The sequence below is a fragment of the Candidatus Manganitrophaceae bacterium genome (genome assembly GCA_016200325.1).
GTDB lineage: Bacteria > Nitrospirota > Nitrospiria > SBBL01 > Manganitrophaceae > Manganitrophus.
In genome coordinates, this window is record JACQEZ010000007.1 from 172,648 (window position 1) to 230,318 (window position 57,671).

Genomic DNA, 57,671 nt, shown 5'->3' on the forward strand with positions numbered 1-57,671 from the left:
TTAGAGTTAGGAATTCATAAGAATCCAAGTCAGCAAGAAAAAGGTTTGATGGAATAATCTCGAATGGGAGGTGATACTAAATTGATGAGTGACTTAAAACAGAAGTCCCAATTCATAAGCAGGGAGGTAGGGGATAACAAAAGCAATCTCCTGGGACGCTTTCTGGCGATAGGAGTCACATTTACTGCAGCACTCATCGGGCTCGGTTCGCCGGCCTGGGCGGAAAATATCTCACAACCTTTAGAGGTCCGCGGGTCGCTTACGGATTTAAGTTTAGAGGAGTTAATGAACGTGGAGGTCGTTACCTACTCCAAGAGCCCTCAGAAATGGTTTGATACCCCCGCGGCCGTTTATGTCATCACCCAAGAGGACATCCGCCGCTCCGGGGTGACCAACATCCCGGAGGCGCTGCGGATGGCCCCCGGGGTAGAAGTCTACCGGGTCAACGCTAACCAGTGGGTCGTTGGCATCCGCGGCTTTACCAGCCTCACCGGCCGGCTCTCTCCTTCTCTACTCGTCTTGATCGATGGCAGAAGTGTCTACTCGCCCCTTCTGGCCGGGGTCTTCTGGGAGGTGCAGGATCTGCTGCTGGAAGATGTTGAGAGGATCGAGGTCATCCGGGGGCCGGGCGGAACACTCTGGGGGGCCAATGCGGTCAACGGTGTCATTAATATCATCACCAAGCATTCGAAGGAGACCCAAGGGGGATTGGCGACCCTAGGGGCCGGGACGGAGGAGCGGGACTTCGCCGGGGTTCGATATGGGGGTGCGGTCGGGGAGCGCCTCCATTACCGCGTTTATGGAAAGTTCTTTAACCGGGATGCGGCGTTTCATCCCACCGGGGATGCCTTCGACGACTGGCGGATGGCGCAGGGAGGATTTCGGGCCGATCTCGATCTGCCGGAGCGGAATACGGTGACGATTCAAGGGGATCTTTATTCGGGTAAGGCCGGGCAGCGGACGACGATCACGACCTATCGGCCGCCCTCTGCGCAAACGATGGAGAAAGACGCCGATCTCTCCGGAGGGAACCTCTCCTTCCGTTTGGACCATCTGCAGAGCGCGCAATCGGATTGGACATTCAAGTCCTATTACGACCGTACCCGCCGGCGGACGTCGACCTTTCAGGACGATGAGAACACCCTCGACCTTGAATTGCGAAACCGCTTTCTTCTCGCCGCAGGTCACGAACTGATTTGGGGGATCGGCTATCGGCTCATCTCCGATGATTTCACCGGGGCTTCTACCACCGTGTTCGACCCCGCGCAGCGCACCGATGCCCTCTACAGCGCTTTCGCGCAATATCAGTGGGCGCTGGTCCAAGAGCAACTCTTCCTCACCCTGGGGTCTAAGTTCGAACACAACGACTATAGCGGGGTTGAGGTACAACCGAGCGGACGGCTGCTCTGGAAATTTCGCCCTGACCAGGCGGTCTGGACCTCCATTGCCCGGGCGGTGAGGACCCCTTCACGCTTGGAGCACGACTCATCGCTGACCGGGTTGACGAATCCGAATGCCACCCCGCCGACCTTCATCCGGCTTATCGGAGAGGATGCCTTATTCGACTCGGAGAAGGTCATCGCCTATGAGGTCGGATACCGCACCCAGCCGATCCATCGGCTCTCCTTTGATGTCGCCGCATTTTATAATCAGTACTCAGACCTCCTCAGTCTGCAGGCCGGGGCCCCCTTCACCGAATCGATCCCGCCCGATCCGGACCGGGTGATCTTCCCGTTTTTTTTCGAGAACCGGGTGAAAGGTCATACCTACGGAGTGGAATTGATGTCCGACTGGCAGGTGCGGGAGTGGTGGAGAGTCAATCTGATGTATACCTTCCTCCAGATCAACCTGACCCAAACCTCCGGCGCGGTCGATCCGCTGAGGATTGTCGCGTCGACCGAGGGGACCAATCCCCATCATCAAGCGGGGCTGCGCTCTTTGATGACACTGCCGGGGAACGTGGAGCTCGATTGGTTTCTCCGATACATCGACAAGCTCCCGAGCCAGGCGATCAAACGATATTATAATCTCGATCTCCATCTTGGCTGGCATCCGACGAAGTGGATCGAATTGGCGCTGGTCGGCCAGAACCTGCTCGACAACCATCATCCCGAATTCGGAGGCGGCAGCGCCGGAATCGCAGAGATCCAACGGGGCGTTTACGGAAAGGTGACGGCCCAGTGGCAATGAAAAATGGATCGTCTCTGAGAAAGATCCTGATCTCAATCTTATTGATTGGAGTTACTGTATTCCTCCCGATTCAAGCAACTCCCTCTTCTCCCAATGAATATCAGGTCAAGGCGGCCTTTCTTTACAATTTTGCCAAATTCGTCGAGTGGCCCCAGGAAGCCATTGCAGGGGGCCAGCCCTTTGTGATTGGGATTCTGGGACAGGATCCTTTCGGGAACGAGCTTGATGAGGCGGTGGCGGGCAAGACCGTTAGAGAAAAAAAGATTACGGTCAAGCGGTTTTCGAAGATCGAAGAAGCCATCCATTGTCACCTTCTCTTCATTAGCAATTCGGAGGATCAAAACCTGGCCCAGATCCTAAGGCGGCTTGAGGGCGCGCCGGTCCTGACCGTCAGCGACATGGGGCAATTTGCCGAAAAAGGAGGCGTCATTCAATTGGTGACAGATCAGAACAAGATTCATTTTGCGATCAATATGGCTGCGGCCGAACGGGTTGGATTAAAACCGAGTTCTCAGCTGCTGAAATTATCTCGAATCATAACCGGAACGACGCAGAACAGGGAGTGATCTTTGATTCGGGCATTTCGGGGTCTTTCGATACGCCAGAAGTTAATCCGAATGAGCATGTTGGTCAGCACTGCGGCTTTATTGCTGGCCAGTCTGGGATTTATTGTCTATGAGTTGATTACCTATCGAGATACCATGGTTCAGAATTTTTCTACCCAGGCTGAAATTATTGGAATTAACACAGTCTCCGCGTTGGTTTTCAATGACCCGCAGGCCGCAACTGAAACGATAGCCGCGTTACGTGTTAAACCAAATATTATGTCGGCTGCAATTTATACGGCGGACGGCAAGCTGTTCGCAAAATATGTGCGGAACGACGGAGCGACGGTTTTTCAAATGCCGGAACAGATCTCGGAGCAAAGGGAAGATTATCGTTTCGAGTCAGATCATCTTCTCCTGTCTCGGCCAATCATTTCTGAAGGCAAACAGATCGGGATGGTTCACATTCAGTCCGATCTCAAGGAAATAGATGTCCGCCTGAAGCGATATGCTCTCATCACAATGGGCGTCCTTGCAATCTCCCTGCTGGCTGCTTATCGGATCTCCTCCAAACTGCAAGAGATTATTTCTCACCCTCTTCTTCATCTGGCTCAAACAGCGAAAACCGTCTCCGAAGAGAAAAACTATTCTGTGCGTGCGGTGGCGGAAAACCAGGACGAGATCGGTCAATTGGTGCTGACTTTCAACGAGATGTTGACCCAAATACAAATGAGAGATGACACGTTATCGAGGGCTCACAATGAATTGGAACAAAGAGTGACGGAGCGGACGCTAGAATTAAAAGAGGAAATCACAGAGCGCCAGAGAGCGCAAGAAGAAATGCGCAAACTCAATACACAACTGGAAGCGGCGAATAAAGAGCTGGAGGCCTTCAGCTATTCGGTTTCGCATGACCTGCGCGCCCCGCTGCGGCACATCAACGGATTTGTCGAACTGCTTAAAATGCATGAAGGGACGCGGCTGGGTGAAAAGAGTCAGCACTACATGAATACGATCATGAACTCAGCGAAACGAATGGGTGATCTCGTTGACGACCTGCTGGTCTTCTCAAGGATGGGGAAGTCGGAGATGCGCGTCGGGAAGGTGGATCTTGATCACCTTACTGAAGAGGTAATCAAAGATTTACAACCGGAGATCGGGGCGCGAGAGATTACCTGGAAAATTGCGAGCCTGCCGGAGGTGGAAGGGGATGTGACGATGCTTCGTCAGGTCTGCGTCAATCTGATCGGCAATGCAATAAAGTATACCCGTACCCGCGCGCAGGCCCAGATAGAAATCGGGTACACGCCGGAGAAAGAAGAACATGTATTTTTTATTCGGGATAATGGCGTTGGGTTTGATCCGCAGTTCGCTGGAAAACTCTTTGGCGTTTTCCAGCGCTTGCACCGCTCGGACGAATTCGAAGGAACAGGCATCGGATTGGCGAATGTCCGTCGGATTGTCCACCGTCATGGCGGCCGGACCTGGGCAGAAGGTCGGGTCGATGGCGGTGCGGTTTTTAGCTTTTCTTTGCCGAAGAGAGGGGAGAAGCCGGAATGAGTGAGATCAAGAGAGTTTTGTTGGCCGAGGACAATGCGGAGGATGTCGAGCTGACGCTGGAGGCGCTTTCCGAATATAATCTTGCAAACGAAGTGGTGGTGGTTCGGGACGGTGCCGAGGCATTAGACTATCTTTTTTGCCGCGGATCATTTAAGGCACGCCCCATTGGAAATCCCGCCGTGATCCTTCTCGATATTAAAATGCCAAAGATGGATGGGTTGGAGGTACTTAGAACCATCAAGGGGGATGAAAAACTGAGATTGATTCCCGTGGTGATGCTGACTTCATCGCGCGAGGAGCCCGACCTGGCGGAGAGTTATAAACTCGGTGTAAACGCCTATGTTGTTAAACCTGTGAACTTTCAAGCGTTCGTCAAAGCGGTCAAGCAGCTGGGCATTTTTTGGGTGCTTCTGAATGAACCGGCCCCCGGCAGTCCAAAGAAAACAAATTAAAAAAGACTGCGAGGCGTCCTACGATGCTGGGTATCATTACTATCGGTTCATTCGGGTTACCACGACCTACGTTTTGTATCCACCTTTACCCTTTGTTTGCCTCATCAGTACGACTGAAAGGGCCTCCGTGTTTCCCTCCACTTTAACCTTCTGACGGTTTATCCCAGACCGAATTGACGCCTGATACCAATATAGTATAATTAGGCGGCGATGTTGTGATTTAACCCGCCAGAGCGGTCCCTGATACGTGCGACTATCGGATATTTTTATAGCAGAAAGGCTTCGGTTTGAGCGATCAGTGGCAAAAAGAGCTCCTTGCATTTATTGTCGAACGAACCCATCTCTCGACGTTGCGAGTAGAGCGCATCCTGGAAATCCACACCCCCGAGGTTTTTCCTCCGCCTTTAGATGACGTGCTGCAAGCCATCTTATTAGGGCAAAAACTTACGGAAGAGGGGACGAGCCTGCTTACTCAGTTTGGTGCACTGAATTCCTTGGCACAGTATGAATCGGAATTGACTGAAGAGAAGATGCTTCAAATGGATGCAATCTTGGATCGAGGAAGAATCCCGGATGCTGCGCTGGATGATGTCCCGCCGGCCTTTTTAGAATATTCTGATATCATCGATAAAATTTCTTCTCAGACAGATGAGAATGAGGATACCATCCATCAAGTGCATCGCGCTTATCTAGACTACATATTGATTCAGACCGGTAACCCTGATACGGTTATTCCCTTCCTAAAGTATTATCTGGCCGCGATTGGAAAACACAAACCCTAAGATACAATTCTTCTACACTGATGATTGCGCCAAGATAAGTAGGGTTTTATTGTTTTCCTTCTAGAGAAGCAGATCCAACAGAGATTAAAAAATCGCAAGCGTCTTTTCTAAATCCACAGCTTTTCGAGCGGTCTGCTCTGCTGCCGTATCTTCCGCCTGAAAAGGGGGCTATCGCATCTCTCGTTCACTCGCAAATGTCGCTTAAACGCACTGAGTCCAGTGGCGATCTATTCCCATTCTTGATCCTGACATCGCCAATAGGGTATATTCGAAGTATAAATATTCTGGGTGGTTTGGATGTGCTTTTGACAGGAGGTCATTCTATGCGGGCTGATACAAGCGATCAAAAGAGCGCTGTTTCGACTGAATGGTTGCCGCGTGCGTTAACAAAACGGGAGAAGGAGGTCATACAGCTGATTGCCGAGGGATTAAAGAGTCGAGAGATCGCGGAGAAACTCAATCTATCGGCAAAAACGGTGGATACTCATCGGGCCCATATCATGGACAAGCTGGGGCTCACCAATATTGCACAATTGATTTGTTATGCAATCCAAAAAGGGTTCGTAACGGTAGATTAACTCAACCGATGGTTCCCGGTCGGAAGATGTCCGCGAGAGGTTTTGCGTTCGTTTTTCTACCTTTCTCGATATTCGGAATTTCGACATTTAATAAAAGAGGGACAGTCCATTTAGGATCTGTCCCTCTTTTATTAAATCAGAATGATGGTTTACTTTACCAAGCGATGTAGCTTCTCATGCTCGAATACTGAACGGGATAGAAGGAACTCGGCTACGGTGAGGCCGATACGGATGAGCTTGAATTCTCCGGCGCGGAGTGTTCCGAGGTTACTTTCTCTTCTCTCTTTTTTCTCCTCCGATTTGACCATGCCGGTGAGACCTCACGCGAGTTCACCCGACTGAACTCCTCATTCCTTCGTAATTCCTTCCACAATTTGGGTGTTCGAAAAGGCTCTCCGCGTAAAAGCGCCTGTTCCGCCCCTTTGAGCATCGTTCGGACTGCGGAGTTGATCATCAATTTATTTATGGCCGCCCCAGTGTTCCCCAACCAATCTGCTGTGTGAAACGTGCTTGAATGATCCGGCTTCGAATCGGATTGTACTGCACGTGGTAACTCGCTTCGATATCGGCTTTCCAGGGGAGGGGAAATCGAACGCCGACCCCGCTGCTCGCGTTCGGATTGGATTCCTCGAAGGGTTCGTGGTTACTTTTTACGATGGGGAACTCCGACCAGAGGATCCCATTAAATGGAAGGCGAAGACGGCCTCCGGAAGAGATCATGAATCCGTTTTCAACAGAAGGGGTTCCCGAAAATTGTTTCCGATACTCCTCTCCTCGTATCCATATATTCGAGCCGAGATAAAGTGGGAAAGCGAGCGAAAGCTCTCCTGTGTCACGCCTCCGCTCTGCGGGAAGTGGGTCTCCTTTGTTTCCTTTTCGGTAGCCCGCATGAGTGTCGATTCCCCAAAAAGCCTTGGAAAGTTCGATTTGATAAAATTCAGTCGCGCTATCCTCGGCCGTGGCTCTTCCAATCAGCGAGTGGTCTCTCTCTCCATAAGTGATGGAGAGGACCGGGAGGGTGGAGAATGCCCATTTCATTCCAATCTGCCATTGAGAGGTGCGCCAGGTCGGCGCCGCGAGGTCATGGTTGATATTATTTTCAAAGACCTCGCCGCTTCCGTTAAAAGTGATGAAGGACACCGGGGTTACGGAGAAGGCGGTGAAGAATCCCTCTTGGTCATTCTCAAAGGCCCAGACCGGAAGGAAGAACGTCGGCGTAATTCGGCGATATTGTGTCTCGAAAGAAAACATGCCGCCCCGATAGAGTGGACCGACACGTAACAAAGTACCGTCCGTGACCTGCTGGCCCGGCACTGGATCTGATTCCAGCATTCCGTATTCCGCCAAAAGGTGAAAGCCGGCAGCGACATTCAGATCGATTTCGCTTAAGAGAAGTCGACCTCTCTGCAAAGGGGTGAAAAGAGATGGGCCGTCCTGGTTAAGCTGGATCGCAGTCGTACCGAGGACGATCTTATGGGTAAAAGAATAAACCTTCAACGCGATTCCGGAGATAAGTTCATCATATAAGATTGCCTCAGATGGGAGGATCTTACTCGGATCAGCAAGGTGTCCAGCGAAGAAGATTCCATCCCACCCTTTGCCCGATATCATTAAAGCTCCTCCTCTGAAAGAGAGGGGCTGTCGCATTTGATAGGAAAATGTCTGGTCAAGACGATGCATGGAGAGAAAACGGTTCCCGCCGCTGGCATCGACCGTCACAACGCTCGAAGGAGGCTCCTGCCGTTCTTCGGACCGGCGTTCCAGATCGGTTCTATTCAAATTATTTGACGGATTGGGTTGGCCGGGCGGTGTGAGGTCTTGCAATAGATCAGGGCGGCTGTTCGAGGTTGAGAGCTCAAGAGGAGGAATAGAGGGGGTAACATCTTCCTGGCGATGCTCTACGGCCGGCGTCAAAAGGGCGACATCCTCGGCGAGCGTAACGCCTTTCCAGACGGTACAAAACAGGGAAAAACCAATGATCAACAAAACAGATCGCCAACGCGCCATTACCAAACCTGGAGTCAATTGCAGTCCGGATTTGCCGTTCCGCAGATACCGATTTCTTTGGGTCGAATGTCGGTTATGGGAGCCCATTAAGAACCCGAGGAAGGAAAATTCATAGCGGTCTTCTCCGAGACGAGGGCTCCAGCAGCACAAGATGATATTGGATATAGTACCAGATGGCCTCGTTCAGTCAACTAGATAGCTAATGATAGATAGAAAAATCTCTCATGAATTCGGCATAAATAATATGAAAGTAGGGAAAAGGAGAAAGACCAGGTTCAGCTGAAGATGCAGGTTCACTAAGGAATGGATCAGAATTGAATTATTTAAAGATCGGATCTGAATCTTAGAATTTGTAACGGTCATTATTACCGATCCCATTTCAGCCAATACGGAGCTGGTTATCGGAAATTTCAGTCGGCCCGGTGGCATGTGTTGATGGGGCTTCTACCCGTGGGCCGACCGAGATACTTTTACCTCGCTTGCGAGCACAACGGATGGCGTGAGTTTCTCAACGTCGTTCAACCTTCCTAAAATCCGCCGCCTGGTTTTGCTGATTTCTGGAAGTATCGCCTCGGCCACATCCAGCATGCCAGAGATGTCAGTTTCAGGGAAAGGAGTGGTTCCGTAGCCAACCGGTCTCGACTAAAGGCGCAAGAGACAGAGATGTAAGATGCCCTCCTTTGGGGGGATTGCGCGGATTGGACGTATACCTATATAGTATTAAATCTGATCTGGGAAAGAGTGCTCTGAACCATTACATTAACAAGGAGAATTGGAAATGAAAAAAATAACAGCTCGCCTGATACCGGCCCTTTTTGCGGTGATGATTCTCGCGGGGACCGTCCGGTCTGCTTTCGCCATCCCTTCATTGCAACTCGACATCTTGGGCGGCACGTACGATTCCTCTACTCAAACGATTGTGTCCTCCAGTCCCTCATTTAAACTCTATGCTTATTTGATTCCAGACAGTAAGGCTTTGCTGACCGATACTTATTTTATCTCCGTTGCGATGACTCCCCAAATCGGACCGGTCGGTGTCGATGTGGGCTCATTTCAATTGAACGGAAACACGGTTCTCGCGACTGCCGACATGGTTTACGGAACTCCTCCGATCGACAGTTATACGCAGGCCTCCGACCCGGGAGATTTGTCGACGCATAGTATTTACCCTACCTACTTCCAGCAATATGCTTTTAATTTCGACTCAAATGATCGGACAACGGGATACGACACTCAGATAAACACGGGAGTGGGACCAACGCCTAATTCTTCCGGCGAGATGTATTTCCATGAGTTTGATGTGGACACCACGTCTCTGGCTGCTCCCTACAGCGTACATTTCGATTTATATAGCACGCAGAGCGGAAATAATGCCGCGAGCGATACCGATATTAATCAGTTTGCACCGTTCTCTCATGATGCGGAAAGCTGCATCAATTGCCGGTCTACTTCTGTTCCTGAGCCGACCACAATGCTTCTGGTCGGAGCGGGGATGCTGGGTATGGTTGTCTATAGAAGAAAACTTTTGGCCTAGGTTTTTCCAAGAGGTTCGCATACGGAAGCGATCGACTCTTATAAAATGAGTTCTGGATTTAAAGAGCCGATCATATTGTCTAATTCGCAATCCGCTATCCTTTTGAAGTTTGCTGAAAACTGCCATTAATTGAGAGGGGCGTCGGAGACAATCCGACGGCCCAATATCTTGATCCTCCTCAATTAATCGCCCCGAATGGAACGTCTTTTGGTTCGTTGCTGCTACTATTGCGGTGGATACTCCCGTCCGCATCCAGACGCATAAGAGCTTCAGATCTAATTGCCGGATCCGAGAAAACGGATGGCGATTCGCAGATCACTCAAGCGCAACGCTGGATAAGCGGAGTTGAACGGCCTCTTCACATTTCATCGTTTTTCATCGTTCGGACGGGAACCGTTTTCGATCACATTTTCTTTTGAAGATGGGTCACCCGGATCGATTTATTCCTTCTGATCACCTTCGTTGGGTCTTTTATCCTGAGGTTCTTCGCCGGGCGGACGTTGTCGAAATGGATGGGTATGCATGAGGTGTTCTTCCGGCAAGGCCTCTGGCCCGATTCGAAACTTTTCCTGGCTCTCGTAAATGGGACGCTTTACCTCTCCGGCGTCAAACTCGAAATTGAGGGTCACCGCTCCATTGGCCGGCACGGTGATCTGCTTCTCGATCGGCTTAAAATGAGGATGCCACGCAACCACCTTGTAGGTTCCCGGAGGGAGCCGATCAATCTTAAACTCGCCGTCCTTTTTCGTGTTCGTATAGTAGGGATTGTCCACGACAAATGCCCAGCTTTGCATGAATTCGTGCATCCCGCAGATCATCTGCGAGATCCTTCTTCCTCGGGTAAAGTTCAGCTTTCCCCCCGCATCCTTCGCGCCCGGAGGGAGTGGAACGTTTAAAATAATATTCCCTTTCTCGTTCTGAAAGACTTGGATGTTGTGAATAATCGGATCGTAATTCTGAACTGAAATCGCCTGATGGTTTTCAAGAACGGTCACCAGGGGATGTTCATGGTGGAGCTTTCCATCTTCATCCTTCACATACTTGTCATTGAAAGCGGCTTCGGCAGGGTGAAACATACAGTCTTCCGTCACCCATTTCGCGTTGACGTGAGGAAACGGTTTTCCTTTTTTGACCTGCTCTACGGCCACCACGGAGTCCTTGAGCCCACCGTCTGTTCCGACATAGAATTCCTCCAGCAGAACATTTCCCTGGCCATCTGAGATCCTTTTGCAAAATGCTCCAAAAGGATAGAGAACCAGAGGAAAAACGCGTGGGGGAGGGATCTCTCCTTTCAAGGTCACTCTGCCGATAAGGGTGCCGCCACCTTTGACATCCATTTCCTCATAACCAAACGCCATAGGTATCCCAGAAAGACCCGCCAGCCCCAGAAAGAGAACTCCTAAACTCAATCGATAAAACCTCTTCATGACCGCCTCTCCTCAATTTAGAAATAAAACCGATTCAAGAGACATCCTCCCCGTGCCCTCTTTACGACCTGAGACGGATCTCAACCTGTAAACATACATACCCATTTCCTCAGACACCGTCCGGCTTCTAAAGCTTGGCCCATGGCGATCTAAAGTCGACTATTATGTATACAAAATATATAGATTAAAAATAGTCCTATTGGAATTCGATGTCAAGTGCGATTGCTTACGTGTTCTTATCAGAAGGCCCTCTCAGGCCGCCGTGGGACCAGACAGGAGCCTCCCTGAGTACTGAGCTGGGTTGCAATGGTTTGGAACGGAAAGGCGGAGACCCACCGCCGAATGTTACGTTGAGATCGATCTGACACGGGGCCGCCTCTGTCGCAGCAGGTAAGCCCCGGGTGATGGTCTCCAGAATCTACCACCGATAATGAACCAGATCATTTTTGTCTCTTGCTTTTATTCTTTTGTACACATAATATATGTATACATAATATTAATCCTATTAGAGGAGCTCGTTAATTAATTCCGTAAATGAACGCCAACCGGGAGAAGGCTTAAAAAGCCGAACCTATCGTCATAAGGAGGAATGGAGATGAAGCCGAAGTTTGAGACAGTGGGACAAATTAGGAAAGGAAATACGCATATCGCCTATGAAAATCAATCCGCTTTTGATATCGCCATGGAATTGCTTGGGAGTCACTATACCGGCATGCCGGTGTTGGACAAGGAGGACCGGGTCATCGGGGTGGTGACGATACAAGACCTGATCCGAGCTCTTCCGGGGGCACGCAAATTAGAAGAGATTAGGGTGGGTGAAATCATGACCCGGTCACCGTTGGTCATTGACGATGATACCCCGTTGGAGAAAGCAGGCCAGATGCTTGTAGACGGAACGCTCCCTCGGCTCTGCGTCGTCCACAAGGGGAAATTGCTTGGCACCATCACCGGACATGACCTGTTACGGGCATGGATAGGCTTGCCCCCGGCAATGTAATCGGGGACTTCCGAATCGTCTTCCCTGTGGCTGGTATAAACCTTGCCTGCCACAGGGATCTTCCGATTCGGGTTGAGTTAATTCAAAATAAGGCCAATCAGACCTCGCTGCTCTTTCTGATTTCTTAAAGGGATGAATCCCCGCAATGATACCCATCATCGTGAACGGAAACCTCTTGCCTTGAATGCGCACCGCTGGATTCTGAAGCAAGTTCTAGCATCCTCTTGGCAAGGACCCAATCCCGGTCTGCCGGGGTCATTACGGTAATGTATTGGCGATCTCCTGACCTCGATTTCGGTCTTGGACATCACCGGCGAGTGGAACGGCATAGGCTTCTCGAGGTCGTGGTCAGATTAAATGTTGTCATGCCCGGAGCGCTGTATTTTCGATTAAATATTCGGGAATGACGGCCTAAGAAAACCCGCTCAGCTCGATAAACCCGCTACCGATATATAGATATTCTCTTGACTATCGCAATCGTTTTGTATACATAATAACGCGCTATCCCTTCAAGCCACGAGCCACACATGAGGTAAATCTCTGATCAAAGCGGTCTTCATCTGTTTTGTTCCGGATTAAATGGCGCGGTCTGATTTGCCTGGTAGAACTTGTCCTTAAATATATCTTAAGCAGGTGTATACGCCGAGATTTGCAAAAGTATTTTTTATTTTCTGATTCGAACTGCTTCTTGTATAATACTGACGCGGGGTTAAGAAGACGTTGCTCGGGAGGGCCGGTTGCTCAGCTTCCATCCGTCGGGAGATTTGATCGATCTGTCTCTTCAGATATAGCGCGTTGAAGGATTCATGGTTTATAAAAATAAATGGCGCAGCGTCGGATCGGGGGGAAGCGCCGGGATGGTAATATCGATTTTTTATCGGGGCGGCTTCAGGAGATCTTTGGGGGCACGAGGAAGCGTCTGCCGCCGGTGGGGCGATGGCCATCTTAGCAAGAGCGACGAATATCCCCATCGCCGCTTCAATCATGCCAATCGAGTTCTTCGGCCCGCTCATTGCCGCTTGGGCCGCTGTCGCGCGTGTGGCGAGCTTTCTCATCACGGAAGATCGGAGCGTCTACCCCACCCGGATCATCGGGGCCGCTCCGGTTTTTATCTTCTTTTAAGGAAGAGCGGCCCCCATCGAAAGTAAATGGGCTTCGTTCTGAAAAGAGACCGGAGCATCGGAATGAAAGGGAGTGTCCGTTTGGTCGATGAATCAATCTCAGACAATGTAAAGCGCTTTATCGGAGGTTATATTGATTCTGTCGAGTTATTGGAGATTCTCTTGCTGCTCCGTGGCAGTCCAGGACGCGAATGGGACCCCGTTTCTGTTAGCCGAGAGCTCAGGAGTAATCCGAACTCAGTGACCATGCGTCTGAATCATCTCTGCACGCGGGGACTGCTGTTGATGAAAGAGTCGCCGTCTCCTCTCTACTTCTACAAACCCAAGACAGAGGAGTTGGATCTGGTGGTTAAAGAATTGGCCGAAGCCTATCGGATGCGTCCGACGCGCGTCATCGAATTTATCTTCTCTAAACAGGCTGATATGTTGCGTGATTTTTCAGATGCGTTTAAGTTCAGAAAGGACGATAAAAATGGCTGAGATCGTTTACGTCCTCTCTGCGCTTACAAGCCTGACCTGTGCCCTGCTGCTGCTGAAGGGCTATTTGAGAAGCCACACACGGTTATTATTCTGGAGTAGTCTCTGTTTCTTCGGTTTAGCGGCAAACAATATCATTCTTTTCGTCGATTTGGTCATTGTTCCTGAAATAGATTTATCAATATTGAGGTTGGCGGTGGCCCTTCTCGGACTGATCGTGCTTCTTTACGGTCTGATCTGGGATACCGCATAGGGGGAAGAAAAGATGATACAATTTTTGTCCGGTGCGATTATGATGGCCTGCTGCGTCGTAGGACTCTTTTTTCTTCGCTTTTGGAGAGATACGCGAGATCGTCTTTTTATCACCTTTGCCGTAGCGTTCTATTTGCTGGCGGTTGAACGGATCGTGATATTATTGATGAAAAGTCAATACGAATTCTCCGGTTATCTTTATATGATCCGCTTCTTTGCATTCCTTCTCATTTTGTGGGCGATTCTCGATAAGAATCGTTTAAAAAACAGCTCATAAGCCACTCGAATTCTCACCTTAACTTAGAATGCAGCACGAGGATGCCTATCTCTTCTTCCCGTCTATTTTAAGTGATCAATAATAGCCTCTGGAGCAGCCGCCTATCAGCAGGATAGGGTTGAGCTCAGCAAGCTGGTCCAGCAAGCGACACTCTATCTTCAAAAGAGAAGCCGATAAGAGGCAAGGCAATACGATCTTCCATTCGGATACAATCCGTTCCAGGCCCATCCTCAATCTCGAACCGGATCATCGAATGCACAACTGGAAATAAAAATCGTTCTAACGGATCCTCTCCTGATCTGACGTGATGAATCAATCTTGGGTCAAATGGGTTTAGATGAAGTGGACGGTGCATTACATAACACGTCCTATTTACTCGTGGCCCTTGACATCTAAATCTAAAAGAGGATACTTATGTATATAAACTTTGTATACAAAATAAATGCGCTGAATTTTATAAGCTGTCATGAAGACATTCTATCGATCGGTCCTAGAGGACCTTTTCTCGGATATCACCAGGTTTTCAAAATTCCGGAGGATGGATGCACCCTAAAAGAAGGTATAAATGGACGTCGAGGGAAGAGAAATTGATTATCGTTTATTTAATTGAAATTGTTTTAACCGTCATTTTGCTTAATTGGTACATCCATTCGGGCAACGATTTTAGATTGTTTAGACTCCTGGAGGGTCTCTATCGGACGAATCAACTGGATGCGAAAGACAATACAATATCAAAAAATAAATCAGGTGAAGCGGATCTTATTTCATCTAAAAATAAACCTCAGTTTGCTGCTGGACAACCTTAATTTATCTCCCTTCACCCTTCAACGAATCTGCGGTCTGATGGATATATGGCCCGGCGGGTCGGCGAAAAGGGCTGCGATCTGTCGAGGAGTTTCGTTTGAGGAGAAGGCCGTAAAAATAGAAGTGTTCATCAGGCGGTTGGAGATTGTTTAAGTTCATTTTGCCACGAAATGAACAGAAGAGGTGGAAACTCGGATTTGATATAAAATGAATAGAAGTGAGCAACAGGAATCGCCGCGAATGAATGTCGATATTTGGCCTCAAACCGAATCTGCAATCATTCGTTACGGGGCCTCTATCCTCGCCAGCCTGATCGGATTTTTAATTTCCTATTTTTTATTTCCCCTCTTTCTCAGTCCGGTCTTTTTTCTTCCCTTTATTGCTGTCATGATCAGCGCGTTATATGGAGGATGGGGGCCTGGACTCCTCGCCGTATTTTTATCCGGTATATCATTTATCTATTATCTATTGCCTCTGACCGATCCGTCGGGTCATCCCGTCAGTCATTTAATTCGTCTTGATGTCTTTCTTCTCTTTTCCTTGCTCATCTGCTGGATCAGTGCTTCTTTCCGATCCGCATACCGGGCCCTGGTGGCCGCACGGGCCGAGGCGGAAGAGGCGAACAAATATAAATCTCAGCTGATTGCCAATGTTTCTCACGATTTGAGAACGCCGCTGAACGCGATTATCGGTTACACGCAGCTTCTGCGTTACAAAACGTATGGTCCGATTTGCGAGCCACAAGACAGCGCGCTGGAAGGAATTCAACGAAATGCCGGAGATCTCTTGAAGATGGTGAATGATATTCTGGATCTTGCTAAAATCGAGTCTGGAAAATTGCCGGTCAAGATCGCTTCAGTTGAAATTTCCCAACTCATTGAAGAAGTTTTATCGGAGGTCCGACCCCTGACAGACCAGAAGGGCCTCCTTCTACAATACCCTCTTCCCCAAAGGCTCCAGCCGATTGAATCGGATCGGATGAAGATCAAGCAAATTCTCATTAACCTTCTCTCCAATGCCATCAAATTTACGAATAACGGAATGATTAGAGTCATGGCCAAAGATCGAGAAGATCACCATGGGATTGAAATCCTGGTTCAGGACACGGGGATTGGGATCCGACCGGAGGCGCTCCCTAAAATTTTTGAGAGTTTTTATCAGATCGACGGAATGGACAAACCCAAAGGGAGTGGTCTGGGTCTGGCTATTGTGAGGGATTTGACCCATTTACTCAATGGAGAAATTGAGGTTGACAGCAAATGGGGAGCGGGATCGACCTTTACACTCTTTTTGCCCTACCGGATTTTCTCAGAGCGTCCCTTCGGAGCCGCGGACCGAATCCAAAGGAAAATGGATTAAAGTGATTCAATGAATAAAAAAAGGCTGTTGATCCGCTGTTGAGCCAAAAATAAAGAGCCCGTTGATCTGTAGAGATCGCAGAAAAAGAGTCAGTGGCGGTCCGGTTTACACGGATCTGTCGGCGCGTCACCCACTTCATCTCACCATGACTCCTTTCAAGATCAGACCAGCCGCCCCTGCCGCAAGAATAATAAACGGCTCCGGGATCTTTTTGACCTTGATCATCAGGAAGAGGGTGATCAGGCAAATCAGCGCTGTCGGAACATCGATCACCGCTCTCCGGCCGAGCACAAAAGCCGCGCCGGCGATGGCGCCCGTCGCTGCGGCGGTCACCCCCTCTACAAAGGCGTTGATCTGTTTGTTCTGCGCGAAGCGGCGATAATAAGGGGCCGGAATGATGACGAAGAGGTAACAGGGAAGAAAAACGCCGATCGCCGCAGCGGTCGCACCGAGAAAACCGGCGACCAGGTATCCGATGAAAGCGACGGTGATCACGACCGGCCCGGGGGTGATCATCGCGACGGCGACCGCATCGAGAAACTGCCGCTCCGTGAGCCAGTGGAAGTCATTGACCACCCCTCCATGAAGAAAAGGGACGATCGCCAACCCGCTGCCGAAGACAAACGCCCCCGCCTCGGCAAAGTAGAGGCCGATCTTCCAGAGAATATCGGCCGATGCAGGCCCAGATAGGCCGGTGAGAAGCCATCCGGGCGATGAGATCAGTCCCAATAGCGCCGGCCTGGAAGAAATGCGGGGAGGCGCTTTAATGAGGAGCGCGACCACGCCGCAGAGAAGGAAGACCCAGATGATCTCGGATTCCGTCCAGGCTGTGACCAGGGCACTGACCCCGAAGAGAGACCAAAGGAGCCAATCTTTGGCGAGGGTCATCCGAACCAGTTTAAAAGCGCTCCGGGCGATGATGGCAATGACCGCGGCGCCGATCCCGTAAAACGCGCCTTGCATCCAGGGAAGGCCGCCGAAATTCAGGTAAAGCGCGGAAAGCGCAATCACCATAATAAATGAGGGAAGAATGAAAGCGAGGCTGACGAGACTCGCCCCCAACACGCCGGCGCGGACCCATCCCAGATAGATTGCAAGCTGCGCCGCCAGAGGGCCCGGCGCAAGTTGCGCGAGCGCCAGGCCCTCTTTATAGTCCTGTTTGGAAATCCAGCGCCGCTCTTCCACCAGATCTCGCTGCATGTAACCGGTGAGCGCAATCGGCCCGCCGAAGCCGAATGTGCCGAGACGAACAAAATAGACAAGGAGCTCCCGCAAGGTGCAGGGACGCAGCTCCGTTGATCCCGGCGGGGCTGCGGCGGCCGCGGCATTGGGAGTTTGGTCTGCTTTACTTTCAATCTTGCTCATGACCTCCTATCCCTATGCGTTATCATCATTGAGGCGCCATTTTGTCCAGCGCATTTTTTAAACCTTCGGCCAGCTTGGTCGAGGGACCGGCCCCCCAGAAATGCATGAAGAAGAGACGGGGCTCTTCCGAGACCAGATGATTGTGAAGGGCCGTCACCTCGATGCCGTTCTCCCGAAGGGCCTGGGTCACCGGCTGGATCTCTTTATCGATCAAGACGAAGTCGCCGGTCGTGACCGTTTTTTCTTTTCCAGGCTGAAAATTGATGGCCGTCGCCAGCCCCATGAACGGCGGGATCTCTACCCCGTTGACCCTGATCGGCTCTTTTCGGGGAATACCATATTGGATCACGCCGTTTTTGACCTTTCCCTCTTTCCCCAAGATCGCATCAATCTTTTTGGCCTCCGCCATTTCATCTGCTCCAGCGGCTCCCTTCCCTGAGTCCTGTGAAGCCTTCAAAGGGGTTCCCGTTAACTGGAGGGCCTCTTTTAGATGAGCGGCGAGCTGCTCCGCATTTCCCTTCCCTAGGAAATGCATGTACATCACCTTCGGTTTCTCGCCGATTAAGTGATTATGAATCGCGGTGATCTCTATTCCCTTTTCTTTGAGTTTCGACTCTACTTGCTTGACCTCTTCTTCTTTCAAGACGATATCCCCGAGGGCAATCACCTCGTTTCCGACCGGTTTGAAGGCGGCCCACGTGCCGAGCGCAAGGCCCGGTTTAAGCTGAACGCCTTCGAGGGTGACATTCAGATCGGTCCGGGGAAAACTGATTTTCAGAACGTCTTTATTCATCTCCCCGGGGCGGTCGAAAACCGCCTCGATCTTTTTCTGATCGAGCGGGGTTTCTGAAGCAGGGGCAGGCTGCTCCGCTCCTACGAACGAGATTCCGATGAGCGAAGCGAACAGGATTATCCCAATGCTTCCCCATATAAAAGGATTGGTCTTTTGTCGAAAGGGTCTCTTTATTGACGTCATGGTATCCTCCAATCTGACATGTATCCTCTTCTCCAAAGAAAGTGAGAAAAGGTGAGAGGTTTAATTCAGCGTTGCCGCGACTCATTCGCGCTTTCTTCTAAAATATTCATAGAGATCATTAAAGAGGGCCATCCCTCGATCCAGCCGGCCTTCATCCTCCTTATGGGCTAGAATCATCCCGGCAATCAATCGGTCGATGCCCAGTGTTTCCGGCCGGCCGAACCTTTCATCCTTCAGATCGATGTCATGGACGATTTCAGCGATCGGTCGAAGGGCGGCTTCTTTGAGGTCGGTCCGCGCGATCAGGACTTCAAAGGTGCATCGACTTCCCTGATGGGTAAACTCTGCGTCGAACATATCGAACCGCAGCTCATCCTTTTTGGGTTGATATCCCTTGCTGAGAACAAATTTGAATTCTGCCTTTGGATCGATAAAACGGCGGATCAGCCAGGCGCTGGCAATTCGATCGATATGAACCCCCTTGCGAGTCACCCAGGTCCGGTCTTGGAGATCTTCAAGACGAAAAGAAGGGGCTGCAGACTCGACCGGTCCACGCTGTAGTTCACCCAAGTACGCCTCCAGTCCCGAGATCGCCCGCTCGGCGACCTGCCGTTGAGGGGTATTGAAGAAGTCGATGAGGGTCACTTCTGCAAATTGCCGCTTGAGACGGACGAGATGGTCCTCAATCTCTCCCAGGCGGTCTCCCGAACGCTTCGTTTCTGAGGGGACGGTCTTCAGAATCGCGCGCGCTTCTTCAGCAAGCTGGCTGTAGTCGGCCTCGCGCGCGGCATGGAAGAGCGCTTCGATTTGTGAATCAGAGAGGCCGTCGACGAATCGCGCTTCACAAATGGAGACATCGCCTCCTCCTTCCACAATCTCCCGAAGCACCCACTGGAAGTCTTCATAAGTGGAATCGTTTTTAGGAAGGACATAGACCGAATTCTTGATCGCGACGGCGCCGAGCTTCTGCAGCCGCCGCCAGATCTTCACGCGGAAGTAGTTCGGTTTCGGCGGGATTTGATGGATGAGAAGAATCCATTTTTTTTCGCTTTTCTCATTCACAGTGTCTCCTATACCAGTTGATCTGATCCTATAGAGCAACCGTATCAATTGTCAAGTCGCCTTACTTTTTCTTAAAAGGCTTGACGCCGCCGCGGTCCTTTGTGCCGGCGGTGGTCTCGTACGGTATATGTTTTGCTCCCCCGGACCCGCGCGTCGGCCGAGATCGAGATCGGACATAGACAGGAGGGTAAGGAATGGAACTTCTTTATCAAGGACAACGGGGTCGGATTTGACCCGCAATATGCCGACAAGCTCTTCGGTGTTTTCCAGCGCCTGCATCGGGCCGATGAGTTTGAGGGGACCGGCATCGGGTTGGCCAATGTCCGTCGGATCATCTCTCGCCATGGGGGCCGCACCTGGGCCGACGGCCGTTTGGATGGCGGCGCCGTTTTCACTTTTTCGTTGCCGAAGAAAGAAGGGGATTCTGATGGCTGATTTTAGAAGCATCCTCCTGGCGGAGGACAATGCGGAAGATGTTGAGCTGACGCTGGAGGCGCTCTCCCGGCATAATCTTGCGAATAAGGTGATTGTCGCCCGGGATGGCTCGGAAACCCTCGACTACCTTTATTGTCGGGGAAAATTTAAGTCCCGGCCGCCCGAACCGCCGGCGGTCGTTCTGCTTGATATCAAGATGCCGAAGGTAAACGGGCTACAGGTGTTAAAGACAATTAAAATGGATGACCACCTGAAAACAATTCCGGTGGTCATGTTGACCTCTTCGCGCGAAGAGCCCGACCTGGCGGCGAGTTATAAACTCGGCGTGAATGGCTATGTTGTGAAGCCGGTCGGCTTTCAGGAATTCATCAAAGCGGTCAGCGAACTCGGGATTTTTTGGGCCATTCTCAACGAACCTCCGCCGGGGAGCGTTAGGAAGGCGATCTAGAGACGGGAGAGGGGGATCGGGGATGAGGCGACGAGAAGAATATATAAAACGGCAAAAAAGTATCAACGACCGAACACCCTGTTAAGGGGCGGATCGCACGGTCGCGTCCCTTAAAACAGAATTAGATCAGCGCAGCGAGCATCGAAAAGGCGGAATCTCCGAGCGCCGTCTCTACCACCGCGCCGCAAACTGTTTTGCCGAGAAAAAGACCGACGTTGGACGCGGCGGTGTAAATGACCTGGTCATGGGTGACCGCTTTGGATTCGTCAAAATAACGTGCTTGTTTCAACCGGTCGAGGATTGCCTCCGGCTGGAGATTGTTCTGATCATAATGAATGGTGATGCTGCCGGTCAGGATGTTGACGGCCACAGAGTCGACCCCGTCAATGGACTTTAAGAGTCCTTCGACGATCTCTGCTTTCGCCGGGTTCCGCTTTACCGCCGGGCTTTTGATCCGAAGCCGTCCCGGGATCTGATGGATGTAATAGCTCATCTTAACTCCTTCGCGGATAGTTTTACGAACGTTTTGCAATTTGGATAAGCAGAGCATCTCAGTCGGACCGCTTCCTCCTCCCTTTTCTAGAGATGCATCGGTCTTCCGCAGGCCGGGCAGCTCGGCTTCGCTTTGATTTCTGTTCTCTTCGATCCGAATGTAAATTGTCTGCCACAGAGCAAACAGAGAAAGCGCTTCCTTCCGGTCCAGGCCTTTCCATATTTGTAGTAGGCGGTGGACTTACAAGAAGGGCACTTGGTTTCGGGGATCTTCTCGGCAGAGGTGGTAGACGTCAGTATCATGGTGCCATTAAATCAAAGCACCATTACGTCGTTATCGATCCATTGTTAAATTCATGTTAAAGATGACTCGATCTTTTTTCTCTAAAAGGGGGCGAGGAGTAGAACCGATCAGAGTGTCTATTTCCAATGGAGTGGCAACCCGTGGGGAAGGAATCGGGTTTCCTACATTCGCCTTCGAACGATGCGGTAGAATCTGAAATTGTTGTTTTTCAATATTGAAATGTCTAAATTGGGCTGTTTTGAATGGAGAGAAAAAGGGGTGGCTGGCCTTCGTGGATGATCTTAGAACTTTTTGTGTTGAGTCCTCAGTGAGATAGATTTATTTAGCAGTCGATTCATTCTCGCCCTCGCTTCAATACGTCTACTGAAGATATGCCAAAGCCTGACAATAAGGCCAGACAGCACAATCACATTCCAAAATGATCTTCAACGGGCTGACAATCTTCATGACGGGGTCGCCGGTCCAGTCACAGACCGTCAGAAAATTTATTTTGCGCACTTGAAGACCTTAGATGAGATTGGAGAGCTTCCCTTTGAACTTCAGGCGAAGCTCTTACGCTTCCTTGAAGCGCGAACGTATACCCGTGTCGGCGGAAACAAGGAGCGGGAAACCGATGTGCGCATCATTGCGGCAACCAACCGAGACCTACAGTCCGAAATTCAGAAGAGCCGATTCAGAGAGGATCTCTTTTACCGCATCAATGTTTTTCAAGTTCAGATCCCTCCAGTGAAAGACCGCCAGGAGGACATTCCAGATCTCGTTAATCATTTCCTCTCTCAGATGGCGGTAGGGCGATCGTGTCAGTTTACTATTTCTCCTGAGGCGCTCGATGCGCTGTCAAAATACCCTTGGCCCGGAAACGTCAGGGAATTGAGAAATGTCATCGAAAGGGGCGACGGTGATCACTACGGATGGACTGATCAAAGTAAGTGACTTGCCCCCGCTCTTCCCAATGGCCCCAACCTCAGCCGGTTCAGGCAGCTATCATGGACAGCTTATTCAATACCGCAAGCAGATTCTACTCTCGGCCCTAAAAGAGAGCGGCGGCAATCGGACTGAAGCGGCGAAAAAGCTTGGCCTTCATCGGACGGATTATGTTCGTAAGCTGAGGAATCTTGGAAAAGAAGGCGGTTCTGTCGCTGGAGAACATTCACAGGAGGTTGGGCAGGTGTGACAAGGAAGGCATAGATTTCTGAAGCGATTACGATTCCTTCTTCCCTTTTCGAAATACGCTCTGAACATTTTTTCTTGACTCTTCCAAAGTAAAAATTTTACTCCTTTTGGAGATATTTTATTAAAGTCTATACACCAGGAGGTTTAAGTCCGACGATTCCTTCAGTAGTTCGAATTATACCTATTATATTCTAGATAATTAATTTAGTTGACAGGGAATGATCTAGCTGCTAATATCCCCGGCGTTTTTACATGCCATATTGGGAAGAGAAAAAATGTTTCGATTAAGCCAGGTTCCGCTTCGGGATGTTTTAATAAATAAAGACGTTCCCACTACCTTTCCTTTCCGTCTTATCCTAATCAGTACCAAAAGCCTGCGTCTCGCATCGGTGTTCTCTCTTCTTTCTATTTTTCTATTTAGTCTCTGTGGCTCAGTCGCGTGGGCTGCGGGCGATGAGACCCCATCGAATGGTGATCGTGCACCCGTAAGCAGCAATGAATCCTTTCAGAGCTCCCTATTTACTGGCGGCTTTTCAGATGCCATACCGATTATTGTCCCGCCCGGCACCAGGCTTCAGCCGACTCTCGCGCTTGCTTACAGCAGTGGTTCTGCCTCCTCCCAGTCGTTTCTAGGGGTTGGCTGGTCGCTCTCCGGATTAGGATCGATTGATCGGAGCAGCAAAAAAGGGGTGCCTCTATATGACGCCATCAATGGTAATCCGACCACAGGGACCGATCAATACACACTGAACCTGGGTGCAACGCATGAGTTGGTTCATATCTCTAACGATGGCAGAAGTCCTTTCCACACCAAAATAGAAACCTTTCTTCGAATTGCTTTCACTACGATCTCACATCCTCATGCTACCAAAGGGGGATTTGCAACGGTGTACTGGGTTGTCACCGATAAGAATGGCACCCAATTCCGATTTGGATTTAACGCTGATTCCAATGTTATCGCCCTAAATCCCGACGGGACTTCCAAACGAGCGACACGGGCATGGTATTTAGATCGAGTGGCCGATACACATGGTAATTATATAGAAATTAGCTATGCCCAAGATACGCTCGACTCCACCCGGCCGAATAATGGAGGAGTTTATCCGTCAAAAATAACCTATACCAAAAATGATTCAGCTCCGCTTAATTCTCTTCGAACCGTCGATTTTGTCTATGAGCAGCAGCCAAGGCCCGATATCGTAACGGATTACAGCAGCGGCTCTTTAGTTAAAATTGATAGACGCCTTAAATCAATCGACATTAAAGTCAGCGGGACTTTAGTCAGAAGTTATCAGCTGACTTATAAAATAAGTCCCGTTTCCGGAAAGTCTTTGTTTAAATCGATACAGCAAATCGGAGCGGAGGCTGCTTCGAATTCTCAGAACTCGTTGCCGCCGACGAGCTTTACCTATCAGGAGAATCTAGCTCAATGGGCAAAAAGCCCAGGCTGGGGTGCCAGCATCCCGGCGGCGTTATTAAAAGACGGTAAGTTTGACGGAGTTCAGGTCGTCGATGTGAATGGAGATAGCCTTCCAGATTTTGTCAAAAGTATATCAACCGCGGCAGGTGGCTCCGTGAAGCAGGTCTGGTTAAACAATGGCAGTGGGTGGTCAGCTCCTAACGCTGCTTGGGCTAATACCATCCCGACCTCCTTCACCATAGATGGAGTTGACAACGGGGTGAGGCTTATCGACGTCAATGGAGATGGGGCGCCTGATTTTGTCCAGAGTACTGCAACTTCTAAAGCAGTCTGGCTGAACACCGGTAACGGCTGGAGTGCAACGCCTGACACTGCCTGGTCGGGGAGTATCCCAATTTCTTTTTTGGCTCCAGTCGAGAATATTGTCTTCGATCAAGGGGTGCAAGTAGTCGATGTGAATGGAGATGGCCTGCCTGATTTTGTTCAAAATCTTAAGATAGAAAACTATCAAAAGAATCGCTGTGTACTCGTTCCAAATTGCCCGGGCAATCCCATCTGTGGAAACAGTTGCAACAAAGAGGCTACAACAGATTATTTTCTGGATAGCACCTCATCCTCGAAAGGAGTCTGGATTAATACGGGAAGTGGTTGGGCTCAAGATACAGGATTAACCAACGGCTTACCTGCAGAGCCGCTGACCAAAATAATTTCCAAGAAGGATGTCGCCAACTGCAACCCTGAATATGAGCCTGACCCGCCGCCTCATCCAGGATTAATTATCGGCTGTGTAATCAGTGATCAGGGCCTAATCACAAATACGATCAGGCCAATTGATACTTGGACTCGTTTTATGGACGCAAATGGGGACGGTCTCTTGGATATCATTTCCAGCCTTGTAGATGGGCTAGGAAATTTCATAACGAAGCAGATTTTTCTTAATACGGGCAAGGGCTGGATCAGTGATGCAGGCTACTCTAATTCAATTCCCAAGGGTCTTGCGAAGAAGGGGGCCGAGGTCGATGACTATACCTCGACCGGTACGGAGCTGATCAGTCTCAACGGAAATCGCGGATCGGATCTGGTTTCCTTCGAGCCGGATGGTGCGGGGAATTTCACCCATTCGGTATTTCTTAATTGGCTCACTGGTTGGACGACGCAGGGCCCGGATCAGGATCAAAGGAATGCCGCATGGACAGCGGCGATTGCAGGCCTTCCGAAGGGTCAGCTGACCAACGATCGGCAGCTCGTCGGCCATCAGTTCATCGATCTTAACGGCGATGGGCTCCCGGACTTTCTCGTTAGCACACTGGATACCAGTACCAACACTCCCTTCAAAGAGGTCCATCTTGCCAACGGGCCTGCCCCAGATCTGCTGATTCAAGTTCAAAATAATTCCGGAGGAAAAACGATTGTCCAGTATAAGCCGGCCGTTCAGTATCTTGGGTCTGGTGGGGAGATCTTAAATTCAAAAATACCTTTTATTATTCAAACCGTCCAATCAATCATCAGCGACAGCGGGATCACAGGGCAGCCGTTGGGCTCCGTTAGCTACAGCTATTCGGGTGGACTTTTTGATGGGGCCAGCAGAGAATTTAGAGGCTTTCGCTCTGTAAAAGTAATGGATGCGGCAGGCACATATACCGAGACCTCCTTTCTGCAAGATAATATTTTTAAAGGAAGAGTTGATTTTACGGAGGTTCGAAATGGTCCGAACCCATTGAACCTATTTAGCCGGGTTGTTAATTTCTGGGACTATACTTCGCACTATTCGGGAGTGCTTTTCCCCTTTCTTTTGAAAGAAGATCGGTATGTGCACGATGGCTCAGACAGCCCTCAGCGAACAGAGACTCTCTATGAGTATGATCCCTATGGAAATATCAAAAAGGTCGATAGCCGGGGAGATCTGTCCAAAACAGGAGATGAGCGAGTAGATGGAGTCGACTTTATTTATAACGATACAGCCGATTTCTATATTGTTTCGCACCCCTCAAGAAAGTTCACGACCGATGATTTTGGAACACTTCTTACTCAAACATGGTTTGGCTATGATGTTGCTGTTCTCGATCCAGCAAATCCTTCCGCCGGTGGAGTTTCTCCGACCAGAGGAGATGTGACTAGTATTGTTGACTGGTTTCCGGAAGGTGCCAATCCGATGACCACATTCGGTTATGATGTTTATGGAAATCAGATCAAGATCACCGATGCCCGTGGAAATAGTTCAAAGACAGTCTTTGACAGCCTCTTTCACTCGGTACCTATTATTATGACGAATGCAAAAGAACAATCCGTTCTAAAAAAGTATTATGGTATTGATGTCCCGGTCAGCCCAGATGGCCCTATCCCAGGTTTGCTGGCTTCGGTTACCGATATAAATCAGATTACGGTTTCTTACAAGTACGATGCATTGGGACGAGTCACACAGGAGATTATCCCCCCCGATACCGCAGCAACCCCGACCGTCCAGTACTCCTATGAGCGGGATGGTATTCCTCCAGAATCAACTTTAATGAAAAAAAGAGACACCTCTCCGAATGGCGGCGGAACCTTAGAGAGCGCTACTTTCACTGATGGTTTCGGACGGGTCATCCAGAGCAAGCGGGAGTCGCATGACCCGGCCACGCAAATTACAGTAGACCAAACCTATAATAACAGAGGACAGGTGGAGAGTAGCTCTATCCCTTATTTAGTTCAGGGGCCGCTCATTTATAGCTCCCCGCTGTCTCAACCGAAGACGACGACTTCATATGATCCGGTTGGCCGTGTTACCACAATCACCAATCCAGATGGCAGTTATGCCACCCTCACACCGCTTCAATGGTCGACCACGATTATCAATTCAAATGGCCAGAAGCGCGTAGAGTCCCATGATGCATATGGACAGTTAATTAAAGTAGAGGAATATAAGGGAAATGATGGCAGAACCCCCCCCGCTGAAAGCTTTTCGCTCTATGCCACCACTGAATACCAATATGATCTCTTAGGACGGCTCAAAAAAGTCATTGATGAGAAGAAGAATGAGACGGTCATAAATTATGACAGCTTAGGCCGCAAGAAATCGATGCGAGATCCTGACATTGGAAATTGGTCTTATGAATACGATGCAGTTGGAAATCTAAAAAGACAAGTCGACGCAAAAGGCCAATCAATCTATTTTAGTTATGATGCCTTAAACCGTCTTATCAGTAAGGGCTTCCAGGAGGATACTCGGCCGCCGACAGTTCCCACGAATGTAACGGCTACACCTACCAGCACCGGATATGGAATAAGCGTTTCCTGGAATGCCTCCACCGACAATGCGCGCGTCGAGGCATATGATGTTTTCAGAAATGGGAGTGCCACTCCGGTGGGGAGATCGACGACACTTAGTTTTATCGACACTAATCTCTCTCCCAATACGACGTATAGTTATACGGTTTCTGCAATTGACCCTGCCGGCAATGCTTCGGCTCAATCCTCTCCTTCCGCGAGCGGTACAACACGGCCAGATACTGTGAGTCCGGATGTGGCTCCCAGCAATGCTTCTGCTGTGGCTGTGAGTGAAACACAGATGAACGTGACTTGGGTTGCGGCCCATGACGATGTCGGTATCGCCGGTTATAAGATTGAGCGGTTTGACTCTGGTTGGGTTGAGATTGGAAGCTCTGCTGTACCATTCTTTGCAGACAACACTGTGACAGCTTGGAAATTCTGTGAGTACCGGGTCAGAGGGTATGATGCCGCAGGCAACTATAGTAATTACTCTGCATCCAGTCCTGGAGTACGGGCCCTGGATCTAACGCCGCCACCTCCGGTATCTGGTCTGCGGATGGTCGATTTTGGAGGTACTACCGTTTACCATCTAACTTGGAACCCCAGTGCAGACAACAGCGGTTTTCCGGTCCATTTTAATATCGTGAAGGGCCCCCCAAACCCAACAACAAAATCTACCAATCAGTTTTTTTATGATTTTGATCGGACGGCAAGAGCGACATATACGGTTTATGAAATTGATGCTGCCGGCAATTTTAGCCAAGGTGTCTCAGTCACGTTTCCCTAGTAGGTAGGATGAGCAGAACGATGAGAGTTATTGGATGAAAAAGCCAGTCCTGACCTCTATTTATTTCTTTGTGGGCATCGTTTTTATTGCCCTCGGCTTGCCTAGTATTTCGTGGGGACAGACCTTTACAGATACCTTCGAGCGGTCCGATAGCACGAACATCGGACCCGATTGGAATGAATATGCTTCCGATTTAGCAATTGTTTCTAATCAGGTTCGGAACCTAAATAGCGGTCCCAAGGCCGCGCAGTTTATGAAATCTATCGGACCGGACCAGGCGGTCTCGGTTGACTGTGGCGTCCTTGCCGCCAGTAACAGCTGTGCAGTGATGGCACGCTGGTCTGATCAGAGCAATTTCTATTTGGCCAGGTTAGATGTCGGAGCACAGAACATTGCTCTTTTTAAGGTAGTCGGTGGGACCCTGTCACCACTTGGAGCACTGGCTACGCGAACAATGACATATAATACATACTACCGCCTCCGCTTAGTTGTCTCGGGACCGTCTATTTCAATTTTCTTTGGGGATGAAGACAACGCTGCCATTTCAGTTTTGGACAATTCACTGACTTCTGGCAATTACTCCGGCATCCTTGCTTCAGCTTCTGCCGCCAACACCGTTTTATTCGATAATTTTAATGTATCAGTCCCTATGATAGATAGCTTTGACCGCGCAGACGGCACCAATCTGGGGTCCAAGTGGAATGAATATGGACCTGACCTGCAGATCTTCAGCAACCAGGTTAGAAACGCCGATTCGGGACTAAAAGTGGCTCAATTTACGACTGCAATCGGCCCGGATCAGAATGTCTCGGTAGATTGTAAAGTCACCGCTTCGAGCAATAGCTGTGCGGTAATGGCACGATGGTCCACTACGAATAATTTCTATGCCGCGCGGTTAGACGTCGGACAAGGGAATATTGCCCTTTTGAAAATGGTTAATGGGGTTTCGACACCGATCGGTACCACGGCGGCCCGTTCACTTTCTGTCGATACCTACTATCGCCTTCGTCTGGTGATTAGAGGATCCACTTTGAGTGTCTATTTTGCTGGAGAGACCACGCCGGCTATATCAATTGCGGATACCAGTCTGACGGTTGGCGATTACGCTGGAGTTTTGGCCGTTACCACAGGCGCTAATACAGCATGGTTTGATAACTTCGCTGCCAGCACTCCCTATCCTCTGAGTGACACTTTCGATCGGACGAACAGTAGCAATCTAGGAAGCAATTGGGACGAATATCAGCCGGATTTAGAGGTCTTTAACAACCAAATCCGAAATGTCGACATCAATGGTAAAGCGGCGAGATTCCGTCGATCAATCGGCCCCAATCAGGATGTTGCTGTCGACTGCGCGGTCATCGCAGCAAGCAATAGCTGTGCGGTCATCGCACGTTGGTCGAATTCAACTAACTTTTATACGGCCAGGCTCGATGCCGGAGCGGGAAACATTGCACTCTTAAAAATAGTCAACGGAGTGGCAGCCCCGGTCGGAACCGTCGCGGCCAGATCCCTCTCTTATAGTACCTATTACCGCCTCCGTCTGGTGGTCAATGGAAGCTTGCTCTCAGTTTTCTTTGCGAATGAGGTGATGCCCGCCATCTCAGTGGTTGATACATCATTGAGTGCGGGAGATTATGCCGGAATTTTATCCGTCGCTAACGCAGCCAATACCACCTATTTCAATAATTTCAATGTGGGTCTCCCGCTGTCTGCACCGACCAACCTCGCGGCAATCGATACCGCCTCAGATCAAGGCGGCACCCTCAGTCTGTCGTGGACTGCTTCCCCCAATGCGGGAATAACGGAGCAGCGGATTTATCGAGCAACGACAAGTGGCGGGACCTATAGCCTCATTGCGACCATTCTGAATAACACGACCACTTCCTACTCTGACGTAGGATTGACGAACGGAATAGTCTACTATTACGTAATACGGGCGTATGGCCCATATGAGAGTGTGAACAGCAACGAGGCACAAGCCAACCCTGTCGACAATGTCGCCCCTCACGTACCGATGACATTGCAGGCGACAGATGTAGCACCCGATTCAGGCGGAGCCCTGCTGCTGAGCTGGACCCCATCGATTGATACCGATGTTACACAGCAGCGTCTTTACCGATCGACGATAGCCGGCGGTCCCTACTCGACGTTGGTTACTACACTGATGAACAATACTACTTCCAGTTATATAGATAACGGTTTGGTAAATGGAACGCCATACTACTACGTAATCAGGGCTTATGATGGAACCAGCGAGAGTGCCAACAGCACCGAGACCAGCGCTATCCCGCTAAATAACAGTGCGACGATCATTGGGCGCGTTACGAAATCTGACGGTTCAACGCTTTCTGGGGCCGACACCACAATCTATCAGGGTGGTATTATAAAGGGCTCCGCCACATCAGGAAGCGATGGAAGGTACACGATTGCCAATCTGATCGCTGGCACTTATGAGCTGACCTGCAGCATCACTGGATATCTTACCCAGCGAACGGCAGTGGATGCTCCAGCAGGACAGACAACGGCCGCTGACTGTCAGCTGCAAGATGCAAATGGAATTGCAACGTTCAATTATGATGAAACCGGCGCCACATTTGGGAAAGGTCTAGGACAGCTGACCTCGGTGATTGATTCAACTGGGAATAAGGTGATCTTTCAATATAATGAACGGGGACGAGCCATCGGTGAGACCCGAACGATCGATGGGATTAACTATACCTTTAGTAGCACATTCGACTCTTTAAATCGTCTCGATACAATTACCTATCCGGATAGCAGCCAGGTTCGATATCGCTACTTAAACAATGGACTTCTAGAAAAGGTTGACGATCCGCAAGCCGCTGCGGGCGCCACTCCTTATGTTCAATATTCCGGTTACAATGTGTTAGGCCAGCCAAGTCTCCTCACCTTCGGAAATGGGGTGACAACCGCCTATGCTTATCAGGCGGATAACTTTAGACTCCATTCAATCCTTACTAAGGATCCAACAACGAACAAGTGTTTTCAGAGTATGGACTATACATATGACTTCAAAGGCAATGTCGCTACCATAAACGATTACAGGAATGCGTCAGGCATTTGTGGAACTACATCGGTTAGCCAAGAGTTCAAATATGATCATCTCAGTCGATTGAAAACGGCGCTCGGTCCATATGGAGCGAACGGTGCCGCAAAATTTATCTACGATTATAACGAAATTGGGAATATTAATAGCGTCAAGAATTGTGCCCCAGACGAAACCTCCTGCTCTGATTCACTGTATACTTATCTGCCAAGCGGTCCGGCCAGTCAGCAGCCGCATGCAGTCACACAGGTAGGTAATCAGAATTATCAATATGACAAAAATGGCAACATGCTTACAGGTGCCGGTCGAAGCATTGATTATAATCAGGAGAACAGGCCGGATACGATTCGAATCGGAACCACTTCAGTGATTCAATTTACTTATGATGCCGGCGGTACCAAGATCAAGAAGCTTTTGCAGAAAGGTACTGCCCAGGAGACAACACTTTATATAAGCAGCCTATATGAGTGTAAGCAAGGCAGCGGGACGGTCGGAACTTCCTGCTCCAAATATATTACGGCAGGGGGGCGTCTCATCGCGATGAAAGACGGCCAATCGACCCACTACTTTCATCCGGATCATTTAGGAAGTACAAATATCATCACTAATAGCCAGAGAGATACGGGCGGTTTAATCCAAATTGACCAAAAGCTCAATTATCTTCCCTTCGGGACCACTCGCAGCGACAGCACCGACCCATTGGGTGGGACACGATATAAATATACGGGTCAAGAACTTGATTCGGACACAGCGGATGCGGCAGGGAATGCTCTTTATGATTATGGAGCGCGACTCTACGATCCGGCACTCGGTCGGTTCATTATGGCCGATCCAATCGTCCCACATCCAGGAAACCCGCAGAGCTTTAACCGCTATAGTTATGTTCGAAACAATCCTATTAATATGATTGATCCGACAGGCTACGCGGAGTGCAGTGCATATATTACCACGAATACAACTAATAATGGTGGGACGACCTCTGTAAATACCGTCCCCCAAGGAGGGCTTGCTCCCGGCCTGAATACAATTGTAATTCGACCTTATACGGTTTGCGGGTACCAGGTCGATAGTTTTAGCTGCTCACAAATTGGAAAGAACACTTATGCCTTTCAGTCGGTGGGTTCCATTAACGGTACTCCGATTTGGACCTATGACGCAATTGTAACGATGCCAATACAGCGAGCGGAATATGGCGCTGACCTTAAGGCATTCAGAGAGAGAGAAGCGATTTATGCTCGGGGATTCGCAGCCTCAATGGCCTCGGAGAATAGGTTTAGAGCTATGACCGCCGCCCTTCCGATGCTGGACTTTCCGGAGCCTCCACAGGAGCAGGACGGAATACTGGCAGCTCCCGATATGCCTCTCCCGCCTCGAGAGAGCTCAAGTGCTGAGAGCGCACGAGGTTCAGGAGGAGGAATGCAGCTCGCCATGGGGCCTACCAAAGGAGGCGTTGATCAGGCGGGTGACTTTCTTGGTGGGATTACAGACATGTTCAAGGATTACAATGACCTCGATTTACTGGCACATGATTGGAATCAATTTATCAGTGATTATATGGCTCTGTCCTCAAAGCTGGAAGTTGGGCAGACTCAACAAGCCTGGCTAGTCATGGACATTATGCCACCTCATCGATATCGCGGATTGGCGGAGACCTCATCGGGTTTTCTTACAAATAATGCAACAGACATGCTTCCGATCACAGTCTTTGGAATCACAGGACCAGACAGTCCCTATAAATTTAGAATCGATGCGGACCGGTTCTGCGCGAATGGGAAGTGTTAGTCAATCCTAACTCCACAAAGGTCTTCTTTTCCAGTTGTTTATATTTTAACTTCTATGTTTGTGACCTATGTTTCACTCTCTGTCTTCAATGACCTCAGCGTCCTTAATGAATCGATCAATACGTATATTTGACCGATTTTTAACTCTCGAAGCAGCGAATTGTCCTCAAAGATCTGCATTTTATATTGCTCGTCTGAGGGATCTTGGAATGCAAAAACCTCAGGGGAGAGGCAGGGGACAGTCTTGCATTGTACCGGCAGATGAAATGTAACGAGCCGACCTCTGACGGTACTCGACTGCTCAATGCGTCCCGTCAGCTCCTCGCTGAAATGCTCGATGTGCTCGAAGAAATATTTAACATCATGCGCTGGCTTGCCTTTCGAGGAAGCGGCCAGACTTGGTAGAACCGAGTAGCCAATCACTGCAATTATGGCGAGCGGCAGCCACCATCTATCCAAAGGACCAGAACCGCGGTTGCTCCATCGGTTTCGGTAAAACACTGCGGCAGGCCCGCAGATTCTAATGTAGACCTTGCGAATGAGAGTCATTGAATGCGCAACCAACGCGAACCCCTTAAGCTGCGCCCAAAACTCGATGCGAAAAATAGGGCCGCTCCCGCTCCTCTTTGATAATCGCCAGCGCCTCGTCAATGCTTGCAGCATGGAGCCAAGCCTCCGCCGCGGACCGCTTGAGAGGAATCGGTGTTCGGTCGTGTCCTGCCGCCGCAACTTCCGGGTGGGGGTCGTCGGTAATCAGTGCTGCCGATAAGAGCGACGGCTTTCGATAAATTGGATGGAAAAATTTCAGAAGAGTTTTGGGCCGAGCGAAATCAGGATTGGCGAAGAGAGCAGGATCAGATTCAAAACAAATTACAGACTCACCAGAAGGCAAACACGAATTATCTCCAGGAAGGGATTCGAATCGTAGAACTCGCTAATCAGGCGTATTCTCAATATGTTGCGCAAGATGTTCACGAGAAAGCGCGACTGCTGAAAATCTTACTTTCGAACTGCACCCTGAAGGACGGAACTCCTTGTCCTACCTATAGAAAACCGTTTGACTTGATTGCTGAAAGTGTGAAAACCAAAGAATGGCTGGGGGACGAGGATTCGAACCTCGGTAAGCAGAGTCAGAGTCTGCTGTCCTGCCACTAGACGATCCCCCAATATCCAATATTAGAGCTGGAAGGTAGAAAGAATTTAGCGGAAAGCGCTTTGGGTGTCAAGAAACTTATTTTGAAGCGGGCGGAGAAGAAAGAGGATCGATTTGCGACGCCAGCCGCTTCAGCGTTTTTTCTTTTCCGAGAAGGATCAGCACATCAAAAATACCGGGGCTCACCGTCTTGCCGGTGACGGCGGCGCGGACCGGCTGGGCGACCTGAGAGAGCTTCAATCCGAGCCCTTCGCCGATCGACCGGAACGCCTCTTCCAGCGCGGTGTGCTCAAAGTCGGTCTCGGCCAGCCGCGCATGGACCGCCTTGAAGATCGGAAGGGTCTCCGGCGTCAAGACCTTTTGCGCTTTCTCATCGATCGGAACGGCATCGACGAAAAAGTGAACCGCCAGGTCGGCCATCTCCTTCAGGGTCCGAGAGCGCTCGCGGAGCGCGATCACGATCTGCTCCAGCCGCGGCCGATCGATCTGCTCGGGCGACACGCCGAGCTGTTCCAGATGGGGCAGAAGGAGCTGCGCGACCCGCTTTGGATCGACGGTCCGAATATAATGGGCATTGAGCCAAAGGAGCTTTTCGGGATTAAAGGTGGCGGCGGAGGCGCCGACCTGTTCGATGGTAAACTTCTCAATCAACTCCGGCAGGCTGAAGATCTCCTGATCTTTGGCCGACCAGCCGAGGCGGACGAGGTAGTTGACCATCGCCTCGGGAAGAAAGCCTTCGTCGCGATATTGCTGAACGGCGGTGGCGCCGTGGCGCTTTGAGAGACGCGCTTTGTCGGCGCCGAGAATCATCGAGACATGCCCGAACCGCGGAAGGGGGTAGTTGAGCACTTGATAAAGCTGGATCTGCCGCGGCGTATTGTTCAGATGATCGTCGCCCCGGATCACATGCGAGATCTTCATATCAACGTCATCGACGACGACGCAGAAATTGTACGTCGGTGTTCCGTCGGATCGTAAGATAATGAGGTCATCAACCGTGCTCGCATCGAAGACGACCTTTCCCTTCACCAGGTCATCGACGACGATCTCTCCCTCCGACGAGGCTTTAAACCGGATCGCCGCTTCTTTTCCCGGAATCGGCGCGGTCAGCAGGCGGCACCGGCCATCATAGCGGGGAACCTTCCCTTGGGCCATCGCCTCTTTCCGGCGGGCATCCAGTTCTTCCGCCGTGCAGTAGCAGCGGTAGGCGAGGCCGCGGTCGAGCAGCTCCTCGACCTTCTTCCGATAGAGATCGAAGCGGTCGGTCTGTCGAACCGGGTTTTTATCCGACCCTTCCCACTTGTCCCAATCGAGCCCGAGCCACCGCATGCCGTCGATGATCGCCTCAATTGCTTCATCGGTCGATCGAGAGCGGTCGGTGTCTTCGATCCGAAGAAAGAATTTTCCCCCGTGATGCCGGGCGAAAAGCCAATTGAAGAGCGCGGTCCGCGCCCCGCCGATGTGAAGAAAACCGGTGGGACTGGGGGCGAAGCGGACGCGAATGTCGGACATCTAAAATCTCCTCTAAAGTTGCAAAATTATGGCATCTTCACAATAAAAAGTAAAGTTGAAGGCCCGCTTTCCTGTTCAGTACGGGTTCACGCTCAGAAAATCGGAGGGAGGTTTGAATCGATCGGGATCGACCGGCTCTGTCTGGAGCGCACTGTACTCGGCGATCACCGTTTCATAGTCGCTGGCCGAATAGATGACCTGAAGCGGAATTTCCGAAGCGTCGGCCGTGACCCATCGGAGCGAATGCCAGCGCTTCTCCTTCTCCTCCAACAAAACTAAATAGAGCCGTGCATCGCGCCCTTTGAGCGAGCCTTCATTTAGCAGAATACGCGTCTCTTTATAGGGAGCGGGGGGGGGCAGCCATCCTTCTTGAATCGCCTTAATCAGGCGGGCCGGGCCGAGCCGGATTTGAAAATAGATTTTATCCCTGGGGAAGAGGCGGATCTCTTCCCGCCGTGTCAGATCGTAGAGATCGAATTCTTCGGTCCCTTCCGGCTCGTAGCGGATCGACAACCCACTCCGGTAGAAGCGTCCCTTGGCCGTGATCGGCGCATGGTAGGGAGAGTGAAGGGTCAGGGTCAGATCGGCGGTCGTTGCCGGCGGCGGAGCGGGGGGCGGGGTCTCGGCCGCGAGGAGCAGAAAGAAGAGCGGAAGGAAAAGGAAGGAGATTTTATTTCGTTTCATGGATCGGATGCATTTGATCAATCTGATGCAGCAAGATCGGCTCTGTTCCCGGCCGGTCGGCCCCTCCCGGGCGGTATCCGGCGGGATCGAACGTCACCTGCTGAAAGCCGCACGCTTCGATCCGGGCGACCAGGAGGGCGCGCCGGTCGGCCTCCAACGGCCGAAGCTCCTCCGGCGCCAGCTCGACCCGGGCGGTCTCGTCATAATAGCGAACGCGAAACTGACGGAATCCGAGCTCGCGAAGAACCTCCTCGGCGGACTCGATCTGTTTGAGCCGGGCGTGCGTGATGCGTGTCCCGCGCGGAAAGCGGGAGGAGAGACAGGCGGAGGCCGGTTTGTCCCACGTCGCAAGGCCCAACACGCGGGAGAGCGATCGGACCGCTTCTTTGTTCAATCCCGCCTCGACCAAGGGGCTTCGCACCCCCCGCTCGCGCGCCGCGGCCAATCCGGGACGGATGTCGCCGAGATCATCGAGATGGGTTCCATCGACAATATGTCTTGCCCCTTCGCGCCGGGCCACGTCGATGAGCAGGGTGTAGAGGTCCCCCTTGCAGAGATAGCAGCGGTTCGCGCTGTTCTCGGCGTAGCCGGGAATTTGAAGCTCATCCGACTCGACAAACAGATGGCGGATGCCGATGCCGGCGGCGACTTCCTTCGCCTCTTGGAGTTGAGAGGCGGGGAGGGTCGGCGAAATCGAGGTGACCGCGACGGCGCGCGACGCCAGCGCATCGTGTGCGACCTTGGCGACGAGGGCGGAGTCGACGCCGCCGGAGTAGGCGACGGCGACCGAATTCATTTCGCGGAGGATTTCAAAGAGGCGGTCGTAATCCCGATGGGGGGTCATTTAATCGCTCCCGGCGCGGCGCTCGGCTTGGCCGTCGGTTCTGTGGCCGTCGGCAGCTCTTTGATCTGAGCGTCGCTCTGCTTCGCAACCACCACCAACGCATAATGGTCTGGGTCGAGATATTTCTGGGCGACCCGCAACACATCTTCGCGCGTGACCCGGTTGATGTAGCTGGGGTATTTCTCAAAATAGTCAAGCCCCAATTGGTAATACTCAATCGAGGCGAGGAGGGCAGCCAGTCGCGCGGTGGTCTCCATCCGGAGCGGGAAGCTTCCGACGAGATAGGCCTTTGCTTCTGCGAGCTCCCTGTCGACGACCGGTTCTTTTCGAATCCGCGCGATTTCCTGGACCACCCCTTCGATGGCCTCATTGGTGCTCTTCGAGCGGGTCTGCAGCGAGACGGCGAATTCGCCGGGGTAGCGATTCGCCTCGAAGTAGGAGTAGATCGAATAGACCAGCCCTTTGTTGTCGCGGATGTCGGCCATCATTCGAGAAGAAAACCCGCCGCCGCCGAGGATATAATTCATCACCGTCACGGCATAATAGTCGGGGTTGGCACGGTCGATCCCGACATGTCCCAGCATCACGCTGGCTTGCGTGAGCTCTTTGTCGATCAGCTCCAATTTTTTCCCCTGGAAGGGGGTGGGTGGCCCGACCCGAGGGAAGACGATCTGTTTTCTTTCCCATTTTCCGAAATATTTCTTGGTGAGCGCCACCGCCTCTTTTTCGGTCACGTCGCCGACGATCGAGAGGATCAGGTTATTCGGGACGAAGTAGGATCGGTGGAAAGAGACGATCTCCTCCCGGGTGATGTTCGGAACGGTCTCTTCGCCTCCGATGACCGGATTGCGATAAGGATGCTCTCCGAAGACGATCCCTCGGAAGGCCCGCGAGGCGACCGCCTGGGGTTGGTCTTTTTCAGAAATAAGGGTGCCGAGGATACTCTTTCGGACCCGCTCGACCTCTTTCGGATCGAAGACCGGGTTGATCAGAATGTCCGAGAGGAGGTCGAAGCCGGTGTCGGCATCTTTCTTTAAGAGATGAAGGGTCGCCGTCATGTAATCTTCATTGGCCGAGGCGGAGAGGTCGGCCCCGATAAAATCGACCGCGTCGGCGATCTGCGTTGAGGTTCGCTTTTTCGTCCCCTCGTCGAGCAGCGAGGTGGTGAGGTTCGCCAGACCGGCCTTGTTGTTCGGATCATAGAGTGAGCCGGCCCGAACGAGCGCCGTGACGCTGACGATCGGAAGCGAGGGACGCTCCAGAATCAATAGGGTGATGCCGTTCTCGGTGACGATCCGCTTCGGCTTGATCTCGGCGGCCGGGACGCTCGCGGCGAGGGTCAGCAGAAGGGAGAGGACTGCAAATACAAGCGGATAAAATTTGATCCGAAGCGATTTTTGAGTGACGTTCATTGCATCCCCTTTGGAGGCATTCCCGGCGCCATCGGCCCTGCCCCTTCTTTCGGCATTTCGTTCGGAGTGGAGCCCCCCTCTTCCATTGCAAGCGGCAGGAGGGTCCCCACGCTCCGCTGATCCTCAATGAGGTATTTTTTCGCCACCCGCTGAAGATCGGCGGCGGTGACCTTTCGGATATTTTCTACAAAGTGGGTCAGATACTCCTGCCCCGCGCCGACCGTCTCCGCCGTGCCGATCCGCATCGCGCGGAAGAAGTTCGAGTCGGATCCCAAAATGAACTCCGCCTCGATTTGGTTCTTTGCCTTCTTCAGCTCCTGCTCGGAGACCGGCTCCATCTGGATCCGGCTGATCTCGTCATCCAGCGCCTCTTCCACCTCCTCCGGCGAGGCTTGAGGCCGGGCGGTGGCATAGATATAGAAGAGTTCCGGATCGGTGGTCAGCCCCTCGTAATGTCCGCCGGCATCGAGCGCGATCTGCTGTTGGTAGACGAGGCTTCGATAGAGCCGGGAACTCTTTCCCGCCGAGATCACGTTCGAGAGGACGGTCAGCGCATAGCTGTCGGGGCTCTGGTAATTGGGGGTGTGAAAGGCGGCGAAGACGAATGGAAGCTGGGCCTCGCGTTTGACGATCGACCGCCGCTCCCCAATCTGGGACGGTTCCGGGGGAGCGGTCTGCGGCGGCTCCGGCCCTTTCGGGATCTTCTCAAAGTAGTTTTTTATTTTGGGCAGGAGCGTTTTGGAGCTGAAATCGCCCACGACCACGATCGTCGCATTGTTCGGCTGGTAGTAGCGCTTATACCATTGGAAGGCATCGTCCCGGGTCACCTGGTCGAGGTCGCTCATCCAGCCGATGACCGGGTTATGATAGGTGTGGACCATAAAAGCGATCGCATACAGATTTTCGATCAGGAACGAGTAAGGGTCGTCATCGGTTCGGCTCCGGCGCTCCTCCTTAACGACCTCTCTTTCCAATTGAAACTCTTTCGGATCCATCGTCAGGTTTTGCATCCGGTCCGATTCGAGATCGAGCGAGAGCTCGATCCGGTCGGCGGCGAAGTTCTCGAAGTAGGCGGTGTAGTCGTTGGCGGTAAAGGCATTCTCCGTCCCGCCGTTTTTGGCGACGATCCGCGAGAATTCTCCCTTTCCATGGTTCTGCGTTCCTTTGAACATCATATGTTCGAGCAGGTGGGAGAGTCCGGTCTTGCCGGTGATCTCGTTGCGCGAGCCGACCCTATACCAGACCTGAAAGGTGATCACCGGCGCCTTATGCTCTTCGACCAGGACCACTTTGACACCGTTCTGGAGGGTGACCGATTCGGTCTTGAGGGCCGGGTCGGCCGCCTGCAGAAGGGGGGAAGAAGAGATAAGAAGTAGGGTGATAAGAAGAAGGCGAAGCGATTTTTGCCGACCGATTCCTCGATGCATTCGGGCTCCTCGTGATCTCCATCAAACGGAGGTCATCTTAACAGATGGTTAAAAAGGGTGTCAAGGATGATAGGCTGAGACAGAAGGGGAGGAGTACGGGTGGAGACGGTCGTGTGTAGGTTCTTTTCCTTTCCTTATTACTCCACCATCCACAATCCGCGTTCCGCGCCGCGTTCCGCGCCACGTACCGCGATTGACCGATGGTTGTCTCTTCGATTTTTTTGGTTTATCATAAGAAATCGTAACGGCTGATCGATTATTGTGTGAGGAGGAGAGAATGAAAAAATGGAATCTGTTCCGGGGAGCCGGAATCTGTATGTTGTTGGGATCGATGATGGCGACGACCGTCTCTGCGCAGATGATGCAGGGGGGACCGCCGGCGGCGGGAGGAAATCCGCATCAAGGCGGGGAGCGGGGCCGGATGGAGCGGCCGCCGATGGGGCACCCTTCCCCCGGAGGGATGCAGGGGGCCAATTTCTTCAGCCTGCAAGGGTTGAAAGAAACGCTCGGCCTCAATGATGATCAAGCGAAGAAGCTTCACGATCTTTTTGTCGATTATAAAAAAGGGACCATTCAGCGGCAGGCGGCGCTCCAGATCTCCCAGATTGAATTGGAGGAGATGATCGCCGAGCCGAAGCTCGACCTTGCGAAGATAGAGAAGAAAGCGAAAGATAAGGAAGCGCAAGAGACCGACCTGATGATGTTCCGGATCCGCTCGATGGCGAAGGCAAAAGATTTTCTCTCGGATGCGCAGTTTGATCGATTCCGTCAGATGATCGAAATGCGGATGATGAGCGGGATGCGGGGCGGAATGCATGGCGGGATGTCCGGCATGATGGGTGGTTCGCATGGCAGCATGGGAATGTCGCCGCATGGAAAGGGCGGCATGGGGATGGAAAAAGGGATGATGGGCTCCGGATCGCCGCATTCTTCCGGCGGTTCATCCTACGGGGACGAGTCAGACGACGAGTAAACAGAAGCATCGACCGGAGGCGCCCGCCTCCGGTCGATGAGATTCTATCCTGCCTTCCGCACGTACTGTTCCGGTGATTTCTTGAAAGTTTGAAGACAGCTTTCCGAACAGAAGCAGAAATGCTTCCCCTGATAATCGGTACAGACATTCTCGTTTGTGACCGTCATTCCACAGACCGGATCGATCATTGATTTTTCCATCCTTTTAGCCTCCCGCTAGTCTTGGTTTGTATACTCTAAGTCTAGCTTATCGAGAGCGGGCCGTTCAAGATGGGCGATCTCAGGGGGTCTTTCCGTGTAAGCGCCTTTAGGCGGGGAGCAGCGGGATTTCGGAGAGGGGTGAGCGGGCGGTTCGTGCTGCGAACTCGCTGTTGAGCTGCCCGCAGGCAGCGAGGATGTCTCGTCCCTTGCTCTTCCGAATGGTGGCGGTGAGATGGGCGTCCAGCAGAATCTTTTGAAAACGTAAGACATCCGCATCACTCGGGCGCCGATAGGGGGAGCCGGGGAACTCGTTGAAAGGGATGAGGTTGATCTTGCATCGAATCCCGTGGCTCAGCCGAACGAGCCGGGCGGCATCGGCCAAGGTGTCATTCACCCCCGATAAAAGGACATATTCAAAGGTGATCCGCCGCCGGGAGGGGAGCGGAAAGGCCTTGCAGACCTCCATCAACGCTTCGATCGGATAAAGCCGGTTGACCTTCGGCATAATCTGATCGCGCACCTCGTTGGTTGTGGCATTCAAAGAGATCGAGAGGTTGACCGGTACCGCCTCCCAGAGCTTTAAGATCTGTGGAACCATGCCGGCCGTCGACACCGTGACCCGTCGCGGCGAGAAACCGAGGCCGATCGGCGAGATCATCTTCTTGAGCGACTCAACCACCTGGGTGAAGTTCGCCAGCGGCTCGCCCATCCCCATCATGACGATATTCGTGATCCGCCGCTCTTCCGGCAGCGTCTGTTGAACGGCGAGGATTTGACCGACGATCTCTTCAGCCCTCAGGTTCCGTTTTAATTTTTCCTGCGCCGTCAGGCAGAAGCCGCAGTCGAGGGTACAGCCGGCTTGGGAGGAGATGCAGAGGGTCAAGCGGTCCTCCTCCGGGATCAGGACCGACTCGATCTGGTTGCCGTCTTCGAGTCCCAACAGAAACTTCTCGGTCCCATCGGTCGACTTTTGGCGCGTCACGATCTTCAACTGATGGAGGACGGCGTGCTCGGCGAGCAGGGCCCGGTCGGGCTTGGAGAGGTCGGTCATCTGCTCGAAATCGGGGATGTGCCGCTGATAGAGCCAGGAGATAATCTGGCGGGCGCGGTACTTCTTCCACCCTAAATCGAGGACCCAGCGCTCCAATTCATCGAAAGAGAGGGCCAGGATGTTCTTTTTATTCTCGCTCATGCTGCCTAAACTATCACACGGTTCCCTGCTTCTGCAAGTAGACTCGGTCGGTTAGAATGGCACCGTCATTACATCTACATGGATAAAGATAGGGTAAGAACGTATGTGGCGGTCGGCAGACACTTAAGGTGCCTGCGCTTTTGGTCCCGCCGAAATTCCTTGACAGAGGTCGGTTTTTTACTTAGAATCATCCCATCCGTGTCTAGAGAAGAGCGGTCTGCGGATGTGAACGATGTTAACATGAGTCCGCAAGTCGGGTTAGGGGAATATAGTTATCCGCTTTCGTTATCAGGAACCGTCCTCGTCTTCACCCCCTGTTCCTTGCCCTCCGAACTCTGAAAAACCAGGTGCACCATTTATTTGCTTCTCGGTTTCTATAAAAACGTGAATCGTCATTTTTCGATGCGGCAGCTCCCTTTCATCGTCGTTTTGGCTGCTGTTATTCTCGTCGGCTGTGGCGGAGGAAGCGGAGGGGTTGGAGATCCTGCCCCACCCAATCCGGGGACCGGAGGCGGGACCGGCGGGGATGGCACCGGGGGAAACCCTTCTGTTGTTTTTCCGAAAGTGATCTCAGCCTCCCCTCAAGGGGATACCCCGGCGGCGGTCGATACGCCGATTGACATCACCTTTAATAAACCGATGATGCTCTCTTCCTTTCAGGCGCCTATGGAGGGTCTCGATGTTGGATATGATCCCGCTTGTGTAGATACCGATTGCGTCACCGTCCGCTTGAATCACAAAACCAATTTGGCATACAATAGTACTTACCAGGTAAAGCTCTTACCACAAGTCCGAGACAAGGAAGGGAACTTGCTTACAGATCCTTATCCATGGTCGTTTAAGACCGCCGTCTTCGCTCCGCCGCCTTCATTTAAGTCCGGCATTATGCTTGATGGAGGAACGGTTGCCACAGACTCTGGCGAGTGCACTGCGATTGCCGTGGATAGCGCTGGGACGCTCCATATCGCGTACTTCTCCGATTCAGCCGGTGCTCCGAAGCATGCTTATTGTTCCAAAGACTGTGATAAGCCCGGCAGTTGGAACAATGAGGTAATCGATACCACGGCCAAGTTAACGGATCAAAAATTCGGACGGGATATCAACTTGGCAATTGAAGGAACAACACTTCATGTAAGCTATCGAGATGTCGGTACGACCTCTACCGGAAATAAAGCCGACGACCGAGGTGTTTTGAAATATGCTAAAGGAGTCGCAAAGGCCGATGGTAGTGTAGGAACGTGGGCTCCCGTTATTGTCGATGACACACCTTTTGGAGTCACAGATACCTATATCGCTGTCGATAAAGGTAGAGTGCACATTAGTTATGCCAAGAAAGGTGATCCCAAGGCTACAGGTCAAACCTCTCTAGACATATTCACTTATGCTACTTGCTCAGCTTCGTGTGACTCTAAGAACAGTGGAGATATAGAGAAGGTGGAGATCGATCAAGGGAAAGGGGCGGGATCTCCGAACCATATCGTTATTGCAAACGACACTATTCATATGAGCTATTACCTTAACGGAACATTAAAGTATGTGACCTGCTCCGTATCCCAAGCTCAGAATTGTAGCCAACTGAGTGGGGCAGCGGCGGCTGTGGTTGATGATGGAGAAGGGAAATTTGATGTTGGAACGGAGAACTCTCTCTCGATTTTTGGGAATACCGTTCATATGACGTATCGTGACAACACCAACGGCCTTCTAAAGTACGCCCGCTGTGATGGTAACTGTACGGACAGTAATAATTGGACGAAAATCGCTATCGACAATGCGGGTGGAAGTACCCAGATTGTGGCTGTTCCGGGTAGACTCCACGTCAGCTACCGGGATGATCTGAACAAAGACCTTAAGTATGCGACCTGTTCATCAAGCTCCTCCAATTGTCTGGATCCGAAGAGCTGGTCGCTCTTTACACTCGACGCGCCTGGGGAGGTTGGATTGGATACCTATATAGCGGTGGACGGAGCCGGAGCCGTTCACATCAGCTACCGGGATGCGAGCAACAAAGCGCTGAAGTATATCGTTGGCGCTCCGACACAGTAAGGAAGCTTACGTTAAATTAGGAATTCAAAAACAACTCCGGTCTTATACTTTTTTTGAATTTTTTTGTTGACAGGTTACTTTTTTTTATTTAGAGTGATAACACTTAGATGGCGAAATCCCGATCCTGCGTGTTTCGCCTTATTATAGGCAGTCGTTTTTAGCATATAGAGCGGGAGTATTTTATGACGATACTTAGAAGCTCAAAGTTTTTACTGCCATCAAATTTATTCCGGATTCTTCCTGTGCTCAGCCTCTCTCTTCTTCTGGCAACGCCGGTATGGGCTCAATTTGGTGGAGGCGGTGGTGGGGGTGGCGGAGGTGGAGGGAACCAGACACCTCCGGGTCCTCTTCCTCCCGCAAGAGTCACACCCCTTCTCTCTGATGCGCCTGCTCCCTGGGGCACCGACCCGGCCACGATCTCCGGCGCGACCATCTCTGACACAATTAAGGGCAATGGATTTATCCAGGAGACGGTCTCTCTTCAGAATGGGAACAGCTTCTTTTTCCAAAGCATCACAGACACCAACTTTTCGGTCGACTCCTATGTAAAGAAAACAGCCGGATTAAACAACGATCCGACCGGAAATATCATCTTTAATCAGGTGATGAAAGATCCGGCCTGGGGGCTGACCGACCATAGCTTCATTAATGGATTTAAGCAGCCGATCCAGCTCCATTTTGACATCGTTGAATCAAAGGTGGCGACCTTGGCCGGCACCGGATTCAACCAGATGGATATGTTTTTCCGGCAGCAGCCGTTTAATGATACGACGGTTGGAAAGGTGCGGGTTCGCCAAGACATCGGGGTCTGGATCACCGGGTTTGATGGGCTCGGCGGAAATGATATTACTCAGAGCGAAACCTTTGCTCCGTCTGCGTCACAGCTCTCCCATGTCATCGCGACCTCCGTCCCGAGTGGGGGTGGAGGAGGCGGTCGCGGCGGGTTCGGCGGCGGGGGCGGCGGGGGTGGACCGATCAATTTCTGGAATGACCTGACCGTTGTCAAGATTATTGATCCGACCACGAATCAGCTGGTTAATTTCAGCAAGTGTAATGATTTCGGAGATCCCACCGGCCGGTTGGAAGGAAATTTTCGGAGTGATTCAGGACGCCGTGGGGGTTGCAATGCAACCGCCTCAACCGGTTCGACCCGGCCTGCGATTCCAAACCACGATACAGATGACTTTCAGCTGACTCCGATCTGGTGGGATCGTTGGGGCGGCGCCGGCTCCCATGCCTTAAGCAGTGGGGATGGCCGTAGCTTCCCGGGTTCCGGTAGCGGCGGGGGTGGCGGCGGATTCGGCGGCAGATAAGGTGAGTGATTTTTAAGTTGCAAGGCTTCAGCTGCTGGCATAGCTGAGGAAGTCTGTAGGTAGAAGAAAGAAGTGTAGGGTAAGAAAAGGCCAATCGCCAGATTGCCCGGTTTAATAAAATATCTGGTTAACGGATCGATCTTTAGGAACTTAAGAAACAGGGGGGAACATTAATGACAAGAACTGGCAGAGCGAAGAAATGGTCCATTTTGCTATCGGCGCTCGGGATTGTCTCCATCACGGGCGGGATTGCGTTGGCCCAGGTGGGGACCCCAACGTTTACCGATAATCCGTCTCCTTTCCCATATGTTCACACCGGAATCGGCGGAAGCGGAACCCAGTTGACTGGGGGACAGTTAGTCACTGTCCAGGGCTCCATGGGCAGTGGGAACTTCTTTCAACAAGAGTTCGTGAATGTTGATCCGGATGGCTCCGGACCGGCGACCCCAGTGCCGACCATCCACACCATGTTGGAAGGTTCCAGCACCGGGAAAGCATTTGTTCAAGAATCATTCGTATTGATGGGTCCTCAGAGATCGCCGACGACCCAGAATAACACGCCGGCTCCCATCGTCGCGGCGCCCGGCAATTCACAGATTGCTTTCAGGCAGTCGGTGACCGACGCGGGCTTTGCTACAACGGCTTCTCTTGACCCGAATCAAGATATTCATATCCATCAGCAACTGGCAGGGGCCACACCGGTGAACGGCCAGGTTGGGGGGCTTTCTTTCAGCAACGTCGATATCCTGCCGAACAAGACCGGACCAAACGGGCAGCAGCATGCAACCGATCCTTCGTGCGGAACGACCGCGGTTTTCTGTACCTCGATCGATCAGCAGGTAAAGATTACGGATGCATCGAATGCGGTCATCTTCACCCAGGACCTCGACTTTACGACAGGTGGATTGCCCACCATCGTGCAGGGTCCATAATATTAATTTAATTAAAGGGTGAACAAGGTCTAATTTAATTTAGGGAGGCATGACATAAATGAAATCAATCTATAAAAAGACCTATCTTGCTCTAGCCGGGGTCCTGCTCTCTGCAGGGTTTGCCATGGCGCAGACGACGACGGTCAACTTCTCAAGTCCAACCTGTACGACGGCAGCGACCTGCGGACTCGCCGGTGGCACCAATCAGATGATTGAGTCGAGTGGCGACAGCTTCTTCTTCCAGGAAGCGGTCATCATCAATGGGAAGCAGTTGAACCATATGATCGTTCGGAGCAAACCGGATGCATCGACCGGGTCGGTTTTTTCGCAGGAGACCTTCACCCCCGGGGGTGTTGTTCAAGGGGCGACCAATACCATCTCGACCGATCAGCTGACCTTCAAGCAGATCTTGAATGCGACCGGCGGCACGGTGAACGTTACCACCCGGATGGACAACCTCAATATCATCAATAAAGGGACCGCTGCCGGTCAAGAGAACATGGTCGGCACCGAGATCAATATTACCCAGAGCATTACCGATACGGTAAATGGGTTGACCCGAAATACCGTGACCATCACGCCGAACACCACGACGGCGGCGGCCGGCGATTTCAACACCCACGTCGATCAGGCGGTCAGCGATCCGGCGACACCCGGCTTCTCGTCAAGCATTCTGTTTGATACCGGCACTCCGGCGGTGGTCACCGTTAATCAGAACTTCTAAGCTTCTCTTTATAAGGCGATAGAGAGAGGAGGGAGGCAGCGCACCGTCTCCCTCCTCCTTTGTCTTGTGTCTCGCGTCTCACTCCTTGCCCTTCTTTTTTATTCCCTCTCTGCATGCTTTCTATAAGAAAACCTCCATCTCCTTCTTCTTATAAGGATGAATCGCGAAAGATAACCCTCTCGAAGTCTGTTCGCTTTAAGTCCTACGTATCGACCGGCATTGACGACGGAGAACACAGATGGGGGTGAAAACCTACCTAGTATTCTGCTTCTTATCCCGGGTAGAAAATGGTTGCTATCCGTATAATTTATGATATTCTTTTTTGACAAGGCTCGGTTTTTACTGGAGGAAAAATTAACTAGAAGATTCTTCCCTGCCTATAAATCCACCAAGCCCCCTTAAGGTCTTGCAATGGACTTACACCGGCAATGTAAATAGAAAGGCTGATCCAACAGACGATCATGAAATATTCCCTTGATCCGATGGGAAGAGGATGAATTCAATTGCAACCTAAGCTCTTCATCCTGCTCCTTCTCATTTTTATTTTTTATTTTAGTCTTCCTGCCCTCGCCGAAGAAAACGGGACTTTCGGAAGCCTTCATCTAGGAGGGTATCTCAAAAATGAGACGGCTCTCCGATTCCAAGATCCGGTTGCCTTCACCAAGATCCGGAATATCCTCTTTTTAGAAGCGTCCGCCGAACTAAAAACCAATCTCCATTTCTACGTTTCTGCGTGGGGATGGTATGACGCCGCTTATCTGTTTGCCTCTTACGACACGATTAATTTCCCCAACGATCCGAATCTTCCTCTCCCGTTTCTTTCCCAGCGGGCCCGTGAGGACCAACGGCTCTGGGGTCAGATGCGCGAACTCTACTTCGACTATTCTCTCTCAAAGCTCGACCTCCGGGTGGGGAAACAGCTGGTCGTCTGGGAGCAGCTGCTCGGCTTTCGAATCCTCGACGAGATCAATCCGCTCAACTTCAGGGAGTTCATCCTTCCCGATCTGATCGATTTCCGAATCCCCCTCTGGACCGTGAAGGGAGACTACTATGCTGGACCGTATCAATTGGAAGCGCTCTGGATTCCTTTTTTTAGACCGCATCAGCCCGCCCCGAAAGGCTCCGAGTGGGAGCTCTTCCAGCGGCTTCCCGGAGAGGAAGAGCCCCCCAAGACGTTCGGCGATTCGGAGTTTGGGGGGAGGCTCTCCAGAACGTTCGGGGGAGTCGACCTTGCGATCAGTTATCTGAATGTCTGGGATCCCTTTCCGACCCCCTTCCGAGAGTATACCGGGTTTCGATTCTTTGCTCCGCCCGCCAAATGTCTTCCGACCCAGCTTCAGATCGACCAGACGAACACCGATCCCGATTGCGGGCCGGTGTATCATCCGGCATTTAAACGGATGCATATCTATGGAGCGGCGGCGGTCTTCAACCTGGGGAGCCTGATCCTAAAAGGAGAGGGATCGTTCATCACCGGAAAGTATTTCGGCACCCGTTTGGCCGACCGTGACGGCGACAACCACCTCGATTACGGCGGCGCGATAAAGCGCAACCACGTCCGGTGGGGGATGGAGGCCGACACCACCCTCAAAGGATTTGATCTCTCGCTGGCCCTCTCGCAGTGGATCGTCTTCGGCTGGGACCCGGTGATGTTCCAAGACAACTACGACACCTTTATCAGCCTCTTCGGGCAGAAGTCGTTGAATGCGTCGCTCAAGGGGCAATTTTTTATTCTTTATCTGATCAACAACGGCGAGGTGCTGCTGAAGCCGAAGATCAACTATTTAATTACCGAACGATTGCAGATTTCGGCCGGGGCCGATCTCTTTTACGGGCATAAAGAGAGTTTCCTTCCCGACATCGCCGCGCCGGCCAGCGACCGGCTCTTTAAATTCGTCAGCACGTTTGTCGGCCATGATCGGATATTTGTCGAACTGAAGTATAGCTTTTGATTGGCTGGAAGGAGCTGCGGTGCCGGTTTTCATTCTGATTCTTCTTTTAATCGGGTTGGCGCAACCGGCGTCGGCTTCCGATTGGAATATTGAGCTCTTCTCGGGCTATGACGCCGCGTTGCTCAAGACCTTAAACAATCAGAAGCTGAATGAAACCTCCCCGTTCCCCCCCCGCGTCGGCGGGAGCCCCTCGATCAGCGGCGGACCGATGTTTGGGGTGGAGGTGGAGTGGCGGGTCCGACCCCGCTTTTCCCTGGTCGCGTTGACCGCTTTTTTTGAGGGAGAGTCGACCGCCATTGAATCGGGTGAGATCCTGTTTCAGGATTTCGGAATCACCCCCTTTACGGCAAAGCGGATTACTCGGGTCTCGTTCAACGAGTATGCGCTGAAGGGCCGGTATCACCTGGTGGAGGAGAAGAATCGGTATCGGTTTTATCTCGAGCTTGGATTCTTTGACCAGGTCAATGTGACCTACTCGGAGGATTTCAGTTATATCTTCCAGGCGAACGGGCAACAATTTTTGAGAAACGTTCTCTCCCGCGCGACGAGCCGGGGGGGGTATCTCGTCACCGGCGGGGCCGGCGGGGATTATTATCTGACCCGTTGGCTGGCGCTGAATTTTTCGGCGAATTACCGGCTCGGAAGGGCAATGCCCCTTTTTTATAAATCGTATCGGCATACCTTTCTCGAGCAGGATGCCATCAGCGGTGCGGTCGGCGCGAACTCTCCGTTTCCTAAGAATGGGGACCAGGTGAGCTTTGTCGAAGGGAATACCCGGCGTCCGCTTGTAATGGAGCTGACCGGGTGGCAGGCGGCCATCGGCCTTCGGATTTTTTTCTGAGAACTGTTGTTATGATGCGAGCAATCTGTTTATCCATCATTCTCCTTTTTTTCATCACCGCTTCCGGTGTGTGTGGGCAAGAGACGCCGACGGAGCGGAGGGAGGGACGTTCCGACCCGCGCTTGAAGGGGCGGATGGAAGACGGCGCCCGTCTGATGAAATCGAAGCGCTGGGAGGAGGCGGTCCGCCTCTTCGAAGAGTTGGCGAGGCAATATCCCGATGAGGGAGAGATCCCCTTTCGACTCGGCGTGAGCTACATGGGACTCGGCCAGGTTCAGAAATCGGAAGAGGCGCTTAAGCAGGCGCTTCGTTTGAATCCGCGCCATACCGCCGCCTTGCTTCAGCTGGCCGGACTCTATGAGGAGATGCAGCGGCTCCGTGAAGCGTTGGATATTTATGAGGGGATCATCCAAAGTGATCCGACGGGAGAGGCGGTCCAGGTCAGCCTCTTAAAAAAGAATCTGATCCAGGGGATTTTGCTGGCGAGGTCGGGCGATTTCGACGGCGCCCTTCGCCTCTTTAAGGCGGCGTCGGATGTCGATCCGACTGATCCGTCCGCGCATTATAATATCGGGCGGGTTTATCTCAGGAAGAACGATCAGGCAAAAGCCGAAGAGGCGTTTCGCAAAGTGGTGGAGCTCAATCCACAACATCAAGATGCCTATCTTCAGCTCGGGAGCATTTACGAGCAGCAACAACGAATCGAAGATGCGCTCCACGCCTTTGTCGCCGCGGTCCAAATCAACCCGAATACCCTCGGCGCAAGAAGCATCCAGGACAAGATCCCGCTCTTCCGAGGGATTATCCTTGCCAAGCAGGGAAAGATCCAGGAGGCGCTTCTCTCCTTTCAGCAGGCGCTCAGTGTGACCGAGAAGCCGGCGCCGATCTATTACAACATCGGGCGTATCTATCTCGGGATGGGCGATCTTCCGAATGCGGAGGCTGCCTTGGTCCGAACGCTTCAGGTCGATCCGAGGCACCAAGGGGCGCTGTTGAACCTTGGCATTATCTATGAGCGCCAGGGGAAATTGGACGAGGCCCTGAAAGCCTATGACGGCGCGCAAGCGATCCAGTCGGACAATCAAGACGGCATCAACGCGGCGGTCAGCGCTCAGACTGTCCGGGGAAAGATCGCCGTCCAAGCGGAGAAGCTCGATGAAGCGCGGGACGCCTTCAAAAAGGCCGCGGAGCTGCAGCCGAATAATCCGGCGAACTATTTCAATTTGGCGCTCCTCTATCTTCGGCGCAACGAGCTCTCCGAGGCGGAGAAGGCGTTTGATCAGGTGATCGCCCTCAATCCCTCCGAAGGGGACGCCTATCTGCCGCTGGCCGACATCCTCGAGAAGAGCGGCCGCGAGCAGGAGGCGATCGAGACCTATGAGCGGCTGATCGCGCTGGGGCAGGGGTCTCTGACGACACGGGCGCAGGTCCGCTTGCATGTTCTAAAGGGGGTCCTGTTCGGAAAACAGAACCGATTTGCCGAGGCGCGCTCGGAGTTTGCCGAGGCGGTCCGGCTCGATCCGGAAAACAAGGTCGGCTATTTCAATTTAGGGATGGCCTATTTGAAGATGAAAGATCCCTACGCGGCAGTAGACGTGTTTAAAAAAGCGATGGAGCTCGATCCCAAGGACAAGTCGATCCGGCTTCGCCTCGCCGGCCTTTATGATGAGCTCGGCCGGCCCTACGAGGCCCTTGATCTCTATCAAGGGATTTTAGAGGAGGGGGGTGACGAGGGGGCCCTTTTAGACGAGGTCCGAGAGCGGGTGAATCTCCTGTTCGGGACGATCTCGGTCGCCTATCAGGTGACGTTCGACAGCAACATCACGTTGTCCCGAAAGCCGTTCAGTGATCTCAAATCGGAGGTGATTACCCAGTACCAGCACTTCTTTTTGACGGGGACAGGGTGGCGAAGCGGCCTTCGCCTGACCCCCTCCATCACTATCTTCCATCACAGCCAGGTGTCTATTTTCAGCGGGCAGCTCGGTGCATTTGTCGATTGGAGGGGCTATCAGAGCGGCCTCTCTCTCGGTTATAATCTCCACGTCGGATTTTTCGAAGGGTCGCTGTCCGATCGGTCGCAAGAGCTCACCCTGGATACTTTTTCGCCGGCTGGCCTGGCGACCACTTTTACCGGTTCCCTTCGGCTTCGATATTCCGATTCGGTTGTGAATAATATTTATGACGGCATCCAGCCCTCGCTTTCCGCCGGCCTCGCGATCGACCGCGTATTGGAGGGGCGCCTGACCCTCTCCGGCGCGGTGTATTCCAATTTCAACACCCATTCGATCGGGGACGATTACGCCTATGTCGGGTTCTCCCCCTCCGTTTTATTCGACCGCCCGTTGATCCAAGGGATTAATCTAAACCTGTCGTATGGCTATTCAATGCAACGCTATTTAAATCCGGACTCTGATTTTCACAAGCGGCGGGTGAATCAAGGTCATGTGGTCAGCGCGGGGATCACCGTCGGGTTGGAGCGGGGAATTCAGCTCTACCTTCGGGGGGTCTGGCAGGCAAACCAATCGAACCTGGGGGGGACCCCGCCGGAGCTCGCGCAGGTGTTGACCAGCGATAAAACAGGATCATTGAGCAATTATACGAAGTGGCTCGGCACGTTTGGCGTTCGGCTTCTTTTTTAGGATCAAAGGAAGGGATGTAATGGGTAGGTTCGGTCTCATGAATAAAAAGCGCCGGTATTCGATCGGTCTTCTCCTTTTTTTAGTCTTCTCCTGCAGCCGGGGGGAACAGCACAATGATCACCCGCTCCTTGCGACGAACTGGGGGGGGACGTCGGGGGGAGCGATTACGGGACGGCTCGAGGTGCAGGTGTTTGACGACACCACCCGTTTCCCCTTCCCCGGCGCGGTCGTATCGTTAGGGGCCACCGGAAAGCAGACGGTGACGACCGACGGCCAAGGGATTGCCCTCTTTACCAATGTTTTCGGTCCGCAGGACATTCATGTCTATGCCTGTGCCGGATGCGACGCCGATCCGAACGACCCCGCCAAACCTCTTTTTTATCAGATCGCCTCGCTCTATCAGGTCGACGCGAGTCAGATCTCTATTCCGATGATTACGCGCGATCTAACGGTGACAAATGGAACGATGCAGGGAAAGGTCTTTGAGGTCGCCAAGGAGGAGACGGCCCATGTGGTGGAGGTGGATGAGCTCGGGAATTTTCGACGCCAGGGCCCATTGCTCTCGTCGACCTATCAGGTGATGAATGACGAGTCGGCCACCGATCTCCTGTTCATCTACAACCGAGAGGTGGATGATTGGGCGGCCGCCGATCCGGCCGGCGGGAAACAGGGATTCGGCACGGTGGCGCTGGTTGGAAAGGCGATCAATGGATCAAAGCAGCCGCAGGCCGGGGTCCGGGTGAACGCCCGCTATTTCCCAGGAAACGATGCCGGACGGGCCTATTATTTTAATGATCTCGGGCAGCTCGATCCGGCGCTCGACCAGACGACCACCGATGGCCGGTTCGTCTTTTTACGGCTCGACCCGAACAATGACATTCTGGTTTCGGCGGAGAGCCTGGGGGTGGGTGTGGGAGCCCGGTACCTTCACCTCCGGCCGTTGGGAACAACGGTCTTTTCTCTCCCGGTCCTCCCGTTGACCGGGCGGACCATCGATCTTTCGGGACGGGTGGTGAACTATCGCCTCGACTTTCGGGAAGAGGAGAGAAAGGGGCCGCTTTCGTCCCAAAACGGCGGCGTCGAGTCAGCCGTCGTTAATTTTTCCGGAGATCCGATCGATCAAAGTATCGTCTCCGACAGCGGCGCCCAGATCGCCGGCAATTATAGAAGCAATGGGCATCTTCTTCCGAACAGTAAATACATCGCCGTGATTTTGTCGGGCCGGAATTTCAGGCCGACTTATCAAGAGGTGCAGTTGAATGACCGCGCCAAGTTCAACTATCCTCTGGCCGCGGTTCCGCTGGCCGATTTGGTAAACATGGTCCGGACGATCAAGAGCGACGATACGAGCGGGCTGGCAACCGACACGGCGGAGATCCTCGGCCGGATTGTCACCCCGACCGGGAGTGTCGATCCCAACGGCGATCCGGTCATGGTCCCGGTCGCCGACGCGAAGATTACCGTCATCGACGATTCCGGAAATGAGATAACGACCCGCGCCTATTTCAACAGCCAGGGGGCGATCGATCCCTCGCAGCCCGCTCTCGATAAAACCAGTGCGTCGGGAGGATTCCTGGTTTATGGGTTGACGCAGGGGGTCTATACGGTCATCGCGACAGACGCGGTCGGAAACACGATCGGCCGAAAAACCTTTCCCGTTTATGCGAATACCGTTCGCCTCGTCGAACTCGTCCAGAAAACAGGAACCCTTACCCTCGGTCAGACGCTTGGCGCCGATCTCAAACCGATTGCAGCGCCGTTGCTTGCATTGCAAGGGGGAAAGTCGAGCTGCTCTCCGGTCGCCTCGGGCTGCGTCCTCTCTTCGTCCGGAGAATACATTATTCAAATGGAGAACCACACCGGCGGTGGAGATTATCAGATTCCGGTTCCCGCTTCCAAGCGGGCGTTGGGGCTGTCGGCCTTTCGCGTCTCGCCGGATGGGACGCTGAACAATGTGACCTTCGCCGGCGGCCTCGGTCCCCTCGGCACCGGAGGGACCCTGAGTTTCGACATCTCCTTTCTTGCCGAGCCGCCGCTGGTGCCGACCGATGGATCGGTCACCCTTCCGTCGACCTTTACGCCGCAAGATCTGAATGGGATCTTGGTCGGCAGCGTCAGCAGTCGGGGAGAGACCTTTATCGGCGCCGATGCGACCACCTTTTCCGGAAAGGGCGGTCCGACCTTCCATGCCCTCTCATTGCGGCCGGAGGGGGCGCTCTCTTATTTCCTTGTGGCGACCGCTCAGAACGCGAAGGGGGAGGCGAGCAGTCTATTTACGCAGGGACTTCTCGACATCCCGTCCCATCAAGATCTTGTCTTTCCCGATCCGCCGAGGCTGACATCGCCTGCGCCGAATGAAGCGGTTGTCGCCGACGACCTCACGCAGCCCCATTTGGTTTGGACCGCCCCGGAGGGGCCGCCGGTCGATCTCTATCGGGTGCTCCTTGACACCTCAGACGGGCAATTCCTCTGGGAGGCATGGGTTCCCGGAAATCAGACCGAGATCACCCTTCCGAATTTTCCGGCGACCGGCTTGACCGAGCTGAAGCCGTTTCCCGATGGGCAGACGGTCGTCTGGCGGGTTCACGCCATCCGGGCGGGGGGGCTCTCGCTTCAAGAATTCACTTTTGGTCAGCTTTCGCAGCAACGTGTTTCGGATGCGCGCGCCGAATCGCGGTTTACGATTAGGAGGAGCCAGCCATGATCCGGTTTTTGAATAAAGGATCTTCCCATCTTTTGCTTATCTTGATGGTGGGAGGGATCTACCTCGGCGGCTGTGTCAACGGTGAGCCGAACAAAGACTCTCTTTTTAAAGGGAATCAATTGCCGACCGCCAATGCCGGACCCGACCAGGCGGTCGCCAGCGGCGCCACGGTGACCTTGGATGGAAGCGCGAGCAGCGATCCGAACGGAAAGACCGTTCACTATCAATGGCAGCTCGTTTCAACGCCGAAGGGGAGCGCCGCCAAGCTCGACACGCCCGCTTCCGTGGTGACGACCTTTGTCGCCGATACCGATGGGGTCTATAAAATTCAGCTTCAGGCCATCGAAGATCCCGACCCGACCCTCCCGACCGGCGCGCCGGTGACCGATACCGGATTGACGAGCGATCCGGATGAGGTGATGGTGATCGCCGGGCCGCCGGGCCCTTTCCCCGACAGCGGGAATAAGCTGATGTTGGACGGGTCGCACTTCGCCCTCTCCGCGGTCAACCTCGACATCGGAGATCCGCTTCCGGTTGCTCCGGCGACGCAGTTAGACCCGGCCACACCCCTCAATGAGATGACGGCGGAAGGGTGGTTCTTCGTCGGCCAGGCGCCCGCGCAGGAGGCGCTGGTCATAGGTAAACAAAGTTTCTTCGAGATCACCCTCTCCTCCGCATCCCAACTCTCCTTTCGACTGACCCCCCGGGGGAATCAGCCTGTTTTCACGGTCGGATCTGCCCCGTTGAGCATCGGCCAATGGCACCATGTCGCCGCCGTGGTGTCGGGGAAGAGCAGCCCTCGGCGCGCCTATCTCGCCATCGACGGCTCGATCGTTGCGGCCTCTTCCTTTAGTGGATTGTTCAACAACAATCAGAACCGCTTTACGATTGGAAGCGGGAGCGGGAGGGCCTTTTTGGTAGGAATGGCCGATGAGGTGCGGGTGACCCAGGATGTCCGTTATTCCGAGGCGGCTTTCAGTCCACCGATGGAAATTCTGGTCCCCGACTCGCCCTTTGTGACCGGCGCCCGCTTTGCGGTCCATGGCCTTTGGCATTTTGATGAAGCGGCCGGCGCCCAAATATTTACCGACTTCTCGTTCCGGGTCAACAACCTTTTTCTCGTCGGGAATACCGGCTTTCAGCCGTTCGGCCGGCTTCAAAATCCGAGGCGCTTTCACACCGTCGTCCCGCTCGGCGACAAAACGCTTTGGGTGGCGGGGGGGGTCGATGATGCCGTCCTTCCGGTCACGAACACGGAGTTCATCGGAACGGATGATCAATTGCAACCGGCGGCGCCGCTCAATATCATCAAGATCACCGATGAGTCGTTGGGCACGGTAAGCGCGAGCCCCTTCCAGAAGACCACCGCCTTCAAGCCGGTGGTCAGTGAGCCCGGCAGCAGGATCGTCATCGTGGTCGGAACGGGATCCAGCGCCCTGACTGCAACCGATGATGGGCTCGGCAATTTAACTGGAACCGGGATTGGGTCGGGATCGACCATCAACTATACGACCGGTGAAATCAATTTGGTTTTCACGACCGCTCCCAGCGGTAGCCCGTCTGTTAAAGCCACCTATTTCTATGATCGCCAGACGGGCGTTTTCAATCATACGGCGACTGCGACGACATTGAGCGGCGGCAAAGAGGTGGTCGTGATCGCAGGCGGGACCGATAAGAACCTGAAGCTCGTTGACCGTGCGCTGGTTTTCGATCCGGCGGTCACCGACTCGGTGGTTCAGACAGGTCTCATGAAGACCCCTCGGCGCTACCACACCGCCAGTCGTCTCATTAACCGGAAGGTGCTCTTGGTGGGGGGCGAGACCGATATCGGAAGCGCCGTGGCCACCCTGTCGACGACGGAGCTGTTCGATCCGGACCAGCTCTCTTTTTCAGTGGGGCCCCCGCTTGCGGCGCCGCGGAAGCTTCACCGGACGGTCTCCTTGGGCTGTGATGCTAATTCGCAGGATGATCGCTTTTTGGTGGTGGGGGGATATGACGATATCAATAAACCGTTAAAGACCGCCGAGATTTATTCCGGCGGCTCCAACGGCGGATTTCTTGCGGCCGGTGCGATGTCGGTTGGCCGGGTCCGCCATGCCGTGGTCTGTCTTCCGGGTGGAAGGGTGCTCGTTACCGGCGGGATCGATCTCAATGGACGGATCGTCAACAGCGCCGAGATGTGGAACCTCGGCAGTAATGCCTTCACAT

Annotated in this window: 44 protein-coding genes and 1 tRNA gene (1 of these 45 running past the window's edge); 29 read left to right on the forward strand and 16 right to left on the reverse strand. The window is 52.5% G+C overall.

Annotated elements, in window-relative coordinates:
* The first annotated feature begins 285 nt into the window (after positions 1-285).
* The 6 genes from HY282_05140 to HY282_05165 all read left to right on the forward strand — a co-directional run bounded on the left by HY282_05140 (position 286) and on the right by HY282_05165 (position 6,107).
* On the forward strand, positions 286-2,190 hold the full coding sequence (locus HY282_05140; GenBank protein MBI3803130.1) for a TonB-dependent receptor: 1,905 nt from the start codon (positions 286-288) through the stop codon (positions 2,188-2,190).
* Positions 2,181-2,756: a YfiR family protein gene (locus HY282_05145; protein MBI3803131.1), complete on the forward strand. Its 576-nt coding sequence runs from the start codon at positions 2,181-2,183 to the stop codon at positions 2,754-2,756. Before HY282_05140 ends, HY282_05145 begins: the two co-directional genes overlap by 10 nt.
* A 51-nt stretch (positions 2,757-2,807) precedes the next feature.
* The gene (locus tag HY282_05150; protein MBI3803132.1) at positions 2,808-4,295 is read left to right on the forward strand and encodes a HAMP domain-containing protein; all 1,488 of its coding nucleotides are present in this window, start codon (positions 2,808-2,810) and stop codon (positions 4,293-4,295) included.
* Positions 4,292-4,747 carry a response regulator gene (locus HY282_05155; protein MBI3803133.1) on the forward strand — a complete coding sequence of 152 codons (456 nt, stop codon included), beginning with the start codon at positions 4,292-4,294 and terminating at the stop codon, positions 4,745-4,747. Before HY282_05150 ends, HY282_05155 begins: the two co-directional genes overlap by 4 nt.
* A 287-nt stretch (positions 4,748-5,034) precedes the next feature.
* Positions 5,035-5,529 carry a hypothetical protein gene (locus HY282_05160; protein MBI3803134.1) on the forward strand — a complete coding sequence of 165 codons (495 nt, stop codon included), beginning with the start codon at positions 5,035-5,037 and terminating at the stop codon, positions 5,527-5,529.
* 323 nt (positions 5,530-5,852) lie between these two features.
* Complete coding sequence (locus HY282_05165; protein ID MBI3803135.1) at positions 5,853-6,107, forward strand: response regulator transcription factor; 255 nt, start codon at positions 5,853-5,855, stop codon at positions 6,105-6,107.
* Positions 6,108-6,569: 462 nt separating this feature from the next.
* Here the strand turns inward: HY282_05165 and HY282_05170 are convergent, their stop codons facing one another.
* Entirely contained in the window at positions 6,570-7,604 is a 1,035-nt protein-coding gene (locus HY282_05170; protein ID MBI3803136.1) for a hypothetical protein, read from the reverse strand.
* A 1,288-nt stretch (positions 7,605-8,892) separates the two neighbouring features.
* Between HY282_05170 and HY282_05175 the strand changes: the two genes are divergently transcribed.
* Positions 8,893-9,648 carry a choice-of-anchor N protein gene (locus tag HY282_05175; protein ID MBI3803137.1) on the forward strand — a complete coding sequence of 252 codons (756 nt, stop codon included), beginning with the start codon at positions 8,893-8,895 and terminating at the stop codon, positions 9,646-9,648.
* Between the two features lie 440 nt (positions 9,649-10,088).
* On the opposite strand, the gene HY282_05180 is transcribed toward HY282_05175, so the two are convergent.
* Positions 10,089-10,985: a carboxypeptidase regulatory-like domain-containing protein gene (locus HY282_05180; GenBank protein ID MBI3803138.1), complete on the reverse strand. Its 897-nt coding sequence runs from the start codon at positions 10,983-10,985 to the stop codon at positions 10,089-10,091.
* 685 nt (positions 10,986-11,670) lie between these two features.
* On the opposite strand from HY282_05180, the gene HY282_05185 reads away from it, so the two are divergent.
* From HY282_05185 to HY282_05210, 6 genes are all read left to right on the forward strand, one after another.
* Positions 11,671-12,072, forward strand: coding sequence for a CBS domain-containing protein (locus tag HY282_05185; GenBank protein MBI3803139.1), 402 nt, complete (start codon positions 11,671-11,673; stop codon positions 12,070-12,072).
* 936 nt (positions 12,073-13,008) lie between these two features.
* Positions 13,009-13,194, forward strand: a complete 186-nt coding sequence (locus HY282_05190; GenBank protein MBI3803140.1) for a hypothetical protein — start codon at positions 13,009-13,011, stop codon at positions 13,192-13,194.
* 62 nt (positions 13,195-13,256) lie between these two features.
* On the forward strand, positions 13,257-13,673 hold the full coding sequence (locus HY282_05195) for a hypothetical protein (protein ID MBI3803141.1): 417 nt from the start codon (positions 13,257-13,259) through the stop codon (positions 13,671-13,673).
* Complete coding sequence (locus tag HY282_05200) at positions 13,666-13,923, forward strand: hypothetical protein (GenBank protein ID MBI3803142.1); 258 nt, start codon at positions 13,666-13,668, stop codon at positions 13,921-13,923. The genes HY282_05195 and HY282_05200 overlap by 8 nt, the downstream gene beginning before the upstream one ends.
* A gap of 818 nt (positions 13,924-14,741) precedes the next feature.
* Positions 14,742-15,005: a hypothetical protein gene (locus HY282_05205; GenBank protein ID MBI3803143.1), complete on the forward strand. Its 264-nt coding sequence runs from the start codon at positions 14,742-14,744 to the stop codon at positions 15,003-15,005.
* Between the two features lie 238 nt (positions 15,006-15,243).
* Positions 15,244-16,362, forward strand: a complete 1,119-nt coding sequence (locus tag HY282_05210; protein ID MBI3803144.1) for a HAMP domain-containing histidine kinase — start codon at positions 15,244-15,246, stop codon at positions 16,360-16,362.
* 135 nt (positions 16,363-16,497) lie between these two features.
* On the opposite strand, the gene HY282_05215 is transcribed toward HY282_05210, so the two are convergent.
* The 3 genes from HY282_05215 to HY282_05225 form a co-directional block, all read right to left on the reverse strand.
* Positions 16,498-17,727 carry a chromate transporter gene (locus HY282_05215; protein MBI3803145.1) on the reverse strand — a complete coding sequence of 410 codons (1,230 nt, stop codon included), beginning with the start codon at positions 17,725-17,727 and terminating at the stop codon, positions 16,498-16,500.
* A gap of 25 nt (positions 17,728-17,752) precedes the next feature.
* Positions 17,753-18,703 (reverse strand): DUF1259 domain-containing protein, encoded by a 951-nt coding sequence (locus HY282_05220; GenBank protein MBI3803146.1) that lies wholly within the window; start codon positions 18,701-18,703, stop codon positions 17,753-17,755.
* Between the two features lie 81 nt (positions 18,704-18,784).
* Positions 18,785-19,765, reverse strand: coding sequence for a chromate resistance protein (locus tag HY282_05225; protein ID MBI3803147.1), 981 nt, complete (start codon positions 19,763-19,765; stop codon positions 18,785-18,787).
* 99 nt (positions 19,766-19,864) lie between these two features.
* Here HY282_05225 and HY282_05230 point away from each other — a divergent pair, with 99 nt between their 5' ends.
* Positions 19,865-20,200 carry a hypothetical protein gene (locus tag HY282_05230; protein MBI3803148.1) on the forward strand — a complete coding sequence of 112 codons (336 nt, stop codon included), beginning with the start codon at positions 19,865-19,867 and terminating at the stop codon, positions 20,198-20,200.
* The gene (locus tag HY282_05235) at positions 20,193-20,648 is read left to right on the forward strand and encodes a response regulator (GenBank protein ID MBI3803149.1); all 456 of its coding nucleotides are present in this window, start codon (positions 20,193-20,195) and stop codon (positions 20,646-20,648) included. The genes HY282_05230 and HY282_05235 overlap by 8 nt, the downstream gene beginning before the upstream one ends.
* Positions 20,649-20,769: 121 nt before the next feature.
* Here HY282_05235 and HY282_05240 read toward each other — a convergent pair whose 3' ends face one another.
* Entirely contained in the window at positions 20,770-21,141 is a 372-nt protein-coding gene (locus HY282_05240) for a heavy-metal-associated domain-containing protein (protein ID MBI3803150.1), read from the reverse strand.
* Between the two features lie 86 nt (positions 21,142-21,227).
* On the reverse strand, positions 21,228-21,443 hold the full coding sequence (locus HY282_05245; protein MBI3803151.1) for an IS1 family transposase: 216 nt from the start codon (positions 21,441-21,443) through the stop codon (positions 21,228-21,230).
* Between the two features lie 313 nt (positions 21,444-21,756).
* On the opposite strand from HY282_05245, the gene HY282_05250 reads away from it, so the two are divergent.
* From HY282_05250 to HY282_05265, 4 genes are all read left to right on the forward strand, one after another.
* Entirely contained in the window at positions 21,757-22,377 is a 621-nt protein-coding gene (locus HY282_05250; protein ID MBI3803152.1) for a sigma-54-dependent Fis family transcriptional regulator, read from the forward strand.
* Positions 22,322-22,618, forward strand: a complete 297-nt coding sequence (locus tag HY282_05255; protein MBI3803153.1) for a hypothetical protein — start codon at positions 22,322-22,324, stop codon at positions 22,616-22,618. Before HY282_05250 ends, HY282_05255 begins: the two co-directional genes overlap by 56 nt.
* 274 nt (positions 22,619-22,892) lie before the next feature.
* Positions 22,893-28,073 carry a VCBS repeat-containing protein gene (locus tag HY282_05260; protein MBI3803154.1) on the forward strand — a complete coding sequence of 1,727 codons (5,181 nt, stop codon included), beginning with the start codon at positions 22,893-22,895 and terminating at the stop codon, positions 28,071-28,073.
* Positions 28,074-28,107: 34 nt separating this feature from the next.
* A complete protein-coding gene (locus HY282_05265; protein ID MBI3803155.1) occupies positions 28,108-32,919 on the forward strand; it encodes a carboxypeptidase regulatory-like domain-containing protein in 4,812 nt (1,603 codons plus the stop codon).
* Between the two features lie 65 nt (positions 32,920-32,984).
* On the opposite strand, the gene HY282_05270 is transcribed toward HY282_05265, so the two are convergent.
* From HY282_05270 to HY282_05300, 7 genes are all read right to left on the reverse strand, one after another.
* Positions 32,985-33,581 (reverse strand): hypothetical protein, encoded by a 597-nt coding sequence (locus tag HY282_05270; protein ID MBI3803156.1) that lies wholly within the window; start codon positions 33,579-33,581, stop codon positions 32,985-32,987.
* Positions 33,582-34,010: 429 nt separating this feature from the next.
* Positions 34,011-34,084 (reverse strand) — tRNA-Gln (locus HY282_05275).
* A 65-nt stretch (positions 34,085-34,149) separates the two neighbouring features.
* Complete coding sequence (gene gltX, locus HY282_05280; protein ID MBI3803157.1) at positions 34,150-35,583, reverse strand: glutamate--tRNA ligase; 1,434 nt, start codon at positions 35,581-35,583, stop codon at positions 34,150-34,152.
* A gap of 75 nt (positions 35,584-35,658) precedes the next feature.
* On the reverse strand, positions 35,659-36,267 hold the full coding sequence (locus HY282_05285; protein ID MBI3803158.1) for a hypothetical protein: 609 nt from the start codon (positions 36,265-36,267) through the stop codon (positions 35,659-35,661).
* Positions 36,254-37,111, reverse strand: coding sequence for an ATP-dependent sacrificial sulfur transferase LarE (gene larE, locus HY282_05290; protein MBI3803159.1), 858 nt, complete (start codon positions 37,109-37,111; stop codon positions 36,254-36,256). The genes HY282_05285 and larE overlap by 14 nt, the downstream gene beginning before the upstream one ends.
* Positions 37,108-38,523 (reverse strand): insulinase family protein, encoded by a 1,416-nt coding sequence (locus HY282_05295; GenBank protein MBI3803160.1) that lies wholly within the window; start codon positions 38,521-38,523, stop codon positions 37,108-37,110. The genes larE and HY282_05295 overlap by 4 nt, the downstream gene beginning before the upstream one ends.
* Positions 38,520-39,950, reverse strand: coding sequence for an insulinase family protein (locus HY282_05300; protein ID MBI3803161.1), 1,431 nt, complete (start codon positions 39,948-39,950; stop codon positions 38,520-38,522). Before HY282_05300 ends, HY282_05295 begins: the two co-directional genes overlap by 4 nt.
* A 277-nt stretch (positions 39,951-40,227) precedes the next feature.
* On the opposite strand from HY282_05300, the gene HY282_05305 reads away from it, so the two are divergent.
* Positions 40,228-40,923 (forward strand): periplasmic heavy metal sensor, encoded by a 696-nt coding sequence (locus tag HY282_05305; protein ID MBI3803162.1) that lies wholly within the window; start codon positions 40,228-40,230, stop codon positions 40,921-40,923.
* A gap of 44 nt (positions 40,924-40,967) precedes the next feature.
* Here the strand turns inward: HY282_05305 and HY282_05310 are convergent, their stop codons facing one another.
* Both HY282_05310 and rlmN read right to left on the reverse strand, forming a co-directional pair.
* Positions 40,968-41,123 carry a YHS domain-containing protein gene (locus HY282_05310; protein MBI3803163.1) on the reverse strand — a complete coding sequence of 52 codons (156 nt, stop codon included), beginning with the start codon at positions 41,121-41,123 and terminating at the stop codon, positions 40,968-40,970.
* 106 nt (positions 41,124-41,229) lie between these two features.
* Positions 41,230-42,315 carry a 23S rRNA (adenine(2503)-C(2))-methyltransferase RlmN gene (gene rlmN, locus HY282_05315; GenBank protein ID MBI3803164.1) on the reverse strand — a complete coding sequence of 362 codons (1,086 nt, stop codon included), beginning with the start codon at positions 42,313-42,315 and terminating at the stop codon, positions 41,230-41,232.
* A gap of 360 nt (positions 42,316-42,675) precedes the next feature.
* Here rlmN and HY282_05320 point away from each other — a divergent pair, with 360 nt between their 5' ends.
* The 9 genes from HY282_05320 to HY282_05360 all read left to right on the forward strand — a co-directional run.
* Complete coding sequence (locus HY282_05320; GenBank protein MBI3803165.1) at positions 42,676-44,358, forward strand: Ig-like domain-containing protein; 1,683 nt, start codon at positions 42,676-42,678, stop codon at positions 44,356-44,358.
* A gap of 242 nt (positions 44,359-44,600) precedes the next feature.
* A complete protein-coding gene (locus HY282_05325) occupies positions 44,601-45,671 on the forward strand; it encodes a hypothetical protein (GenBank protein ID MBI3803166.1) in 1,071 nt (356 codons plus the stop codon).
* Positions 45,672-45,844: 173 nt separating this feature from the next.
* Positions 45,845-46,603, forward strand: coding sequence for a hypothetical protein (locus HY282_05330; protein MBI3803167.1), 759 nt, complete (start codon positions 45,845-45,847; stop codon positions 46,601-46,603).
* Positions 46,604-46,661: 58 nt separating this feature from the next.
* Positions 46,662-47,327 carry a hypothetical protein gene (locus tag HY282_05335; protein MBI3803168.1) on the forward strand — a complete coding sequence of 222 codons (666 nt, stop codon included), beginning with the start codon at positions 46,662-46,664 and terminating at the stop codon, positions 47,325-47,327.
* A gap of 503 nt (positions 47,328-47,830) precedes the next feature.
* Positions 47,831-49,279, forward strand: a complete 1,449-nt coding sequence (locus HY282_05340; protein ID MBI3803169.1) for a hypothetical protein — start codon at positions 47,831-47,833, stop codon at positions 49,277-49,279.
* 19 nt (positions 49,280-49,298) lie between these two features.
* A complete protein-coding gene (locus tag HY282_05345) occupies positions 49,299-50,120 on the forward strand; it encodes a hypothetical protein (GenBank protein MBI3803170.1) in 822 nt (273 codons plus the stop codon).
* Between the two features lie 11 nt (positions 50,121-50,131).
* A complete protein-coding gene (locus tag HY282_05350; protein MBI3803171.1) occupies positions 50,132-52,759 on the forward strand; it encodes a tetratricopeptide repeat protein in 2,628 nt (875 codons plus the stop codon).
* Positions 52,760-52,778: 19 nt separating this feature from the next.
* Positions 52,779-55,463: a hypothetical protein gene (locus HY282_05355; protein ID MBI3803172.1), complete on the forward strand. Its 2,685-nt coding sequence runs from the start codon at positions 52,779-52,781 to the stop codon at positions 55,461-55,463.
* A protein-coding gene (locus tag HY282_05360; protein ID MBI3803173.1) for a hypothetical protein crosses the window boundary here: on the forward strand, positions 55,460-57,671 show its 5' portion. The gene runs 299 nt beyond the window's last position; 2,212 of the gene's 2,511 nt are visible here — the first part of the coding sequence; the start codon lies at positions 55,460-55,462; its stop codon lies beyond the right edge, outside the window. The genes HY282_05355 and HY282_05360 overlap by 4 nt, the downstream gene beginning before the upstream one ends.

Coding starts and splice junctions, on each gene's coding strand:
- HY282_05355 (MBI3803172.1), top strand. CDS start 52,779: ATGGGTAGGTTCGGTCTCATGAATAAAAAGCGCCGGTATTCGATCGGT.
- HY282_05180 (MBI3803138.1), bottom strand. CDS start 10,985: ATGGATGTCAAAGGTGGCGGCACCCTTATCGGCAGAGTGACCTTGAAA.
- HY282_05245 (MBI3803151.1), bottom strand. CDS start 21,443: ATGATACTGACGTCTACCACCTCTGCCGAGAAGATCCCCGAAACCAAG.
- HY282_05295 (MBI3803160.1), bottom strand. CDS start 38,523: ATGAACGTCACTCAAAAATCGCTTCGGATCAAATTTTATCCGCTTGTA.
- larE (MBI3803159.1), bottom strand. CDS start 37,111: ATGACCCCCCATCGGGATTACGACCGCCTCTTTGAAATCCTCCGCGAA.
- HY282_05175 (MBI3803137.1), top strand. CDS start 8,893: ATGAAAAAAATAACAGCTCGCCTGATACCGGCCCTTTTTGCGGTGATG.
- gltX (MBI3803157.1), bottom strand. CDS start 35,583: ATGTCCGACATTCGCGTCCGCTTCGCCCCCAGTCCCACCGGTTTTCTT.
- HY282_05165 (MBI3803135.1), top strand. CDS start 5,853: ATGCGGGCTGATACAAGCGATCAAAAGAGCGCTGTTTCGACTGAATGG.
- HY282_05190 (MBI3803140.1), top strand. CDS start 13,009: ATGGCCATCTTAGCAAGAGCGACGAATATCCCCATCGCCGCTTCAATC.
- HY282_05195 (MBI3803141.1), top strand. CDS start 13,257: ATGAAAGGGAGTGTCCGTTTGGTCGATGAATCAATCTCAGACAATGTA.
- HY282_05240 (MBI3803150.1), bottom strand. CDS start 21,141: ATGAGCTATTACATCCATCAGATCCCGGGACGGCTTCGGATCAAAAGC.
- HY282_05185 (MBI3803139.1), top strand. CDS start 11,671: ATGAAGCCGAAGTTTGAGACAGTGGGACAAATTAGGAAAGGAAATACG.
- HY282_05205 (MBI3803143.1), top strand. CDS start 14,742: ATGCACCCTAAAAGAAGGTATAAATGGACGTCGAGGGAAGAGAAATTG.
- HY282_05140 (MBI3803130.1), top strand. CDS start 286: ATGAACGTGGAGGTCGTTACCTACTCCAAGAGCCCTCAGAAATGGTTT.
- HY282_05215 (MBI3803145.1), bottom strand. CDS start 17,727: ATGAGCAAGATTGAAAGTAAAGCAGACCAAACTCCCAATGCCGCGGCC.
- HY282_05200 (MBI3803142.1), top strand. CDS start 13,666: ATGGCTGAGATCGTTTACGTCCTCTCTGCGCTTACAAGCCTGACCTGT.
- HY282_05150 (MBI3803132.1), top strand. CDS start 2,808: ATGAGCATGTTGGTCAGCACTGCGGCTTTATTGCTGGCCAGTCTGGGA.
- rlmN (MBI3803164.1), bottom strand. CDS start 42,315: ATGAGCGAGAATAAAAAGAACATCCTGGCCCTCTCTTTCGATGAATTG.
- HY282_05235 (MBI3803149.1), top strand. CDS start 20,193: ATGGCTGATTTTAGAAGCATCCTCCTGGCGGAGGACAATGCGGAAGAT.
- HY282_05155 (MBI3803133.1), top strand. CDS start 4,292: ATGAGTGAGATCAAGAGAGTTTTGTTGGCCGAGGACAATGCGGAGGAT.
- HY282_05255 (MBI3803153.1), top strand. CDS start 22,322: ATGTCATCGAAAGGGGCGACGGTGATCACTACGGATGGACTGATCAAA.
- HY282_05270 (MBI3803156.1), bottom strand. CDS start 33,581: ATGCTGCAAGCATTGACGAGGCGCTGGCGATTATCAAAGAGGAGCGGG.
- HY282_05210 (MBI3803144.1), top strand. CDS start 15,244: ATGAATGTCGATATTTGGCCTCAAACCGAATCTGCAATCATTCGTTAC.
- HY282_05265 (MBI3803155.1), top strand. CDS start 28,108: ATGAAAAAGCCAGTCCTGACCTCTATTTATTTCTTTGTGGGCATCGTT.
- HY282_05220 (MBI3803146.1), bottom strand. CDS start 18,703: ATGACGTCAATAAAGAGACCCTTTCGACAAAAGACCAATCCTTTTATA.
- HY282_05350 (MBI3803171.1), top strand. CDS start 50,132: ATGATGCGAGCAATCTGTTTATCCATCATTCTCCTTTTTTTCATCACC.
- HY282_05310 (MBI3803163.1), bottom strand. CDS start 41,123: ATGGAAAAATCAATGATCGATCCGGTCTGTGGAATGACGGTCACAAAC.
- HY282_05330 (MBI3803167.1), top strand. CDS start 45,845: ATGACAAGAACTGGCAGAGCGAAGAAATGGTCCATTTTGCTATCGGCG.
- HY282_05300 (MBI3803161.1), bottom strand. CDS start 39,950: ATGCATCGAGGAATCGGTCGGCAAAAATCGCTTCGCCTTCTTCTTATC.
- HY282_05260 (MBI3803154.1), top strand. CDS start 22,893: ATGTTTCGATTAAGCCAGGTTCCGCTTCGGGATGTTTTAATAAATAAA.
- HY282_05335 (MBI3803168.1), top strand. CDS start 46,662: ATGAAATCAATCTATAAAAAGACCTATCTTGCTCTAGCCGGGGTCCTG.
- HY282_05305 (MBI3803162.1), top strand. CDS start 40,228: ATGAAAAAATGGAATCTGTTCCGGGGAGCCGGAATCTGTATGTTGTTG.
- HY282_05285 (MBI3803158.1), bottom strand. CDS start 36,267: ATGAAACGAAATAAAATCTCCTTCCTTTTCCTTCCGCTCTTCTTTCTG.